This window comes from Peribacillus glennii (assembly GCF_003429105.1).
Lineage (GTDB): Bacteria > Bacillota > Bacilli > Bacillales > DSM-1321 > Peribacillus > Peribacillus glennii.
Window position 1 is genome coordinate 576713 of the sequence record NZ_QVTD01000003.1, and the last position, 57671, is coordinate 634383.

52 protein-coding genes, 1 pseudogene and 1 riboswitch (2 of these 54 running past the window's edge) are annotated in these 57671 nt (G+C 41.1%); of the genes and pseudogenes, 14 read left to right on the top strand and 39 right to left on the bottom strand.

The window, feature by feature from the left end; genetic code table 11:
• The 7 genes and pseudogenes from D0466_RS04260 to D0466_RS04295 all read left to right on the top strand — a co-directional run.
• On the top strand, nucleotides 1-498 hold the 3' portion of the coding sequence (locus tag D0466_RS04260; protein WP_158555822.1) for an N-acyl homoserine lactonase family protein. It extends 291 nt beyond the left edge of the window; only the last 498 of its 789 coding nucleotides appear in the window; its start codon lies beyond the left edge, outside the window; the stop codon is at nucleotides 496-498.
• A gap of 156 nt (nucleotides 499-654) precedes the next feature.
• Nucleotides 655-969 carry a 3,4-dihydroxy-2-butanone-4-phosphate synthase gene (locus tag D0466_RS04265; protein WP_117321306.1) on the top strand — a complete coding sequence of 105 codons (315 nt, stop codon included), beginning with the start codon at nucleotides 655-657 and terminating at the stop codon, nucleotides 967-969.
• Nucleotides 970-1334: 365 nt separating this feature from the next.
• Nucleotides 1335-1595, top strand: a complete 261-nt coding sequence (locus D0466_RS04275; protein ID WP_117321308.1) for a hypothetical protein — start codon at nucleotides 1335-1337, stop codon at nucleotides 1593-1595.
• A 37-nt stretch (nucleotides 1596-1632) separates the two neighbouring features.
• Nucleotides 1633-2200 (top strand): annotated as a pseudogene (locus D0466_RS04280) (NADPH-dependent FMN reductase).
• A gap of 60 nt (nucleotides 2201-2260) precedes the next feature.
• A complete protein-coding gene (locus D0466_RS04285) occupies nucleotides 2261-2692 on the top strand; it encodes a riboflavin kinase (RefSeq protein WP_117321309.1) in 432 nt (143 codons plus the stop codon).
• 483 nt (nucleotides 2693-3175) lie between these two features.
• Nucleotides 3176-3931 (top strand): IclR family transcriptional regulator, encoded by a 756-nt coding sequence (locus D0466_RS04290; RefSeq protein WP_117321310.1) that lies wholly within the window; start codon nucleotides 3176-3178, stop codon nucleotides 3929-3931.
• A gap of 119 nt (nucleotides 3932-4050) precedes the next feature.
• A complete protein-coding gene (locus D0466_RS04295) occupies nucleotides 4051-4620 on the top strand; it encodes an NUDIX domain-containing protein (protein ID WP_117321311.1) in 570 nt (189 codons plus the stop codon).
• A 1308-nt stretch (nucleotides 4621-5928) separates the two neighbouring features.
• Here D0466_RS04295 and npdG read toward each other — a convergent pair.
• The 25 genes from npdG to D0466_RS04420 form a co-directional block, all read right to left on the bottom strand.
• Complete coding sequence (npdG, locus tag D0466_RS04300) at nucleotides 5929-6579, bottom strand: NADPH-dependent F420 reductase (RefSeq protein WP_117321312.1); 651 nt, start codon at nucleotides 6577-6579, stop codon at nucleotides 5929-5931.
• A 70-nt stretch (nucleotides 6580-6649) separates the two neighbouring features.
• A complete protein-coding gene (locus tag D0466_RS04305) occupies nucleotides 6650-7279 on the bottom strand; it encodes a nucleotidyltransferase family protein (protein ID WP_117321313.1) in 630 nt (209 codons plus the stop codon).
• Nucleotides 7254-8300: an XdhC family protein gene (locus D0466_RS04310; RefSeq protein ID WP_117321314.1), complete on the bottom strand. Its 1047-nt coding sequence runs from the start codon at nucleotides 8298-8300 to the stop codon at nucleotides 7254-7256. Before D0466_RS04310 ends, D0466_RS04305 begins: the two co-directional genes overlap by 26 nt.
• Nucleotides 8301-8326: 26 nt before the next feature.
• Nucleotides 8327-9310: a sugar kinase gene (locus D0466_RS04315; RefSeq protein ID WP_117321315.1), complete on the bottom strand. Its 984-nt coding sequence runs from the start codon at nucleotides 9308-9310 to the stop codon at nucleotides 8327-8329.
• Complete coding sequence (locus D0466_RS04320; protein ID WP_117321316.1) at nucleotides 9291-9944, bottom strand: bifunctional 4-hydroxy-2-oxoglutarate aldolase/2-dehydro-3-deoxy-phosphogluconate aldolase; 654 nt, start codon at nucleotides 9942-9944, stop codon at nucleotides 9291-9293. Before D0466_RS04320 ends, D0466_RS04315 begins: the two co-directional genes overlap by 20 nt.
• Before the next feature lie 31 nt (nucleotides 9945-9975).
• A complete protein-coding gene (locus D0466_RS04325; RefSeq protein WP_117321317.1) occupies nucleotides 9976-10584 on the bottom strand; it encodes a flavin reductase family protein in 609 nt (202 codons plus the stop codon).
• A 20-nt stretch (nucleotides 10585-10604) separates the two neighbouring features.
• On the bottom strand, nucleotides 10605-11240 hold the full coding sequence (locus D0466_RS04330; protein WP_117321318.1) for a hypothetical protein: 636 nt from the start codon (nucleotides 11238-11240) through the stop codon (nucleotides 10605-10607).
• Nucleotides 11241-11265: 25 nt separating this feature from the next.
• Nucleotides 11266-12432, bottom strand: a complete 1167-nt coding sequence (locus D0466_RS04335; RefSeq protein ID WP_117321319.1) for a pyridoxal phosphate-dependent aminotransferase — start codon at nucleotides 12430-12432, stop codon at nucleotides 11266-11268.
• Nucleotides 12433-12476: 44 nt separating this feature from the next.
• Nucleotides 12477-13436 (bottom strand): ABC transporter ATP-binding protein, encoded by a 960-nt coding sequence (locus D0466_RS04340; protein ID WP_325048675.1) that lies wholly within the window; start codon nucleotides 13434-13436, stop codon nucleotides 12477-12479.
• The gene (locus D0466_RS04345; RefSeq protein ID WP_117321321.1) at nucleotides 13420-14409 is read right to left on the bottom strand and encodes an ABC transporter ATP-binding protein; all 990 of its coding nucleotides are present in this window, start codon (nucleotides 14407-14409) and stop codon (nucleotides 13420-13422) included. The genes D0466_RS04340 and D0466_RS04345 overlap by 17 nt, the downstream gene beginning before the upstream one ends.
• 2 nt (nucleotides 14410-14411) lie before the next feature.
• A complete protein-coding gene (locus D0466_RS04350; protein WP_117321322.1) occupies nucleotides 14412-15287 on the bottom strand; it encodes an ABC transporter permease in 876 nt (291 codons plus the stop codon).
• A 20-nt stretch (nucleotides 15288-15307) separates the two neighbouring features.
• Nucleotides 15308-16321 (bottom strand): ABC transporter permease, encoded by a 1014-nt coding sequence (locus D0466_RS04355; protein ID WP_158555823.1) that lies wholly within the window; start codon nucleotides 16319-16321, stop codon nucleotides 15308-15310.
• 68 nt (nucleotides 16322-16389) lie between these two features.
• Nucleotides 16390-18018: an ABC transporter substrate-binding protein gene (locus D0466_RS04360; protein ID WP_158555824.1), complete on the bottom strand. Its 1629-nt coding sequence runs from the start codon at nucleotides 18016-18018 to the stop codon at nucleotides 16390-16392.
• An 82-nt stretch (nucleotides 18019-18100) separates the two neighbouring features.
• Nucleotides 18101-19672: a hydantoinase/oxoprolinase family protein gene (locus D0466_RS04365; protein WP_117321325.1), complete on the bottom strand. Its 1572-nt coding sequence runs from the start codon at nucleotides 19670-19672 to the stop codon at nucleotides 18101-18103.
• Complete coding sequence (locus tag D0466_RS04370; RefSeq protein ID WP_117321326.1) at nucleotides 19662-20816, bottom strand: DUF917 domain-containing protein; 1155 nt, start codon at nucleotides 20814-20816, stop codon at nucleotides 19662-19664. The genes D0466_RS04365 and D0466_RS04370 overlap by 11 nt, the downstream gene beginning before the upstream one ends.
• 235 nt (nucleotides 20817-21051) lie before the next feature.
• A complete protein-coding gene (locus D0466_RS04375) occupies nucleotides 21052-22077 on the bottom strand; it encodes an LLM class flavin-dependent oxidoreductase (protein ID WP_117321327.1) in 1026 nt (341 codons plus the stop codon).
• 56 nt (nucleotides 22078-22133) lie between these two features.
• Entirely contained in the window at nucleotides 22134-22445 is a 312-nt protein-coding gene (locus tag D0466_RS04380; protein ID WP_117321328.1) for a hypothetical protein, read from the bottom strand.
• Nucleotides 22446-22522: 77 nt separating this feature from the next.
• The gene (locus tag D0466_RS04385) at nucleotides 22523-24832 is read right to left on the bottom strand and encodes a xanthine dehydrogenase family protein molybdopterin-binding subunit (protein WP_117321329.1); all 2310 of its coding nucleotides are present in this window, start codon (nucleotides 24830-24832) and stop codon (nucleotides 22523-22525) included.
• A 13-nt stretch (nucleotides 24833-24845) separates the two neighbouring features.
• Entirely contained in the window at nucleotides 24846-25331 is a 486-nt protein-coding gene (locus D0466_RS04390) for a (2Fe-2S)-binding protein (RefSeq protein WP_117321330.1), read from the bottom strand.
• Nucleotides 25332-25353: 22 nt separating this feature from the next.
• Nucleotides 25354-26241, bottom strand: coding sequence for an FAD binding domain-containing protein (locus D0466_RS04395; protein WP_117321331.1), 888 nt, complete (start codon nucleotides 26239-26241; stop codon nucleotides 25354-25356).
• Between the two features lie 260 nt (nucleotides 26242-26501).
• The gene (cofE, locus tag D0466_RS04400) at nucleotides 26502-27254 is read right to left on the bottom strand and encodes a coenzyme F420-0:L-glutamate ligase (RefSeq protein WP_199484503.1); all 753 of its coding nucleotides are present in this window, start codon (nucleotides 27252-27254) and stop codon (nucleotides 26502-26504) included.
• Nucleotides 27251-27913 (bottom strand): 2-phospho-L-lactate guanylyltransferase, encoded by a 663-nt coding sequence (gene cofC, locus D0466_RS04405; RefSeq protein ID WP_158555825.1) that lies wholly within the window; start codon nucleotides 27911-27913, stop codon nucleotides 27251-27253. The genes cofE and cofC overlap by 4 nt, the downstream gene beginning before the upstream one ends.
• A gap of 13 nt (nucleotides 27914-27926) precedes the next feature.
• Entirely contained in the window at nucleotides 27927-28874 is a 948-nt protein-coding gene (gene cofD, locus D0466_RS04410) for a 2-phospho-L-lactate transferase (RefSeq protein WP_117321334.1), read from the bottom strand.
• A 124-nt stretch (nucleotides 28875-28998) separates the two neighbouring features.
• Nucleotides 28999-29298, bottom strand: coding sequence for a 4a-hydroxytetrahydrobiopterin dehydratase (locus tag D0466_RS04415; RefSeq protein ID WP_117321335.1), 300 nt, complete (start codon nucleotides 29296-29298; stop codon nucleotides 28999-29001).
• Nucleotides 29299-29479: 181 nt separating this feature from the next.
• The gene (locus tag D0466_RS04420) at nucleotides 29480-30718 is read right to left on the bottom strand and encodes a molybdopterin molybdotransferase MoeA (protein ID WP_117321336.1); all 1239 of its coding nucleotides are present in this window, start codon (nucleotides 30716-30718) and stop codon (nucleotides 29480-29482) included.
• Between the two features lie 296 nt (nucleotides 30719-31014).
• Here D0466_RS04420 and D0466_RS04425 point away from each other — a divergent pair, with 296 nt between their 5' ends.
• A complete protein-coding gene (locus D0466_RS04425; RefSeq protein WP_233522530.1) occupies nucleotides 31015-32622 on the top strand; it encodes a sigma-54 interaction domain-containing protein in 1608 nt (535 codons plus the stop codon).
• A 115-nt stretch (nucleotides 32623-32737) separates the two neighbouring features.
• Entirely contained in the window at nucleotides 32738-33262 is a 525-nt protein-coding gene (locus D0466_RS04430) for an ECF transporter S component (protein WP_117321337.1), read from the top strand.
• A gap of 666 nt (nucleotides 33263-33928) precedes the next feature.
• Here D0466_RS04430 and D0466_RS21870 read toward each other — a convergent pair.
• Nucleotides 33929-34126, bottom strand: a complete 198-nt coding sequence (locus tag D0466_RS21870; RefSeq protein ID WP_142919890.1) for a hypothetical protein — start codon at nucleotides 34124-34126, stop codon at nucleotides 33929-33931.
• 545 nt (nucleotides 34127-34671) lie between these two features.
• On the opposite strand from D0466_RS21870, the gene D0466_RS04435 reads away from it, so the two are divergent.
• Nucleotides 34672-36336, top strand: a complete 1665-nt coding sequence (locus tag D0466_RS04435) for an amidase family protein (RefSeq protein WP_233522531.1) — start codon at nucleotides 34672-34674, stop codon at nucleotides 36334-36336.
• 534 nt (nucleotides 36337-36870) lie between these two features.
• On the opposite strand, the gene D0466_RS04440 is transcribed toward D0466_RS04435, so the two are convergent.
• The gene (locus D0466_RS04440; RefSeq protein WP_117321338.1) at nucleotides 36871-37365 is read right to left on the bottom strand and encodes a GNAT family N-acetyltransferase; all 495 of its coding nucleotides are present in this window, start codon (nucleotides 37363-37365) and stop codon (nucleotides 36871-36873) included.
• A gap of 539 nt (nucleotides 37366-37904) precedes the next feature.
• Between D0466_RS04440 and D0466_RS04445 the strand changes: the two genes are divergently transcribed.
• Complete coding sequence (locus D0466_RS04445) at nucleotides 37905-38123, top strand: hypothetical protein (RefSeq protein ID WP_142919891.1); 219 nt, start codon at nucleotides 37905-37907, stop codon at nucleotides 38121-38123.
• 587 nt (nucleotides 38124-38710) lie between these two features.
• On the opposite strand, the gene codA is transcribed toward D0466_RS04445, so the two are convergent.
• From codA to D0466_RS04470, 5 genes are all read right to left on the bottom strand, one after another.
• The gene (gene codA / locus D0466_RS04450; protein WP_117321340.1) at nucleotides 38711-39976 is read right to left on the bottom strand and encodes a cytosine deaminase; all 1266 of its coding nucleotides are present in this window, start codon (nucleotides 39974-39976) and stop codon (nucleotides 38711-38713) included.
• 2 nt (nucleotides 39977-39978) lie between these two features.
• Nucleotides 39979-41244 (bottom strand): cytosine permease, encoded by a 1266-nt coding sequence (codB, locus tag D0466_RS04455; protein ID WP_117321341.1) that lies wholly within the window; start codon nucleotides 41242-41244, stop codon nucleotides 39979-39981.
• A gap of 799 nt (nucleotides 41245-42043) precedes the next feature.
• The gene (locus tag D0466_RS04465; protein WP_117321343.1) at nucleotides 42044-43084 is read right to left on the bottom strand and encodes a sporulation protein; all 1041 of its coding nucleotides are present in this window, start codon (nucleotides 43082-43084) and stop codon (nucleotides 42044-42046) included.
• Complete coding sequence (locus tag D0466_RS22080) at nucleotides 43078-43230, bottom strand: hypothetical protein (RefSeq protein WP_158555826.1); 153 nt, start codon at nucleotides 43228-43230, stop codon at nucleotides 43078-43080. Before D0466_RS22080 ends, D0466_RS04465 begins: the two co-directional genes overlap by 7 nt.
• A 224-nt stretch (nucleotides 43231-43454) precedes the next feature.
• Nucleotides 43455-46376, bottom strand: coding sequence for an EAL domain-containing protein (locus D0466_RS04470; RefSeq protein WP_158555827.1), 2922 nt, complete (start codon nucleotides 46374-46376; stop codon nucleotides 43455-43457).
• Between the two features lie 168 nt (nucleotides 46377-46544).
• Nucleotides 46545-46627: riboswitch (cyclic di-GMP riboswitch) on the bottom strand.
• A gap of 433 nt (nucleotides 46628-47060) precedes the next feature.
• Here D0466_RS04470 and D0466_RS04475 point away from each other — a divergent pair.
• Complete coding sequence (locus D0466_RS04475; RefSeq protein ID WP_158555828.1) at nucleotides 47061-48284, top strand: MFS transporter; 1224 nt, start codon at nucleotides 47061-47063, stop codon at nucleotides 48282-48284.
• A gap of 790 nt (nucleotides 48285-49074) precedes the next feature.
• Here the strand turns inward: D0466_RS04475 and D0466_RS04480 are convergent.
• The 5 genes from D0466_RS04480 to D0466_RS04500 all read right to left on the bottom strand — a co-directional run bounded on the left by D0466_RS04480 (nucleotide 49075) and on the right by D0466_RS04500 (nucleotide 54725).
• Nucleotides 49075-49815, bottom strand: a complete 741-nt coding sequence (locus tag D0466_RS04480) for a cyclase family protein (protein ID WP_117321346.1) — start codon at nucleotides 49813-49815, stop codon at nucleotides 49075-49077.
• A gap of 259 nt (nucleotides 49816-50074) precedes the next feature.
• On the bottom strand, nucleotides 50075-50836 hold the full coding sequence (locus D0466_RS04485; RefSeq protein WP_117321347.1) for a fumarylacetoacetate hydrolase family protein: 762 nt from the start codon (nucleotides 50834-50836) through the stop codon (nucleotides 50075-50077).
• Nucleotides 50837-51481: 645 nt separating this feature from the next.
• Nucleotides 51482-52732 (bottom strand): MFS transporter, encoded by a 1251-nt coding sequence (locus D0466_RS04490; protein ID WP_233522532.1) that lies wholly within the window; start codon nucleotides 52730-52732, stop codon nucleotides 51482-51484.
• A gap of 72 nt (nucleotides 52733-52804) precedes the next feature.
• Nucleotides 52805-52981 (bottom strand): DUF2087 domain-containing protein, encoded by a 177-nt coding sequence (locus D0466_RS23575; protein WP_407675603.1) that lies wholly within the window; start codon nucleotides 52979-52981, stop codon nucleotides 52805-52807.
• A gap of 667 nt (nucleotides 52982-53648) precedes the next feature.
• Nucleotides 53649-54725: a zinc-dependent alcohol dehydrogenase family protein gene (locus D0466_RS04500; protein ID WP_117322211.1), complete on the bottom strand. Its 1077-nt coding sequence runs from the start codon at nucleotides 54723-54725 to the stop codon at nucleotides 53649-53651.
• 390 nt (nucleotides 54726-55115) lie between these two features.
• Between D0466_RS04500 and D0466_RS04505 the strand changes: the two genes are divergently transcribed.
• On the top strand, nucleotides 55116-55406 hold the full coding sequence (locus D0466_RS04505) for a hypothetical protein (protein ID WP_117321348.1): 291 nt from the start codon (nucleotides 55116-55118) through the stop codon (nucleotides 55404-55406).
• A 117-nt stretch (nucleotides 55407-55523) separates the two neighbouring features.
• Here D0466_RS04505 and D0466_RS22085 read toward each other — a convergent pair whose 3' ends face one another.
• Nucleotides 55524-55676: a hypothetical protein gene (locus D0466_RS22085; protein WP_233522533.1), complete on the bottom strand. Its 153-nt coding sequence runs from the start codon at nucleotides 55674-55676 to the stop codon at nucleotides 55524-55526.
• 413 nt (nucleotides 55677-56089) lie between these two features.
• Nucleotides 56090-56986 (bottom strand): DMT family transporter, encoded by an 897-nt coding sequence (locus D0466_RS04515; RefSeq protein WP_117322212.1) that lies wholly within the window; start codon nucleotides 56984-56986, stop codon nucleotides 56090-56092.
• A gap of 263 nt (nucleotides 56987-57249) precedes the next feature.
• Here D0466_RS04515 and D0466_RS04520 point away from each other — a divergent pair, with 263 nt between their 5' ends.
• Nucleotides 57250-57671 carry the 5' portion of an RDD family protein gene (locus D0466_RS04520; RefSeq protein WP_158555829.1) on the top strand. Its footprint extends 133 nt past the window's final position, so only the first 422 of its 555 coding nucleotides appear in the window; its start codon is at nucleotides 57250-57252; its stop codon lies beyond the right edge, outside the window.

A 57671-nucleotide genomic window follows, 5' to 3' on the forward strand; every position in this document is an offset into this window, starting at 1 on the left:
GATGTCAAATACGTTGTCCTTTCCCATATGCACTTAGATCACGCCGGTGGTATGGTCCATTTCCCTAATGCCACTTTTGTTGTGCAAAAAGACGAACTGCGGTATGCCTGGTGGCCAGATTCTTGGACTAGAATTGTATATTGCTTGAATGATTACAAGGAATCAAGAGGATATAATTTCTTGGAACTTGAGGGTGACACCGATTTATTTCATGACGGCACTATTAAATTAATCAGTACACCGGGGCATTCCGCTGGACATCAGGCAATGTTAGTCAGGTTGGAAAACCGCGGACATATATGCCTAGCTGCTGACTCCGCCCACCTAAAAGAAGCGTATCGGAATTCACTTCCAATGCCATATGATTGGAGCACCGAAAAACACCTCTCAACCTACACAAAACTGCGTACGATGGAAAATGCAGGAATACCTATCTACTTAACACATGATCAGAAAGATTTTGATGAGTTCCCAAAGAACGGTGAATGGGCTGATTAATAAAATACTGGCAGACTCTAATAACCACCACAACTTATAAGTCACTAGCGTTGCATTCAAGGTTTTAAAAATATATTGAAAAATTCAATATATTTCGCTTTGATATTATGCAACGCTAGTTTCGATTCTTAAGGAGAGATTCAGTATGTACAATAAATTAATGATTGTGTTAACGCCTTAAAACAGGGTGAGACGGTTATCCTTATTGATGATGTCATTAAAGGGAAAGAAATGGGTTATTTCTATTTATTATCTGAATTTGTTACTCCAGAATCCATTAATTTAATGGTTACTCATGCCAGAGGATTAGTATCGGTTACTATAACAAAGGAAAAAGCCAAAGAACTATCCCTTCCTCTTTTAGGCAGTCTTGACGGAAACCAGCATAAAAATTTTACAGTCTCAATTGATTATGAAAAATGTACTACAGGCATTTCTGCTTTGAACGAAGCCAAACAATTCAAACATTAATTCAAAAAAATTCATCACCTAAAGATTTTACAAAGCCCGGCCACATTTCCGATGATTTCTAGTGAAAGAGGCCTGATCGAGAGCGTAACGATAACTGAGGCAGCTGTTGATTTGGCAAAGTTATTGATTCTACAAGTATTTCAGGTGTTGTTTGCGATGTGTTAAACGACTTACCCGAAGGAATTGGAGGATTATCATCCCGACTAAACCTCAAAATACTCTCAATGCAAGAGTTACTAATACATCAAATGACACAAATCAATATTTTTACTTGTCAATCTGATTTTTGTCTTCGTACGAAATACGGTGATCTTAAAGCTATTACTTAAAAGAACGAGTTAGATGGAAATGAAGTTATTGCCATAATGAAAGATTCAATAAAAAATCCATTATCACTGCGAGTGTCTATCAATACAGGCCATTCAATTGGAGAAGCGCTTAAAGTGAAAAATTTAGAAAAGATTGCTGCGGACGAACCAGGTCTGTGCATATTTTGGAAATTCAGCACTGAAGAATTAGAAAATAGACACCATAGATTATTCGAAGAGTGGAACAATAAATTAGTGGAAAAAATCCTAAAAGATATTAATATCACTGATTCCTTGATTATTACACGTGTTGCATAAGTCATACTGAAAAATTCCTATAAGCGGTTGTATATTAATGAGATTATTAGGGATATCCGGCACTATAACAGGCACCTCCAAAACTTTGGTTATTATCCAGGAAGTATTAGAACAGATACAAAAAGAATACTCTGAAGTGGAAGTTGAACTATTGAATATGGAAGATTACGACGTACAATTTTGTGATGGTCGCGACCCCTCTAGTTACACCGGTGATACCAAGAGGGTAATTGACATTGTTTCATCCGCGGATTTTTATATTATAGGCACACCTATTTTTAATGGATCGATGACCGGAGTCCTGAAAAACTTGTTCGACTTGGTACCAGTTTCTGTATTTAGAAACAAGGTAATGGGCTTTATCGCTACTGGTGGAACTTATCAACATTACTTGGTTATTGAAAATCAATTAAAACCGATTGCTGGCTATTTATTTACGTGCTTTTACCTCACCTAGCTATGTTTATGCCCATAAAGAACATTTTAATAGTAAAAATGAAATTATAGATACGGATATTAAAAAAAGGCTTTTAAACTTTGGAAAGGAAATAGTATTTATGCAAAAGGCTTTAAAAAAGCCATCTAATATTTCTGCATCCATTTAGTGTTAATCAAAAATAAGAATTTCTAGAATACTATTCCCTTCTGACGAGGTGAGTAACAAAATGAAGTCCAAAACAATCCTAGAAATAATTTTCACAGTTGAAGGAAAAGTCATTAATGGAGAAGGCAGAGGTAGCAATATCGGCTTCCCTACCGCGAACATTGATATATCTTCACAGTATTTAGAATCCGGTGTATATGGCGTAAGGGTAGACATCAAAGGATCACGTTATTTTGGAGTAATGAATATTGGAAAAAAACCAACCTTTCATAAAGACTATCAAAAAAATATAGAAATTCATATTTTTGATTTTAATGAATCGATTTATGGTACATCAATATATGCAGAAGCTCTCTTTAAAATTAGGGATGAACAAAAATTCCTATCTGTTGACGAACTAAAATCTCAAATAAATAAAGATATAGCAACCGCCACCTCTATCTTCAAATCAATAACTCAGATTCGAGGTGAAAACAATGTCAGTTTTAGATGAGTCTCTCCATCTACCCAGCCTTTCCTTTGTACGTTTTTGTGAACAAAAATATGGAAATAATAAAGGTGGATATAATACAATTGATTTATGGTTCTTTGATAGAGGATTTATTAACAATGGAATCGTCGAGAAATGATTCTTGCTTTCCTACAATTTCCCTACCGGAAAAATGGGAAAAGAAATAAAATGAAATTTGCCCATAACGGGTTAAAAAAAATTTTCCATGCTTTTGTTCACCAAATTTACAAAGTGCATAACAAATGATCTATCATTGGACGACATAGACTTTTCACATTGTTCTATTTAATAATTTCTTCTGCATAAGCAATAACAATATCGTAATTTATCGTATACAAGAAGCGGAATATTATTAACGCATAAACTTGAAAGTTGGTTATATTACTATTAATTGCTTCAATATGAAGAAGTAGAAATATATTTTATTATATACAAAGGCTATTCTAGATAGAGAAAGGATTACCTATGGAAAATTCAATGCAAACAATAACCAGGGCCATACAAATACTAAAGACGTTTTCTATCAATCAAAAAGAACTTTCCCTGGCCCAACTTCATCATGAACTAGGCCTTTCTAAATCAAGTCTTCAAAGAATTCTAAATACTCTGGTAGTAAATGGCTTCCTGGAAAAAGATAACGAAAAAAAAACTTATAAGTTGGGGTTGGAGCTATATTATCTCGGGAAACTTGTTGAGGAGAATTCCCATTTATTAACGACTGCTAAACCATATCTACAGGCATTGCGAGATAAATTAGGAGAAAATGTATATATAAATATAATTGAAGATAATGAAAGAAAATGTATTGCTTTTGAAGAAGCCAAGCATGCTTTAATGACTATTTCGCATATTGGGCAAACATCCCCTCTATATATGGGAGCTTCAGCGAAATTGTTATTAGCCTACCTCCCTCAAAACGAAATTGAACATTATATCAATCAAACTATCTTGAAACCTGTAACGGAAAAAACCATTATTGATAAGGATCGACTAATTCTGGAACTACAAGATATTAGAGAAAAAGGATATGCTGTGAGTTATGGGGAGTTAGTTTACGGTGTATTTTCGGCAAGTGCACCAATATTTGATAATCGAAATAACGTTATAGCTGGAATCGCTGTATCTGCTCCCTTGGCACGAGTAAATGATTCAATAATTGAAAGTTTTATTACTTCAGTAAAAGAAGTTGCAAATCAAATAAGTGAAGAACTTAGATTTTAAGCATTGATAAATATAAAATATACGACTCATAAAATAACTTAGCTATGAGAACCGTTAAATTTCAGCTCAAAGTTTATACCCATAGAAGGATAATTTTCAATAAGTAAGGAGAATGCATTGTGGGGGTAGCTAATTATTGCTTGGCTTGTGGTACATATTTGGAAACTCGTAACATTAACCAGGTAGATCGGAAGGCATGTCCGGAGTGCGATTTTGTCTTTTGGGGAAACTATAGTATCGGTGTCGGTGCACTAATCATCAAAGACAATAAAATTCTGCTTGTGCGCCGGAGCCAAAATCCAGGAAGAGGATTATGGACGAATCCTGGTGGGTATATTGAACAGTTTGAGCGTATTGAAGAAACAATTAAAAGAGAAGTATTCGAAGAAACTGGAATTAGTTCCAAGGTCAATGGAATAATAGCCCTTGGGGATTTTCCAAAAGATGTCCACAATGTTTACATTGTTTTTTTGATGGACTATTTAGAAGGTGACCCTCGACCTGATAATGTTGAGGTAGATGATGCTGGATTTTATACTTTGGACGAAATGGAATCGATGAATATTAGCGAATTGACTCGCCAACTGGCTACTATTGCCTTTCAGGAGCCTAAATTCGGTTTGATTGCGAATCCAATACCACTTACTACAATACCAGGGTACCGTGTTTTTAATATACACGGCATGTGATTCGGATATTTCTTATTTACTAGTACAATGTATCATTCTCCAATTTTTTTACTTATTCAAAGTATCACTTTGCTCTTTCGTATCTCACAGATTCGAATAATTAACAGCCATGCACAGAGCCCATTTCTTCTGTAGAGTGTTCAATTATTAGAAAGTTTGGGCTTTTCTAAGGAACTCCTCCACTTTAAACTCATGCTTTCCTAACTAGATATGATATCTATTTGATATTCTGACTGATAAATCCAGGGTCTTGCTGCATACTTCTATCAACAGCTTTTCTGCTTTCTCATTTTTTATTAAAATCTGCGGCTTGACAAGCACTAACTTAGCCAAATTTTACTTATATTCAGGTTTCTTTTTATTGAAGTCGATTATTTCCCAAGAGATTTTTTTATCCCCTCCCTACCCCAAGCCAGGTAGCCGGATCCTCATTCTGTATTTCCACTTCTGTTCCAATTTCAACAGTTCTTCTAATGTATTCAATTCCTTCATGAGTTTCCCCTCTTTTCGGGTTTAAAATTTATAAGTTATTGCAGTTCCATTTAGAGGCCAATATAGATTCTTTATCTTCTCCCTCCCACCAGGAGATTTTATTTAAGGTTCCAATTTGAACGAATTAAGCACAAGCGTCTATTAGTGTTCCTAGTTCAAATAATAGAAAGGAGCCATTTCCTAGAAGGAAACAGCTCCGAATTTATTACCTTCGATTTTGGGCCTTAACTTCATGACATTTACCCTTCAAATACTGTTCCCTTAACTAACTGGGAGCTTCCTTTCTTGCATATAGCGTTACACAGGGATTTAATCCCCTTTTTCTACTGGAATAAAATTAAAGGTTACATAACTGTCGACAGATTCCGGTTCTAGTGCCAATGCAATAAAGTTTGCATATTGTTGAGACGTTTCGAACACGTAACTTCCTTTAGCGAAGTTTTGTGCTTTTGTAGATACCGCTGTGGTCACCTAGTTCGTATAATGGCCGTTCTCAAGTTTGGTGGAGACCTTTTTGTCTGTAACTTTATAACTTTCAACCGGCATTGTTGCTGATTTTTCGGCTCTATAATATTTGTTGGGGTGCAGACACAATTCGGGAGTGCATGAAAAACACGCAAACACCCAATTTCTTTATACTTGAATTGTCGAGAAACAAGTAAAAGATTGGGGTTGGATAGCGGCATTTGGAACTTCATTCATGATTTAAAGTCAACCATCCCTTCATTCTATTTTCTCTTAGGATGTAAAAATGTATAAAATAAGTAATGGTGTATGTGTTTGAAAACGAAATGAAACTAATAATCAATTGGATAATTAAATATTTGAAAAATGAACGCCAATGCTCTTTTTCTTATAACGGATATTCATCCCTATTACAAGGGCGGTGATTCTTTCCAGGGTAGACGAAATCTTTAATGGTCCTGCATTTAATCCCCGCAATCCGATATTATTTGCCAGCTCTATCACTTTTTCCTTTGCTGACTTATCATCGCCTGCCACCAAAGTGTCTTCCTCGAGTGCCTTGTTCATGTTTTCAAGCAGATGGGCAGAAATGGTATGGAAGGCAGATATGACTTGGACGTCAGGGCCTACTATACTCTGTAATCTTTCAGCGGCAGACCCCTCTGGTACACTTTCCGTTGTCGGCGGTTTTCCAGGAATTAGTGCCACAGTTGTATCAACAACGATTTTATTGCGCAGCTTTTCTTTTAGCGGTTCAACAATGTCCCTTTGTGAATTAAAAGGGATAGTCATGATCACGATATCCCCTCTTTCAGCTGCGGTTTCATTATCCACACCCTCGATATTGATGTCAGGATACTCCTCTTTAATCTCACGTGTTACTTTAATTGCTTTTTCTGAACTCCTGGATCCAAGAATAATGGGGTAACCCGCCATTCCCAACCGAAGCGCCAATCCCTTTCCTTGATTTCCAGTTCCGCCAATAATACTGATTGTTTCCATACTCTCAACCTCCAAAAAATTATTTAGGATATGTCTTGCCTGATATTTTCACTATGACAGTATTGCTAATTTACAAGGGAAGCGGGGAAATGTTTTTATATTTGGTTAAGTCATCTGGGGTGTCTATGTCTACTCCCCATAATGGGTCTGCAACATCCACAAACTTTGTTTTCTGTGCATGTCTCTTAATGATCGAACGGCCGCCTTCGTCTCCGCTCAAAGCTAGAAATTCATTTGATAATTCAGCGTCAAACAATACCGGGTGGCCAGGAACACCGTCGTACCTGGGGCGTATAATTCTAATTCCATTAGAGCGATTGATCATATAACATTGCATCAGCTTTTCAATCAGCACGGGACGCAAAAAAGGTTGATCTGCCAGAAAAACCAGAAAAGCATCCACTTCATTTTTCATAGACTCGATCCCCAATTTTAGAGATGTAGACATACCCTCTTCATACTTGGGATTTTTTAATAGTTTAATTGGAAGATCCTTAGTAAGCTCCCGAATGGATTGTATATGTTCACCCGTCACAACAACCGTGGAAAAGAAGTTGGATTGAATTGCACAAGCCACAGAATAATAGAATAATGGCTTCCCGTGAAAATCGAGCAATAATTTAGGTTCACCCATTCGTTTCGACAATCCTGCTGCCAGGATGACTGCACCGAACTTAAGCATGGATTTTTGTTCGTCCATGAAGCGACCTGCCACTTTTTCCACTTCGATCCATCATTAATTCAGACAAGATGCTAATTGCTACTTCTTCAATGGTCTCGGCACCCAGATCCAATCCAACAGGTGCATGAATAGGGCCGCTTGATAATGTGGCGCCAATGTTATCAAGCATCTCTTGGGTGCGGGACAATGGACCCAGCACGCCTATATAACGGGGATTACTCCTTAAAGCAAGTTCTAAAGCGGCTTCATCACGACTTTGTTGGTGGTTCATTATCACCCACGCGCTGTCACTGAATGACGAAGCATCTGCGTTGCCAGGTTCAACGACCATATGGGATACATCCGGAAAGCGAAATGGGTTGTTAAAGTCTTTTCGGGGATCCAATATGGTTACATCATATCCCACATTGTGAGCTACCGAAGCCAGGGGGACTGCATCGTGGCCAGCCCCGGAAATGATTAATCGTTCACTCGGTTTCATGGTATCGATTACGAACCTTCTATCTCCATGAACGATTACTTCCGCACGGGTCCGGTCAGTCCGCTCATACGCATGCCTATAGACACTTTCCGGCAACAATTCCAAATCGCCCCAGCCATTCCGGTTCTGATCAAGCAGGATACGAGTCCCTGTAGGAATTTCTAATATCATAGTAAGAGAAATATTTTTTTGTACGAGACCCATTGCATGTTCCCAAAATAAGTCGTCTTGGTTAACCGGAACAATCATGATTTCCAGGGAGCCCTTGCAGCCGATTCCTAAAGACCACATTTCATTTTCACTTAGATCATAATGTTTTGTAACAGGATTATTTTCACGGATTGCTTCCTTTGCCCACTCAAACAGGTCATTTTCCAAACAACCGCCGCTCAGTGAACCAAACATTTGTCCATCGGTTGCCATCATCATTTTTGCACCTGGCTGGCGATAAGCCGAACCGCGAACCTGATTGATCATTAATAATGCCGTTTTTTCCTTACGGTCCCAAGCTTTTTTTATCTGTTTAACCACATCTCGTGCCTCTTGTAAGCGGGACATGAGATTCCCCCCTAACCTGATTTACATTAACGTGAAACTTGTGCTGTTCCGGCAATAAACCTTTCAACTTCCTCAAGGGTGGGAAGTCCTTCCCAGTCCCCCCGGTATTGTGTAACCATGGCTCCTATGGCATTGGCTCTCTCTAAACATTCATAAATTGGCTTCTGATCCAGATACGCTGACAAAAAGCCGGCTGCAAAACCATCCCCAGCCCCGACTGTATCGACTACCTGCTGGACGGGAAATGCTTTCGCTTCAATTTTATGCACATCCCCATCAGCTTTTATATAAGCAACGGATCCCTTTTCTCCTAACTTAATGACAACAATCCTTGGGCCCATTTTCAATATTTTATACGCTATGGAATCGGGGTTTTGTTCCCCGGTTATCAGTTCTCCCTCTTCAATTCCTGGCAAAATAATATCGGAAAGCTTAATAAGTTGGACAAACGTTTCTCTGGCTTTTTCACGATTCCAAAGTTTGTATCGCATATTGGGATCAAATGAAATCATGCTCCCCGCTTGTTTTGCGAGCTTCACCGCCGCGAAGGAAACCTTTTTACACTCTTCGCTTAATGCCGGGGTAATTCCTGTTAAATGAAATGCCTTGACATCTTCAAACATATCCAGTGTTAATTCATTCGAATCCCAAACACTTGCTGCGGAACCTTTCCGATAATAATAAACCGCAGGGTCCATTGCCCCTTTAATTTCTTTAAACATGACGCCAGTGGGATATTCTGGATCACGAACTATATAGGAGAGATCCACACCTTCCCCGGAAAGTGTGGAAAAAATGTAATCCCCAAACGGATCTTTCCCTAAACGGCTGAGCCAGCCCACCTTCTTCCCTAGCCGGGTGAGCCCGATGGAAACATTGGACTCGGCTCCGGCCAATGATTTTGTTAATAATGGGGCATATTGCAGCGACCCATCCTGGCTGGTCTGAAACAGGACCATTGCTTCCCCTAAGGTTAGTATTTCGGGTTTTTTATACCTGGGAAGAGACATGGATGTCACAACCTTCTATCGTGCGTACAAATGCTTCGGCAGACTGGGTCAAAACTTCAAAGTTCCCGTGCCTAATCGCTTCTTTGTTTATTAAACTGCTCCCCACACCTACACCGGCGGCACCAGCTTTAAAGAAGCTACCGAGGTTTTCCACGCTGACTTCCCCAACTGCAACCATTGGGATATGCGCCAATGGGCCTTGTAATTCTTTTAAATAGTTGGAGCCCAGACTGCATATTGGGAAAACCTTGACCATTTTTGCTCCGGCGTTATGAGCCCTGACAACTTCTGTCGGGGTCATGACACCTGGCATAACGTCAATTCCCCGTTCCAATGCGAATTGAATGACTTCCTCGTCAAGATTTGGAGTGATGAAATATTGGGCACCGGCAGCATATGCTTCTTCAGCGATTTTTTTATTCAAAACCGTACCGGCGCCGATTAATAATTTCCCATTAAAGGATTTCACCAAATCTGAAATCATGTCAGTTGCTCCAGGTGTATTCATTGTTACTTCCAGAAGGCGAAGGCCGCCTGAATGTAATGCCTCCGCCGCAGGAATGATACTTGAGCGGTCTATTCCACGGACAATTCCTACCAAACGATGCTCCTTCATCCAATCATAAAATCCCATTGAAGTTTCCCCCTTTATCTTTTCCAGAGTTTTAGCGCTCGTTATATGGAACAAAAATATTATGTAACCCTTCTGGGCCAATAAAAGAATGTACTTGGCCGCCGCGTTCTTTGTACTGGTCTAAATGAATGATAGGCCATGCTTGATTGATTTTAAGTGTCAGGTCCTCCGTAAAATCGTCCTCTTCAAAGGTCACTGTCTTTACATCTCCAATGATCAAGGTATGGTCCCCTGCTTCTATTTCCTTATAAAAGACACATTCCAAGCTAGCCCTGCATTCTGCAATCCCTGGTGTTTTGACAACACGGGATTTTAGGGTTTGAAATCCGGCTGCACGGAATTTATTGACTTCTTTTGGGTGCTGGTATGAACTTTGCACTAGTTTATCCGCTACCTTCATAGTAGGAATATTTAGGACAAACTCCTTTTCTCTAAGGATATTTGTCAGTGTCCTGTTTGGGGGACAATTTACCAAAGCAACACTTACACGGGGCGGGTTGGCGGATACTGGCATGTTCCATCCGAATGGAGCAACATTCGTACTGCCATCATGATTAAGTGTCGTAATCATCGCTGGCCGGCTGGGTTGGAGAAAGGCCCAGCTTTCAGCAATTCTCTCATCGGATAATAGGACCTTCATCAAGGCTGCACCTCCATTATTTATGCTTCAACGTCACGCACCAGATTGCCAACCTTATCACGAAGCATCGCAACGAGTTCATTCATGATTTGCTCACCGTATGGTTCAGCCAAAGCCAACTCGCTCCACTTATCAAGGGATCCAAAATGATCGACACCCGTCAATAGCCAAAGTGACCGCTCGCCAAAACCTAATTGGGATTGCATCACATGTACCGTAAATCCCCGTTCTCTCCAATAAGGAAGGCATTTCTCCACCAGATGGGTCTCTAATTCTCCCGTATTAAGCTTCGAGTTAAACCCCTCAATATGCCACATAGGGTGCGAATCCCATTGTAAAGGCGTTGAACCTGCACCAATTTCCCGTAACATACTGGCTTGCGGTGTTCCATCCACCATGTTGACCAAACGGGTCAGCAGTTCAACTCCCTCCGTTTCTGCTCCAACAATTTCCGGCCAATTATCAAGATCACTGAACGAGGCGGCTTCTGTCGCGAAAAAGAATTCTCCTTGCCCCAATTCATGCTGGGTGACAAAAAAATGTACATTAAACCCGCGGCTGCGAAAGTATGGGAGCATTTTGTCCCGCATAAAAGTTTCCATTTCACCAGGCTTGCCCTTGCTTGCCTGAAACTTCTCAAAATGCCACATTTTCATTTGTATCCCCTCCCCATCGTTTCAATCAAGCTGGACAGTAATCCTTAATCACTACATCATGAATACGCTCCAGGGCTTTTTGCAGCAATTCATCATTTTTGGCATAACAGATACGCAGAAAACCTTCCCCAGCGCTGCCAAAGCCTGATCCAGGCACTGTCATCACCCCGGTCTTTTGCAGCAATTCTGTCGCAATCTCTTGTGAACTCTTGCCAAGGCCTTTGACATTGACAAAAAGATAAAATGCGCCTCCAGGTTTTTCCACTGAGATTCCCGGGATTTTATTCAATCCTTCCACCATCAAGTCACGCCGTGCCCGATACCGTTTCACCATTTCATTAACGGCATCTTGTGGTCCTTCCAAGGCAGTTACAGCAGCCATCTGTGCCATCGTGTTCGCACATGAGGCCATTCCTTCTTGTAATTTCAGGAGCGGTGTGATGACTTTTTCACTTGCTGCTACATACCCCACCCTCCAGCCGCACATCGCATACGACTTGGAAAAACTGTTGACCGTAATGACAAAATCTTTGGTATCAGGTAATGAAGCAGGACTGAAATGCTGGTTCTGATCGTAGATGATTTTTTCATAAACTTCGTCACTAATCAGATACAGTCCGTGTTTTCTGGCCAATTCAACAAATCCCTTAACTGACTCCCGATCAAGTATTGCTCCGGTTGGATTATTCGGAGAGTTGATTAATATGGCCTTTGTTCTCTCTGTGATGGCTTCTTCTACTGCATCGACCTGGAGGGAAAATCCATCCTTTTCAAAGGTTGGAACCCTTACCGGCACGCCGCCCGCCATTAAAATTTGGGTGATGTAATTCGGCCACGTCGGGTCTGCCAGAATCACTTCGTCTCCTGGATTCAGCAAGGTCATCATTAACAGTCCCAGGGCCTCGGTTGCACCGATCGTCACGTCGATTTCAGTTTCTGGATCATAACTTATTCCATTATCCCGTTCCAGCTTTGCGGCAATTGCCTTACGCAAAGGCATAATTCCTGCATTGGCAGAGTAGTAATGGTGACCCTCGAGTGAAGCTTTCACAGCCGATTTCACTATGTATTCAGGGGTTTCAAAATCCGGTGCCCCAATTGTCAGATCATTGACATTTTCCATACCCTGTGCAAGATTGAAAAACTGTCGAATGGCGGAGTTCGGTATCAATATAGCACGTTCAGCTATCATTCTATTTTCCTCCTTATTTCTACTGCAGTAGATTTTCTATAAAATTATGAACTAACCATTTCCTCTACCAAATGACAAGCGACCATACGTTCTCCAGGGAGATGCTGTAATTCCGGCTGCCTTTCTTTACAACGCGGCTCCGCCATTGGGCAGCGGTCTGCCAGAGAACATCCCTTAGGTAAAGATACTGGACTAGGTGTATCTCCAATAAGGCGAATTCTTTCCTTTTTCGTGGTAGGATCTGCTACCGGTATGGCAGAAAGCAAGGCTCGCGTATAAGGATGTTTTGGGTTGGCAAACACTTCCGACACCGGACCTGCCTCTACAATCCGTCCCAGATACATGACCATTACCCGGCTGCAAAGGTGCTTTACTGTGTTCATATCGTGAGTAATCAGTAAATAGGAAGCATTAAGTTCATGCTGAAGCTTCCGCAGCAAATTTATTACCGATAATTTCACAGACATATCCAATGCGGAAGTTGGTTCATCCAGGATTACTAGATCAGGGTCTGTAATAAGCGCCCTTGCAATACCCACCCGTTGGCGCTGGCCCCCGGAGAGCTGGCGTGGATACCGATCCAAATGCTCAGGACCTAATTGAACCTTTTTTAACATTTGGATAATCCTGGACTCAATTTCATCCTTTCCTTTGATCCCTTGCAGGCGTAAGGGTTCTGAAAGTGTGCGTTTCACCGTAAAAAGAGGATTTAAAGACATGGTCGGATCCTGGAATACCATCTGGATTTTACTGCGGTAAGCGCGAAACTGCTTCTCCGGCATACGGCTAATATCTATCCCTTTATAGAGAATCTGCCCCTCTGTAGGATCTGTCAGTCTTAATATAGTACGTGAAGTGGTAGACTTGCCACATCCGCTTTCGCCAACTAAAGCGACTACTTCACCAGGGTGAATCGTTAAAGAAATTCCATTAACAGCGTGTACCGTATCCCTTCCAGAACGGAACCACTTTTTTACATTTTTCACCTCAAGCAATGGTTCCAACTTGATTCCCCTCCTCATACAGATGACACATCACGGTGTGCCCTGCTGCGACTGTTGTAACAGGCGGTTTTTCGGAAAAACATCTTTCATACGCTGCTGGACATCTATTCGCGAATCTGCAGCCTGCTGTTTTGTAATCGATAGGAGGCGGTGCGATTTCCTCCATGTTTAGATCTCCATTTGATTTCTGGTCCAACTTTAGCAGTGAACCTAGAAGGTGTTTGGAGTAGGGATGCTTTTGCTCACGAAAGATCTTATCTATTTCTGCCATTTCTACAATATGGCCGCCATACATGACAGCAACCCGGTCACAGGTTTCAGCTACTACTCCTAAGTCGTGGGTAATGAGGAGGACTGACATGCCAATTTCTTTCTGCAGTTCCTTGATCAAATCAAATACTTGTGCTTCTATCGTTACATCCAAACCTGTTGTTGGCTCGTCAGCAATAAGCAAGTCTGGATTACAGGCAAGAGCCATCGCAATCATAACCCGCTGACACATTCCGCCCGATAGTTCATGAGGATAAGCCTCGTACCTGGCTTCTGGATCTGGAATACCGACTAACTTCAACATCTTCAGAGCTTCGGATTTAGCTTTGGATTTTTTGTATTTAGAGTGTATTCTGTAAGCTCTCGCGATTTGATCCCCGACCTTCATCAAAGGGTTGAGACTGCTTCTTGGGTTCTGGAAAATCATCGAGATTTTACTGCCCCGGATTGCCTGCAGCTCAGACTCGGGCTTTGTTAATAAGTCCTCTTCGTGAAAGAGGATTTGCCCGGTTTCAATGTCAGCCGGCTGCCGGGTCAAACGTAGGACAGCAGTAGCCGTTACCGTTTTACCAGATCCGCTCTCCCCCACTAACCCAATAACTTCGTTACGCCGAATCGAAAAAGAGATATCATCCACCACCCGATTGGTCTTATCATCCTGCGGGAATGTGACACTGAGCCCTTTTACAGCTAGTAACTCCATGATTAATCCTCCTTTAATTGACGGACTCCGATTGCAATGAGGTTAAAAGTCATTACCGTCACTATCACTGCAATGCCAGGAAAGAAAGCTGTCCACCATTCACCAGAAAAAATATCCCGGACACCATTGCCGATCATTACGCCCCATTCAGCCGTTGGCGCCTGTATACCTAAACCCAGGAAACTTAATCCTGCTGCATCCAATATTGCCCACCCCATCGTTAGGGTACATTGGGCCACTGCAGGTCCAATTGCATTTGGCAAAAGATGAACCAGCATGATTTTTACCTTTGAAGTACCCATACATCGGGCTGCATCCGCAAACTCTGCATTTCGCAATTTGAGCATTTCTGCACGGGTAAGCCGGATAAAATAAGGCATATAGGCTACGCTAAGTGCGATAATGACATTTTGTAGATTGTTTCCGAGCATAGCAGTGACACCCATGGCAAGAATGAAGGCTGGAAAAGAAAGCAATACATCCACTAATCTGGAAATAACCATATCTACCCAACCCCCATAAAACCCCGCAAATGAACCAACTATTGAACCAACGACAAAAGCAAGTGCAGTAACGGACACTGCTATAAATAAATCCAATCGTGCAGCGTGGATAACCCGGGTAATTATGTCACGTCCGAATTCATCCGTTCCAAACAAATGTGCCAATGAAGGTGCCATATACTGGTCCCCTGGGCTGGTCTCATATGGAGAGTGCTGGGTCAGTAACGGCCCAAGAATGGCAACCAACACTAAAAAGATTAGAAGAATTAGACCAGTAGTGAGGCTGACATTATGTTTGAAAAGACGAGTGAAGCGAAACCGCTTGTCATTCCGCAATGCCGGCGTTACCTCTGCTGTTTCAGTTGAAATATTCATAAGAAAGTCCCCTCCTCTGGTCAATCAAGGCTAATTCGCGGATCCACTAGGACATAAAGAAGATCGACCACCAAATTAATAAAGACATATGTAACGGAAATGATCAGAACAACCCCCTGGATTGAATTAAAATCATTCGAAAGCAAGGCGTTCCACACATAGATTCCAATCCCGGGCCAGGAGTATATCATTTCAATTAATACGCTGCCTGCCATTAGATATCCCAGTACAATACCCAGTGTAGTAAGTACAGGTATTAATGCATTTCTAAGTGCATCTTTAATTACATACTCTCTGACGGACACTCCCATTGCCCGGGCAGATTGGATAAAATCCGCTTGAAGTACTTGGCTCATTGAATCCCGTGCCATTTTTGCAATTGGCGCTATCGTAACAAACGCCAGCGTAACCCCTGGTAAAATCAACTGGAGAAGCGATGATTTTAAAGCGATAAAGTCTCCTGAGAGCAGACTGTCAACGGTGAATAAACCCGTTACATGTGTAGGAGGGACTGTAAAGTCATCAAGCCGCCCTGTTGGGGGAGGGGTAAGATTAAACTTGTAATAGAAAACATAAATTAACATCAACCCCAACCAGAAAACAGGAGTTGAAACACCCAGAATGGTAACGCCCTGTAAAAAACGATCGGTCCATCCTTTTCGAAGGGCGGCAAAAACACCTAGGGGAATTCCCACCAAAATCGCGATAATGAGGCTGAAAACTGCCAGTTCGACTGTTGCTGGAATGCGCTGGGCTAAATCCTTGTTCACAGGCTGCCCAGTTGTCCAGCTCTCCCCAAGGTCACCTTGAACAACTTGGCCAAGATAATTTCCATACTGAACCACTAAGGGTTTATCAAGTCCCATTTCCTTTTCCAATGCTTCCAGGGCAGCTTTATCTGCAAAACTGCCTAACTTCACTAAAGCAGGGTTTCCCGGCAGAACATGTGTCAAGAAGAAAACCAGGGTAAGTGCTCCAAAAATAGTAATCGCAGCCAATAACATTCGTTTTGTAAAATACCTTAAAAATACCACGGTCATGACCCCTTTCTTAGGTATGGGAAAGTTAGGTGCATGCCGGCACCTGACTTTCCCCTTCTTTCCTATTTGTACAGGGTATGGAATCGTAAATGCTGGTCAGGCCAACGGTTCATGCCCTTAATGTCCTTGTTTGCCGCTACCACATAATTTCGCTGGTAGAGGAAGGCGATTGGTGCATCTTCCGCAATCATTTGTTGAATTTTATGGGAAATTGCTTCACGTTTGCTTTCATCCAGTTCATGCATGCCTTGCTTGATTAACGCGTCTACCTCTGGGTTCTTATACTTGGCCATATTGGTAAATGCATTGCTGGAATTAAACATCCAGAACATCTGGAAGAATGGATCGTTTACCCAGGAAAACCAGTACTCAATAAACATTGGCATTTTGTTTCCGCTCTGCTGATTTTCCCGGTATGCTGCATCAGACACCTGGTTAATATTAACCTCGACACCAATTTTCGCTAGGGAATCTTTAATCCAAACTGCCACTTGCTGATCTTCGGTACGGCTTGAATTGACGTAAAGGTCTGTTTCGAACCCTTCAACCCCAGCCTTTTTTAACAGTTCTTTTGCCTTTTCAATATCAGCTGCTTCTTTTTCTATCACGTCTATATGTGTTGGCATTCCTTCAGGAACAGGGCTGGTCAATGGCTGTGCAAAGCCATATAAAACGTTTTTAATTAAATTATTGCTGTCAATGGCTAAATTTACAGCTTGGCGTACCTTAGGATCGTTAAACGGTTTCGTTTGGTTGTTCATTACCAAATAATTCGTGTTAGTGGATGGAAAATCATAAACTTTGATGTTGGCATCTTCTTTTAGCTCAGCAAGGTTTTTGGGCGGTAAACCAATTGCCACATCTACAGCTTTCTGCTTTAGAAGCGCTAAACGTTGTTTGGCATCCGGAACTACTTTTACCAAAACACCATCATTCTTCAACTTTTCTTTGTTCCAGTATTTAGCTGCTGGACTTAGACGATATTCGACCCCTTGAGTCCATTTAGAAAGTTCATATGGTCCAGTCCCCAGGATATTTTTCTTATACCAGCCTGCCGCAAAAGGATCATCACTTGTAGCATTCTTTTCTGTAACCTCCGGATTCATTACTACGTTTAAAGCTAAAGGCAGAACTTTCTCAGTCATCGGAGTTCCTTCTTTTAGGGTGATTTCCACACTGTCCCCTGCTACCTTTACCTGCTTTGCGTCAGTTAAGGAAATGATATTCCACAGCAAAGCTGAGTAAAATTGTGGATCCAGTCCGCGTTTGATAGAAAAAGCGACAGTCTCTGCAGTAACCGGATCACCATTTGTAAAAGTGGCTCCAGATTTAACTTTTAAGCTAACAACCTTACCATCTTCAGAAATCGTGTATTCTGCAAGATTGGGAATTACTTTTTCTGTATTGGCGATAATTGTTCCATCGCTGTTTGTGGTAGTCTCAACATCGACTAAAGTTTCATATGTTGCATCAACTACCATCTGTGCAGCATCGGACTTGAAAGCAAAAGGATCAAGATTATCGATATCTGAATCCATTGTTACCCGGACCACTTCTTTTTTATTACCTGATTCATCAGCTGAGTTTTTGCCATTATTACTATTTGCGTTGTTGGAACATGCCACTAATAGAGCTGCAATCATTACGACTATAAGAAGATTGCCTTTAAATCTGCTAAATAACCTTTTCATGAAAAATTCCTCCTCTAATCCATTTTTCATACCCAATTTTTCTTATAATTCTGAAATCAAAGAATAAAAAACGTTCAATTGTTTAGTTCCTGAGTGTTCCAGCGGCCTTTGCCCTTATACGAAGTGCACTGCTTGATAAATAGGCAAGCGGGACCTCTTCAAAGTCTACGATAGATATAGAATCAGATTCGGCTCCTGCATTCATAGCCATTCGAATGGCTGTTTCTTTGGCTTCCTCAACAGCCTGATGGCGTGTTGATTTTTCCAGGCTCCACATGCGGTCTACCTCACCGGAAACTTGTGCGATTGCAGCTCCAATCGCATTGGCGTATTGATAATGAGGCGGGCGGATGATTTCAGAGGTTCCAGCAAGCTTATCAGGTATTAGAATGCCGCCGCCGCCAACCAGTACTGTTGGAAGATCTTTATCGCTGGTTTTCATTCTATCGATAGAGGCCTCAATTGTCTTACGAATTCGATCATTTACTCTGGAAACTACTGTTTCTGGTATATGTATCAGGCGTTCGACATTGTATGCTGGATGGTTGATTCTTCCAGAATCGGTGCGGGCTATTACATCGGTGGTGGTAAGCGTATCACCGCCAAAACCTATTGCTTTTTCCACTAGACGGTAACCGACACTGTCAGGTCCAATTTCAACATCTCCATTTTCAACACGGACAACACTGCCGCCGCCTAAGCCAACAGCAAGGATATCTGGCATCCGGAAATTTGTCCTGACACCGCCTATTTCTACTGCAATTCCCGATGTCCTGGGAAATCCATTGCTAAGGACACCAACATCGGTGGTAGTGCCGCCCACATCAACTACAAGACAATCCCTAAGACCGCTCAGGAATGCGGCTCCTCTAATACTATTAGTTGGTCCAGATCCAATCGTCAGCACCGGAAATTTACGTACATATTCCAAATCCATTAAGGTACCATCATTTTGCGCGAAGAAAATCCTGGGATTCATACCGCGCTCCTGTAGAGCCTTTTCTAGTCCACCTGCTGCAAGAGAAGCCACTTTAACTAATGCAGCATTCAAACCTGCTGAATTCTCTCGTTCTAATAATCCAATTGAACCTATTTCGTGAGACATTGTTATTGGAACTTCAGTACCAAGAGCCGCACGTAACCGCTCAGCCAAATACTTTTCCTGGTCAGCCCGTACAGGGGAGAACACTCCGCTGATGGCAACTGCTTCCACACCTTCTGCCTTAAAACTGCGTATAACTTCATTTATTTCATACTCATTAAGATCTTCGCTAATTAGGGACCCGTCATATTCATATCCACCATGAATTTCAAAGCATAACTCTCCAACAGTCTCTCTTAAATCCTGCGGCCAGGTATACATCGGAGTGATCGAACTGGCAGCCGGAAGTGAAATTCTCACCATTCCCACTCTCGAAAGATTCTTCCTTTCCACTAATGCGTTCGTGCATGCCGTAGTCCCCAGCATTGTATATTCTACCTTGCTTGCCTCCACATTCGCCTGGCGCAGCACCTCTTCAATTGCGTTGAAAATTCCAGTACCAATATCCTTAGTAGTCGGAGTTTTAATACCACCTAAGAGGTTATTATGGTTATCAAGGATAACCGCATCCGTATTCGTTCCTCCTACATCGATGCCAATCTTATAGCTCAAGAGGTTCAGCCTCCTCTGAAACTTTGAATTTTTGTTTATAATATTCAGGGTGAATTTCTTCTAATAGCCGATAATCGACATCATATCCGAAGTAACGAGGGCCCCATACTTCCAGCGCCTGTGGTGTGCGCATGATTTCCGGTGTTGGAATTGCCAGTGCTGTCACCCGGGATCCATATTTGATGGCCTCAGTGGTGATCGGCAAGCCAGTTTCAAGGTCCAGCAGCGTAATTAAATCCGGCACCATGGCTACAACCTCTCCATCCATCCTTGCAATCAAATTTTCATTTTGAAAATCAACCTCAAGTGTACTGCCCTGGTATTTGTCAAATCCCTGGACTTGAATCATACCCCGGACAAAACCGTCTCTCGTTTGACGATCCACTCCTGTAACTTTCCCCTGGAAAAGTACCATTGCAGGTCCATAGATTGAATTGGTTGTAACGTCAATGATCGCCTCAATCGGATTCTCCTTGTGCATTCGCGCCTCACGGATTGCCTTTCCAATGCGGATAGCCAATGAAAGTGTTCCTGTAATGGCAACCTCTTTAACCTGTTTACCGGTCATCGGATATTCAGCCAAGTGAGAGGTTGCCCCCATTTTCACTGTGATAGCGCGGGCAAACCGCTCGAGGCTCAAATTGTCTTTTGTATTCAAAATACAATGGTCTCCAAGCTCATTATGAATAACCATCGGTGAACCCTTGATACCGTAAATATGAAAAGTCTCCATTTGAAGCTCTGGGAATGCCCGCCCCATACCGTCAGCATCAACTACTGGTATCCCGGCATGGGCAGCCACTACAAAAGGTATAGTAGAATTCCCTCCGCCACACTCGATCGGCATGGTTGCATATGCACTCTTTCCTAAATATTTCTCTAAAGCTCGAAGTGCATTGTACCCCTCCATCCCATTTGGGATTTTCTCAATGCTAACTGTAGGGGCACCCATGGCCGCAGTCGGAATAATCAATGCCTCATCCGGTAATTCATGAGGTGCCAGCAAAGTGATTGGACCAAATTTTCGTATCGCGATTTGTACCATTAGTTTCCCTATGTAAGGATCCCCGCCTCCGCCAGTACCAAGGATGGCTGCTCCAATGGCTAAATCTTCAATCTCTTGTTCTCCAATTAATGTAGCCAACAGTACATTCTCCCCTCTTAACTTTTTTACAATTTTAAATATTTAGTTATTTCATAATGCAAGTTGTGTGCCAAATTGTATATTAGGCAGGGGTTATTTTTTATTCTTAGAAACTGTTTTTAAGAAATAGATTTTAGTAATTTTATGTAAACATGCAACTAAATGTATAAGAAAAGATGAGAAAAGCAGTTAATTCTCATCTTCTTTTCTCATTTACTTTTCTCAATCTCTTTTCTCACCGTTTCCCATATTCAAAACGAAAGTTAGGAATCACTTTCTCAGCAAAAAGTTCGATTGCCTGTTCAGATGACATATCAGCGAAAGACCATGGATGAATGGCAACCTGTTGGATTCCGATCGATTTCAATTCATTAATTTGTTCAGCGATTTCTTCAGGAGATCCAGCCAGAGAAAACTTTCTCACTAATTCATCTGGAACCAATTTGCCTACCTCACCGGCAGCCTCTGGCGATAAATGATAGTCAAAGTTTAAATTTTCCTTCAATTCAGAAGGAAGCTCAATGCCCAACTTATCATGAAAGGCTTTGGTTCCCCAGAGCACGAAAGCTACCATCCAACGGGCATTATCACGGGCTACTTTACCATCCGGGTGAATGAAAGTCTGTAGCCACACAGTCTTATGTAAATCTTGAAGTGAACGGCCGGACTCCTTAGCTCCTCCTTCAACTTGCTGTAAGCCCCATTGAACAACATCTGGAGAAGCATAATCTCCCAAAATTACTCCATCAGCGACCCTCCCGGCTGTTTTCAATACTAAAGGCGCAGCTCCTGCAATTAAGATAGGGATATCTGGTCTTAACGGAGTGAAATCCAATTTAGCCCCTTTAACTTGGATAATTTCTCCTTCAACCGTTACTCGTTCCCCCTTTAAAAGCGGACGAATGATATTTACGGCCTCACGCAATGCACGAGCCGGTTTCTCACGTTTGATCCCCATCTCAGCAAAACCGCTGACCCCGGCTCCGTAACCTAAATGCATCCTGCCGTCCGAGATTTCGTCAACACTTGCTAACGCTGCCGCTGTCATGGCAGGGTGGCGCGAATATGGATCTGTAACAGCTGTCCCTAACTTCACTCGAGTTGTATTTTGTGCAATTACAGCTAATTGAGAATAACATTCCCTGTAAAAACGTTCATCAGGCATCCAAATCTGATCATATCCTTTTTCCTCAACTCGTTGTGCCAAGGAAATCAATGTTTTATAATTGTATTTGCCTAAAAGGCCAACTCCAAATTCCATTTGCAATTCTCCTCCTTTTTTAAATGACTCGATTTGACCATGACGATTGGAATGTTTTAAGCTACCCTCTCAGTAAGGATACAAATCCAGTCTGAAACCCAGCTGCCCCATTCCTCGCTAAATCCGGCCATTTCTGGAGCCGTAATATCTTTTTTATATTTTTCCACATCAGAAATCAGGATCTCCTCAATAATTTGGTAGGCAGGCATGCTTCCATCCAAGGTAGCAACCGTCTTATAATCGTGGAATTCTTGAATTGATTCCACTCGGCCAGCAGCAGGATGATTCACTTCTATTGACCATTTTTCATATTCCTCCACTGTTTTTCCAGATGCAAGATTGAAAAGAAAATACGCTTTATATATCAACACAAAAACCTCCCCGCTTTAAATTAGCTTTTATTAATTTCTTTGGTTCCCCTTCCAATAATGAAAGGGGGATCATTCTATTTATCTTGTTTTTGTTTGATAGCTTTTAAAACTTTTTCTGCAGTGATAGGCAAATCATGAATGTGCACACCAATGGCATCCGCCACTGCATTTGCAATTGCTGCTGCTGGCAGAATAATTGGAGCTTCCCCTACACCTTTAGCGCCATATGGGCCAACCTTCGATGAACTTTCCACTAAAATGGTCTCAATTCGAGGTACGTCCATGATTGTAGGCATTTTGTAATCAGTCATATTTGGATTCAAGACAAATCCATCTTTGTAAATAATCTCTTCAGATAAGGCATACCCAATGCCTTGGACTACTCCACCTGTAATTTGTCCTTCTGCACCAGTCGGGTTGATGGCAAATCCCACATCTTGAGCGGCAACATAGCGGGTAACCGTAACTTCTCCAGTATCAGGATCCACCTCAACCTCAGCGGCATGTGTATGAAACGATGGGAAATTAAAGACTGGATACACACCGCCCTTGATTGTACTTGTATCATACTCTGTCGGCTGAATAATAAATGAACCTCTGCCCAGGATAGGTCCGCCGTTCCAGACCCGGTCAGCGGCAATTTCTGCCAGGCTTATGTTTGTCGTTGGATTGTCTTTATCATAGACTTTCTTATTTTGAAGTTCTAAACTTTCCAATGGAATATTCATTTTTTCGGAAGCTGCCTGGAGGACTTGCCATTTAACATCCTGTGCTGCAATTTGCGCTGCGTTTCCGACATTAAATGTAGTACGGCCTCCCTGGGCACCAAAGTCAAAAGGAGTTGCATGGGTATCCCCAGTAACGAGACGTACATCGGTAATGTCTAATCCCAACTCTTCTGCAACAATTTGAGCCACACCCATTGTTATTGCACCAGTACCGATTTCCTTGCCGCCAGTGATGAGTACAACAGTTCCATCATCATTTAGCTGGACGTAAGCACAGGATGAGCCGCCGGCAGAGGTCCATATTGCACAAGACAACCCACGGCCCGTATACTTGGGACGAGGCTGATCCATTTCTATCTTTTCAACTACTTTCGTTATTGTTTCTTCCATGCTTACTGATTCCAAAATTTGCCCTGTAGGGCCTAAATCCCCATTTTTTAATGCATTTTGCTTTCGCAGCTCTACCCTGTCAAAATTCAATTTCTCCGCAATTTTATCTAAATGTGATTCAATAGCATAATAGGTTTGTGGCGCTCCCGGTCCGCGATACGCACCACAATTGGCCTTGTTGGTATATACTGCCAGAGAATCTACTTTTACGTTTGGGATATTGTATGAACCTCTTATTACCAAAGCCGCTACCGATGCAATTACAGTATCATCCCCACTGTAAGCCCCTGCATCCAAGATTACCTTTCCCTGACGGGCAATGATGGTTCCATCCTTCATGATCCCGGTTTTAACGTAGATAACAGACCCTTCACGAGGTGCTGCTGCTTTCATTTCTTCCTCACGATCCCAAAGGTACTTTACTTGGCGGCCTGTCTTGCGGGCGAGCAGTGCGACAAAATGCTCTACACCAAGATCAAGCTTTCCGCCAAAACCGCCGCCAACACCAGTAGAAATAACTCGAATCTTACTTGTAGGCAACTGAAGAATTTCAGAAAGGTTACCAAGAAGGCCAAACGGGTTTTGCGTACTTGATGTAATGACTACTGTACCATCTGCCTCAACATGTGCCATACCTGCCCGTGCTTCCAAATATCCTTGATGGGCCATTTGGCTTGTATAACGGTCCTCAAACACATAATCTGCTTCTTCAAAGGCTTTTTCTACATCTCCCAAATCAATACTGGCATGAGTACACACATTGTCGTAGCGAATCAAGGCCGGATTTCCTGTATATTCTTTCCAATCAGGGTGCAGCAAAGGAGCCCCGGGCTTTAGTGCCTCTTCTGGATCAGTGATTACAGGCAGCGGTTCATACTCAATTTCGATTAAATTTAGTGCTTTTTCAGCAATTTCACGGGTGTCTGCAGCTAATGCAGCAATAGCTTCTCCGTAATAACGCACATAATCACGTGCAAAGACAACCTCATCTTTCAAGGTGTGTCCATATCTGATATGTGCAGGGATATCTTTCGCAGTCATTATTGCACGGACACCTGGATAAGCAAGTGCCTTACTGATGTCCAATCGTTTAATCCGACCGTGAGGGATTGAACTGCGAAAAACCTTGCAGTGAAGGATGCCTGAAGCATCCAAATCTGCACCATAGACAAATTTTCCTGTTACTTTATCTGGACCATCCAGCCGATTAAGGCGTTTGCCGACAACTGTAGTTTCCTGTACTTTTTCCTTATCCTTTGTGATCATTTTTTCTCCCCCCTCACACTTTGTTCAGTTTACGCAGTTCAGAGGCCGCCTGTTTGACTGCATCCACGATACCATTGTAGCCCGTACATCTGCATAGATTTCCAGCCAGATAGCTGCGTATCTCCTCTTCCGTTGGATTTTCGTTCTCGTCCAATAAGGCCTTTGCCGACATAATAAACCCAGGTGTACAGAAACCACATTGCAATCCGTGACAATCAACAAAGGCTTTTTGTATGGGATGGAGTTCCTCGCTGGCCGCGATTCCTTCAACAGTGATAATTTCCTTTCCACGGGCGGCAACAGCTGGCAGCAGACAGGAATTTATTGTTTTGTTATCCAGCGAAACCGTACAAACTCCGCATTCACCTTCACGGCAACTTTCCTTCGTACCAGTAAAGCCAAGATCTTCCCGAAGTACATCTAGCAAGGTACGATGCGGTTCAATCTCTACATAGTAATCACTGCCATTGACTTTTAACGGAAGTGGAACCTTAGTCATACTAACTCTCCTCTTTTCTTATTTAAGAAATCTTTGTTCCCGCATTTGAATCTTGTAAGATGTCCAAGCATTGTATTAACGCTTTTCGTACCATCGACTCAACTAGCATACGCCGGTACTCGGCAGATCCCCGCACATCTGAAATCGGGTTACAATCGTTTACTGCAGCTGCGGCCGCAGTTTTTATCAGTTCCGTCGTGATTACTTTTCCTTGTAATAAATCTTCAGCACTATGGGCACGAACAGCAGTAGCTGCAACTGACCCAAGACCGATCCGAACATCTGCGGTACCATTTCGATTTAATGTCACCCGTGCGGAAACTGAACATAAAGAGATTTCCATCGCCTTTCGTCTCCCCGCCTTTAGGAAGACTGTAGCTGTATTGGGTGATACTTCAGGTATTTGAATGGAAGTGAGGAGTTCCCCTTGTTCCAGATTAACCTTTCGAGGCCCAAGCAAGAATTCTTGCAATGGAAGTGATCGGGCACCCTTTGGACCTTTTAAATTCACCATTGCATCCAGGACTAATAACACGGGAGGAGTGTCAGCTGCAGGTGAAGCATTGCACAAATTCCCGCCAATGGTTCCTAAATTCCGTACCTGCACTCCACCAACCGTTGAGCATGCCTGCTTTAATGCTTGCAGAGATTCTGTTATTAGTGGAGATTTCTCAATTTCCCTATGTGTGACTTGAGCACCAATTTCAAGATTTCCTGTTGCATTCTTATAGATTCCAGTCAACTGCTGTACACCATTAAGACTGATTACATGTTTTGGATCCACCTTAAATCTGGTGAGAAGTACCATCAGATCAGTTCCGCCTGCCAGCAATTTCGCATCGTCGCCATACTGTAACAGAAGACCAATTACCTCTTGAACCGTCTTGGGTTCGTGATAAACAAAAGACATGTTACACCCCCAGAATAATAACTTTAGAATTTTCAAACTTTTCCCTATACTTTCTTGCAATTTTCATGCCACTTCACAAGGATTTGTTCATTATGTTTAAGCATTTCCAGTGATAGAACAAAAAAAAGAAGGGGTCATAGTTTTGCACCCCATCTCTTCTCATCATTATTTCTCTTTCTCACCGTTTTTCTCATCATTTCTCATGAGAAACTCATTACAACTTCTTTATTTCAATCAAAAAATAGGAGGATAACATTATATCAACGGAAAAGATCCATTTTTCTGGGCCGTACTAAATCTTTACTTGAACCATTTCCTTCAGGATAAGAATAGCCTTTTATGACAGCAATTGGAATGCCATCACTTTTGCCCATTACCAGTTCAGAAGCAGCTGCAATCTGATCGGCTATAGCAATTTCAGTGGCCTTTAATGTATATCCATATTGGTCGGACTGTCCTGTATAATCTTTGATTGCAGGCATACCGCTGACACCAATAGCTACATTCGTCTGCCCCATTCGCCAAGGCCGTCCAAATGTATCGGAAATGATTACGGCCAGCTCTGCTTTATAATGCTTTTCCAATTCTTGCTTAATGGCTGCTGCAGTTGAGTCTGGATCTTCTGGTAAAAGTAACGCCATATCTTGATTTTCAATATTTGAACGATCAATACCTGCATTTGCACATATAAATCCATGTTTTGTTTCCATTATGAGTACATGATCAGTAATCTTTACCGGACTAGCGGACTCACGAAGAATTAATTCTATTTCATTCGCGGTTTTATCCGATGATTTTGAAAGCTGGATCGCCAGGGCTGAAGGTTCTATATCCTTTACAGAGACCAGACGTCTTTCAGCTTTTGATACGATTTTTGAGGTGATAACGACAATATTTTTGTGCTCCAATTTTTGCCCTTGTTTTTCAAGGGCGCTAATGATAAGTTTTGCCAGATCATCCCCTTCCCGTACCTCTGGCAACCCATGTATGCCGAACATTTTCAATTCGTTCATGATACCACTTCTTTCAACCTTAATTTGTCTAAAACCTGTTGGGAATGTATGTATTCATATGTTTTTGTACCTTTTCCCAATTCATGGATCATAAATAAATCCGTTACGGTATCGATATCATAGGATAATAGTGGTGCGGTACCTATGTGATATTCATAGCCAGCCTTAAATGCACTCAGACAGTGCTTTTCCAGGCTGTACATTCCGAATGCTGTGTCAATAGCGGATGGCGGTGTCAATAAGAGTCCATTCGTTCCTGTTCCGTTCTTGCATGGAAAGACGGTGACTGGTGCCTGTCGTTTTTGTGTGATGATCATATCAATTTCTTTTACCGTTATTAAAGGTATATCTGAAGGCAGAATCAATAATTCATCCACACGTTCATGCAGGGAATCCACTACTGCTTTAATAGCTTGATTCATCCCAGATACTTTTTCTTCATAATACAGATTGGCACCAAATTTCGTCGCCAGCCCCATCGCATTTGGGTCACAAGTCACTATAGAGAATTCGTCAATAGAGGGTACTTCGGAAAGGACGTTTAATACGTCATATAGCATTGAATAAGCAAGACCAATCCGTTGTTCAGCAGAGAGTATGCCAGTTAGTCGAGTCTTTGACCTATGCATGGGTTTTTGTAAGACTACAACTGAAATCATAGACTGGTCCTCCTCATAAAACTGCCTTGGCATTATGACTGGCAGCAAACTCAACAACTTGATTTGCTAACCCCACCTTTTTTTCATCCGAATCCATGATGGTATCTGTAACCAGAACCTCCAAACCTATTTCTTGCAATGCACTCAAATGCTTCTTATCTTGAAGATCGATAATGATCCCATCTAATAAATCCCCATAAAATTCAGCAATTCCAATTGGAGATACTTCCATATCCATATCTCTCATCATTCGATCAGCAGGACCTTTGATTACCCCGCCATTTACAATAGGGCTAATTGCATAAACCTTGGCTTTGCTATTTTTTATTGCTTCCTTCATTCCAGGCACTGATAAAATCGGCCCGATACTCACCAATGGATTACTAGGGGCAAATAAAATAATGCCGGCTTCGGAAATCGTGTCAAGTACGCCAGGTGAAGGGGAAGCTGTAGTCGATCCTTCATATTCAATATTTAAAACTTTGTCAGACATTCTTCGCTGAATTAAATATTCCTGAAAATGAAAGCGGCCATCTGGTGTATGAATGTACGTAGCAATTCGATCATTCGACATCGGGAGTATTTTTAATGAGACTCCTAATCTGTCACATAGTTCTTTTGTAATTTCAGTCAATGTGTAATTTCCCTTTAATAAATGGGTTCGGTAAATATGTGTAGCTATGTCCTTATCTCCTAAATTAAACCAGCAATCCTGGCTATAAAAGTCTTTTAAAACATTTTGTGTGTTATACGTTTCATCTTTGAACCCCCAGCCCTGCTCGTGAATTAAGCCAGCAAGTGTATAAATATTAATATCAACGTCGGGGGAAACATAAAGTCCAAACCTTTCAAAATCATCTCCGGTATTAATAATAACCGTTACATCTTCTTTATATCGGGAAGATGCCAAGCCTTTCACAAATTTCGAACCTCCAACCCCTCCTGCTAACGTAACAATCATTATTTACAACACCCTCTCTTCCAGATGAGATTCATTTATATTTAAATATTCAGAAAAGACTATCTATTTATATAGTATCATATTAATTATGTAAAATTGGCTTTGATGTTAATTTTTTCAAGTTTTATAAGGACTTTACTGTATATTCAATTTGATTGATTCTTTGGGCTACCAGTAAGTCTTTTCCAGTTACACCGCTCGCGGATGCAGTAGAAAGTGAAATGCTGACGTCAAAATTCGTAATGGATATTTGAGGATAGTGTTCTTCCTTTTCTGTGTATTGAGTTACCAAATAAACAAAATGCCCCATTTTTTCAAAGCTTGAAAACGAAAAATTTTTCGTAACCGAAGTATTTCCAACATGTTTCCATCCCGGAAATTTAGATATATGAGTAACGATTGTTTCCACTGGCAACGTCGCCATTCGTATTCCTCCTCAAATCTGATAAAATTATGTATTTTTCTCATCTATCCTTTGCATGCTAATTATATATGCAAAAACGATGCCAATTGTGGTTTGACAAACCAACCTTCTTGATGCGGACAATAATAAAAATGGTCCCCACCTAAATTAGATGGGGACCATTTTTATCAATTATCATTGATTAATCCAATAGTAATATCTCAATTATCGTACCTTTCTTATAAGCGCCTTCTCCACCAGGAAGTATTATTAAGACATCCGAATTAGCTAAAACGGTAACATTACTTGATTTATCAACCCCAGAACTTGAAACTAACAATCTGCCATTTTCGAATGACACCCTTCCCCGAACAAAACGTGTAAAAGAATTTGGCACCAGGAAGTCGGAGTCCAAAATGGCTTTTATTTTTTGTAAATGTGGATTTGCTGATCCAAAATACGTTTTTAGCCATGGCCGGACAAATAGCTCAAAGCCAACAAAACATGCAGATGGATTACCAGAAAGTCCAAATAAAAGCTTGCCATTGAACTCAGCCACTGTTGTTACACTTCCTGGCCGCATTGAAATTTTATTAAATAAGACATTTGCTCCCAATTTTTCATAGATTTCTGGTAAAAAGTCATAATCCCCTACTGAAACACCACCAGTGGTAATTAACACATCTACTATTTCCAAAGCTTTAGATACAGCCTCAAAACATCGTTCAAAATCATCTTCTAAATTACCAAAATTCTTTGGTTCTGCTCCAACTTTTTTAATTTGTGAAATAAGCATATGTGAATTACTATTACGAATTTTACCTGGTTGAAGTTGTTCATGTACTTCTAACAACTCTGTTCCAGTTGCATAAATACCAACAACAGGTTTTTTTATAACAGGAACTTTGGCATAACCAAATGTTGCCAACAATGCTTTCACACCAGGATCTACCCTTCTGCCCTTTTCAATCAGTAGAGTTCCTCTTTGGGTATCATCACCCTTAAAGGTGATATTATCACCACTTTTAGAAGGCTGGTTAATTACTACATACCTTTTATTATCCCTGCTTATTTCTTTCGTCAATTCCAGCATGACAACGGCATCCGCACCCTTTGGCGTTTTTGCACCAGTCATGATTCGAATCGCTTGCCCGGCTTTTATTTCCCTGGTTGCAACTATACCGGCACCAATCTCTTCAATAACCTCTAACTCCACAGGATTATCCGGTGAAACATCCCTTGTGTCTGCAGTATGTATCGCAAATCCATCTACTGGTGAACGGTCAAAAGGCGGTACATCATGGTCTGCTTGTAAAGGGATGGCCAGATACCTGCCATCACTTTCCTCTATTGAGACATACTCAACGTCACCGAGTTTCGTATGTTCCAGCACTTTATTCAATGCCTTATCAACTTCAATGACTTTTCGAACAGTTAACATCCCTATCACACCTTTGGCGAATTTTCTTCCATCTTAACAAAAATCGATAATAAAATTGAAAGTAATTTTAACAAAAAGAAATATGTTTATATATTCATCAAACCCATTTCTCGCGTAGACAATGGCACGAGAAATTTTCAGAAAAAAGAAAAACCAAAACACCTAAGGTTTTTGCAGGGTTGAGATGGTGGTTAATGTAATTTCTCATTTTCTCAGTAAGAATTTCTCAAAACAATATTGAATTTTCTAAAATTATATAATATTCTAATAATAAATCCATCAGAAAGGAGAGCCCTATGGCAGATATTCAAGACTTAAGTAAATTAATGGCTAATCAGATTCTCTCTTTTTCCGAAAGCGCTTTCGTAACGATTGGGGTGTATAATTCATTGGGCCAGCTAGTGGCCAGTGCTGGTGAGCATGCTAACCTCTTACATAAGAATGCTTTTTTAATAAGCAATCATATTCCACAATTAGAAACTTTCTTGAAATGTGCCATAGACCTGAGTTACGAAGCAGCCATAGTTGTAGATGCAGATGAACGGCTTGCAGCTGTGAATGAAACTGCCGCTTTTTTACTTAATAAACCAAAGGATAGCCTGTTCAATCGGAAGCTTAATGAAGTCGTACCAAAGAAGGTAATGGAAACTTTTCACCTAGGCCGAGCATTCAAAATTTTGGATCTCGAGGGGCTTCGCTGGGAAGGCCGCCCCATTATGGAAAGTGAAGATATACAAGGAATGTTATTGCTCTTAAGAAAAGCTAATAAAGCGAATAATCGTAATACGCAACATAAACCACGCTTTGGATTAATGGATATTCGGGGTACCAGCAGAGCTATAACCTTAATAAAAGAAAAAGTTCAGCGTATTGCCCCGACAGAACTTAGCGTTTTAATTCGGGGAGAAAGTGGAACTGGTAAGGAACTCTTTGCTGGAGCCATCCACTCTGAGAGTTTTCGCCGGGAGGGGCCTTTTGTGGCTGTCAATTGTGCAGCATTGCCAGAGAATCTAATAGAAAGTGAACTCTTTGGATACGAAGATGGTGCATTCACAGGTGCTAGGAAGGGCGGGAAACCTGGAAAGTTTGAACAGGCTAATGACGGAACCCTTTTTCTTGATGAAATTGGAGAAATGCCCTTATCCCTGCAAGCTAAGCTGCTGCGTGCACTACAGTTTAAAGAAATAGAGCGGGTTGGTGGAACGAAGCCAGTGTCTGTTGATATTCGTCTTATAGCTGCAACGAATAAGCCGTTGGAGCAGATGATTGAAGAGGGTACTTTCCGTGAAGACCTTTATTATCGGCTAAATGTAATACCCTTGGATATTCCACCGCTTAGGGAACGGATTGAAGATGTCACCGTTTTACTGGAGTTATTCACTAAACGCGTTAAATTTAATAAGGGAACTGGTGCTATCCGCTGGAGTGCTGAAGCACTTAATGCTATTTACAAGTATCATTGGCCAGGAAATATCAGGGAACTTGAGAATGCTGTAGAGTATGCAGTAAGTATGAATGTTTCTGACAGAATTGAAATCTCTTGTTTGCCCGAAAGAATTATCAGGTCTGTACAATCTGCGAGTCAAAGCCAGGCAGCTACACTAAATACACGTACTTTTAATTCAAAAACACCTATGGTTAAACAACCAACACTCCATTCCTCCAACTCTGATATTACTCCACTTAATGGAGAGACGAAAAAAACACGTGATGAGTCTCCTCCGACAGCTAACTCAATTTCACAAGAAGAGATTGAGGCCATTCTTGATGCTTTGGCACAATACGGTACTACCACAAAGGGAAAGGAAATGGCCGCCCGAACATTAGGGATAAGTCGCGCAACGATGTATCGTCGCTTAAAAATAATAAATTCCCTTGGTTATTTTAAAGAAGAGATTAAATAAATGACCAACTATAAAAAACATATTCTTTTGTCCACACTTTATACTCCCACAATCAAACAAAAACTAGTAAAAAGATTATGCCCAATAAAATACCTACTAAAAGGGGAAGAATTATATGTCAATATATAAACTAGCTTTTCTCGGTATGATCGGTGCTCTTTCATTTGTTTTAATGTGGTTTGGTTTTCCAATCCTCCCTGCTGCTCCCTATTTGAAATTTGAACCTAGTGATGTTCCATTAATGATTGCAACTATTGCGTATGGCCCTATTGCAGGAATATTGGCTTTAACAGTAAAAAATCTGATGTACTTCTTATTGCATGGCAGCAATATTTTCGGTATTTTTATGAATTTTATGGCCTCGGCTACTTTTTTGCTTGTAGTATCCTTTGTAAACAAAAAAATGAATATGGCCGTTGCGGGTGGTGCTGGGGCGGTTGCTATGGCATTGGTCATGATTCCTTTAAATTTGATCATCGTTCCATTGGAATTTGGTATTCCCTTTGAACAAGTAAGTTCTTTATTACTGCCTGTGTATATTCCTTTTAACTTAATTAAGGGATGTTTTAATACGTTTTTATTTATATTATTATGGTCTGTTTTAAAGAACCGGGCTGTAGTACAACTAAAATTTAAATAGATTTATAACGTACTATTAACGCGGCAAAGCATTGGGGGTCAGTCCCCCAGCCCGTTTTACTAACAAAAGTTTTTAAAAACTAAACTGGATCATTTCCCTGTTGAACTAAGACAGGAACCTGGTGCTTTTGGGACATAGAAAATACTTCGAAAACTGCCAAGCGATAAAAGGCGGATAGTGAAGGAATTTTTTATATAAGGATTAAAGAGCATCCGAAAATGCGCGGTCTTAATACATGCCAGGAATGCTGTTTTTCAATTCAATACTGATGCCTGAGCATTACTCACTCTTCTCCGAGGTTATTGTCCGCTCTACTGATAAAATCTTGTATACCTTAAGTTAGCGATTACTTACAAAAAGTAATCGCCAACGGTCTTTTCCTATAAACGAACAACAAATTTATAAAACATTTTATCAACGTTTAATCCGGCAGCTCCTCGACATCAATGTTTTCGAACCCATTCTGTTTCATAAAACCTGTGTGCAGCGGTAAATTGAGGCGTGGTTCCCAAAAATTTCGCTTTGATTGATTTTTCCTTCGCCCTTTCGATGGTACGATTTAATAATAGATTTTCCGTATTATAAGTCGATCCTCTGAATTCCTTCTTTACAAACTACTTCCTTAAGGCAGCATGGCCATCTTCAACCTAAAGCTGATAATACCTACTACTTTATCATCATAAAGTCTACCCAAAAATTCCCCTTTTCACTTTGATAAAATTCTTCTTTACAATCATCCTGTTGAATCCTTGCCCCCTGTTCATTTCTTTTGTTACTAACCGTAGATTGCTGGTTGTCATTCCCTCTTGCATTTTCATTGTCATCCGTGCCATTGCATCCGATTAAACTTACAAAAAGTTTCATTAAAAATGAATGACGAAAAAAGATTTCATATATTTATTCCTCCTAACTCTGTGAATTGATGGAACAAATCTAGGTTCTGTATACATAACAATCTTATCAATGATCCGGTTAAAGTTTTCCATTATGGATAGGTAAAACCCACTCCGAAGATTGTTTCATTCATTGATTTAAAAACTCACTGTTATTTTCACTGGGTGTCGTTCGGGACGATTTCATTTATTCAGGCAGGTAAGATTCCCTATACGGATACTTGTTTTTAGTACTTGCCATCTATGCTGGTGATAGTTAATCGGAATTATTTTCTGAATATTCTGAACGAACGGTGGAATTATCTCTTTTTTTCTCCTATGTTAAAAAAGAAGACATTTTGAAAGAGGAGGAATTAGATGGTACACATAAGCAGATTGATTGACTAGTCTCTATTACTGAAAATGTAAAATTACCTTCCTAGTTAAAACAATGTTACGTTTTCTGACATAACTGTAGAAAAGTTCCCAATTTTGTATGACTATTATTCTAGTGAAAAAATTAAGGGAGGAATTCAGTTGAAAAAATCTTTTTTTCGACTTTCACTGCTATTAACAATCTGCTTAACTTTTACAACGGCAGCTTCTTCTGTCACTAGCACCGATGAAACCAAAACACCAGCAAAACAAATACAGCTGAAGAATGAGTCGAATTACGTCCTTACAGAACGTACAAAGCCTTCACACATTTCTACTTTAAAAGCTCCACCTCACCCCAAGACCTCACAATACAGATTTAACATCCAGGAAGCTACGATCTCTGAAATTCAATCCGCCTTGAAAAGGAAAAAAATTACGTCAAAAGAGCTTGTACAAATGTATTTAGACCGGATTAAAATGTTTGACGACCAGGGACCTAAAATTAATGCGATTATTACGGTGAATCAAAATGCTGTTGAAGCCGCTCAAGAATTGGATAAAGAACGGAAACAAAAAGGACCAAGGGGACCATTGCACGGGATCCCGATTATTGTAAAAGATAATTATGATACTGCTGATATGCCGACGACAGCGGGATGTATTTGTTTAAAAGATTCCATTCCTGATGATGATTCTCACCAAATTAAAAAATTAAAAGAGGCAGGGGCGATTATTTTAGCAAAATCGAACCTCCATGAGTTTGCATTTGGCATCACAACTGTAAGTTCCGCAGGAGGACAAACGTTAAATCCTTATAATCTGGAAAGAAATCCAGGCGGATCAAGTGGTGGTACAGGTGCGGCGATTGCTGCTAATTTTGCAGCAGCCGGTCTGGGAACCGATACTGGCGGTTCCATTCGTATTCCTTCTGCATTTAATAGCCTGGTAGGAATCCGGCCGACAATTGGCCTTTCCAGCCGTGACGGCATTGTTCCGCTTGCACTCACGCAAGATGTCGGTGGGCCAATGGCCAGAACCGTTGCTGATGCAGCCATCTTGTTGGAGGCAACTTCAGGGTATGACCCAAATGATACCAAGACTGCCTGGAGTGTTGGGGAAACGGAAGGGGATTATATTAAATCATTAGATCGAAAAGGGCTGCAAGGCGCTAAAATCGGAGTGATAAGGGATTTATTCGGAAAGCAGCCTGAAAATGTGGAAGTTAACCAAGTTACAAATGAAGCAATCGGGGACATGAAGAAGTTAGGGGCGAAAGTGATTGACGTTAAAATACCTGAGCTGGATAAAATCTTGGCTTACCCAAGCTTGAGCAGCTGGGAATTTAAATTTCAATTTAATGATTATTTAAAATCACTCGGGGAGGATGCGCCATTTGACTCCCTAACTGAGGTCATTGAATCAGGACAGTTCCATCCTTCTTCAAAAAGCTCGTTAATCGCAAGGGATCAAGTAAAATCATTGGAGGAAGAAGAATATAAAGATATTTTGTTATTCCGGACAAAGCTCACACAGCAATCTTTATTAAAAGTGATGGCTGACGAAGATTTGGATGCGTTCGTTTATCCAACCTCTTCCCAGCCGGCCCAAGTCATCGGCAAGGGACAAAATTCCGGAAGTGCGAATCGACTTAGCGCCTTTTCTGAATTCCCGGCGATAACCGTACCTGCAGGATTTACATCAGAAAATTTGCCAGTCGGGATAGAGTTCCTAGGAAGAGCATTTAGCGAACCCTCATTAATTAAACTAGCGTACGCTTATGAACAAGGAACTGAACATCGTAAACCACCGTCTACAACACCTTAATAAAAGTTGAATTATATTTATTAACACTAATCACGTTGAATTATTTAGTAATTAAAAATCGTAGTAGAAGAATGTGGAATGCGAAAAATGCAAAAAAGTACCGTTTCACTAGTCAGAACTATTTTGTGGTTGCTAGTATATTGGTGCCTGATTTTGAAAAACACGTATTTGGGGGGTGGCATTTATGCCCCCCTTCTCTAATTGGTCTCAAGAGAGGACTGTTCATGAGCGAAATAACCACAAGTATTCCACAAAATAAAAAGACACCCGTAACTTAGGATGTCTGAGTCTCTTCCTTGATATCCATCCAGATTACATTCTCCAGGTTAATCGCGACTCCCTTAAAATTAACCTAACTTCCTTGACTTAGTAATTGATCTCTGACTTTCTCCTCAGAGACAGACTCTACTTGAAATTCTTACGTTTTTGATTTACAAATTCAATATATACCGTGAAGTTTGGCATGATCTCATCCTTTTAATTCTTACTATGCCAGATGCTGAGAATATTTTTGCAATCAGGCGGCTTTTCCTGTTATCGAACAACATATTTATAAAACTTTTTATCAACTTTGAGTATTGGGAAACTGTCCGGCAGCTCCTCGACATCTATGTTTTCAAACCCATTCTTCTCATAGAACCGGTGCGCAGCAACAAATTGAGGTGTTGTTCCCAGATATATGGCTTTTATTGACTGTTCCCTTGCCCATTCGATGGCACGATTCAATAAAAGATTCGCCGTATTATACGTCGATCCCCTGAATTCTTTCTTTACAAACAGCTTTCTTAAGGCAACATGGCTGTCTCCAATGTCCAAAAGACTGATGGTACCTACTACTTTCCCGTTGTAAAGTGCTACCCAGAAATTCCCCTTCCCAGTTTGATAAAAGTCTTCTATCTCAAATAAATCGGGCTGATCGTCCTTCGTTATCGGTACATTGTATTCTTCTTGCTGGATCTCAAGGATTAAATCCACTACTTCGGTTTGGTATTCACTTGAATATTCTTTTATAACAGGGCCTAGTGTCATAAAACACTTCCTTCAAAATATTTCAACTAATGTGTGTCTGGGGTTATGTATTGCTTTACTATTGGTGGGAGATATCTGTGCCATTACATCCGATTAGACTTAACAATAATATCAATAATAATGAATGGCGAAAAAAAGCTTTCATACATTTATTCCTCCCTCCTGTATAAAATGATGGAACAAATGTAGTTTTTGTATGCTAAAAAATCTTATTCATCACCGTTATGGAAAGGTCGGCTCTCCTTTTCCATTTAAATGTTACACAAAAAATTCTGATTATTTTTTGCACGATACATCGGCAATCCTGCTATTGTGATGCTGAAAAAACTCGTAAACCCTCAAAAGAAACAATAATCCCCCCTATTAGTAAAAAACCTGACGGTATTTGTTCGGTCTAAAGGGAAGGGATACGCTTGTGTAGTGTAGAAAAATAATGTCACAGGGACAACCCTAACTTTCCGGAAAGGTAGTGACAAGTTATGTTTGTTTCAAACATCCGTCTAGAGAACAGGACACAGTTGTTCACCGTATTTAGCCAGATGCGAAAAGCGAGGATGCCGGAGCTGCAAAGAATCCAGGAGCAAACTGAAGAACCACAGTTACGAATGGCTCGGGATCAGAAAATGCGTGACATGATGAGTCAAACCGTGAATGCAAAGGGTGAGGGTGGTCCAATCCGAATCAGTGCAGAGGACAAGAAAGGAACATGTGAGGTTTATTCTCCGTCTAGCTTAGATTTTATTGGTCCGGGTGATTGATTGTACATTCCAACAATAGAAAGGGGGGGATTAACAAAGGCACAACAAAAACCGAATATCCAGACCTTCCACCTGTGTATCGCACGAACGCCAGTGCATACCAGTACACGGAACTTTAGCTTGGAAGAATCTGTTTTGCATAAAAGGTTTTACCGCTCTTAGTAATTTAGATGAGCTTTTCCCTAAATGGCTCAATTACATGCCAGTCCATTCTTGCTCACTAAATGGATTATAGGTGATTTAAACAAATATGATGTCAGGCATAGCAGCTGACACATTGAATAAAGCCGACCCACTGCTAATCCTCAAATTAAACCTATTGTTGTGAGGGGGATCCCATCTATATTCACCCATTCGCGGCAACAATTTAATATATTCTGTCTTTTCAAGGGCTTCGAAATTGAAGCCTTTTTTGTTGTAGAATTTTTAGGAAATATATGATCTTTCTTCACCTTCTCACCTCTTCATTCATTGCCCATTGCGCTTTACAACATGAGGCTTGCTCATGAACCAATCTTAAAAGAGCATGTTTTTTACAGTAAAATGCGATTATCCGGGAAGATAATCGCTCTTGATCCTTTCTATTCTTACTTTTTAAGATCAACTTCTTTAAACCCACTTCCTGCATCCACATGCATTTCACTTGGCTTTGTTTTTGAAATAATTCTCCCGTTGCGAACTGAATAGAGAATGGCTGGCTGCCTGCGGATCATGTCATATTCGTCAGCTGCGTCGATTACAATAAAGTTCGCAGATTTTCCTTCTTCCACTCCATACACGTTCTGCACATTCAAAGTCCTTGCACTATTGGAAGTGATAAGGTCTATCGAATTAACAATCTCTTCATAGCCCAGCAGCTGACATATATGAATACCCATATGCAACACCTGCAACATGTTTCCGGTTCCCAATGGATACCATGGATCTAAAATATCATCCTGCCCAAAGCATACATTCAAATTAGCTGCCAGAAGTTCCTTTACACGTGTAATACCCCTGCGTTTAGGATAGGAATCGAAGCGTCCCTGTAGATGTATATTCACTAATGGATTAGCAATAAAATTAATATCAGCCAGCTTTAAAAGCCTAAATAGCTTGTTGGCATATGCATCGTTATAAGAATGCATCGCAGTGGTATGACTGGCTGTGACCCGGCTCCCCATGCCCGTTCGATAGGCTTGTGCAGCAACTGTTTCAATGAAGCGTGAATGGCCATCATCTGTTTCATCGCAGTGTATATCCACTAGCCGGTCATATTTTTGTGCCAGTTCAAAAACAATTTTCACCGATTCTACTCCATCTTCTCTAGTTAATTCATAATGAGGAATGCCGCCGACAACATCAGCTCCCAGCCGGAGCGACTCCTCGAGTAACTCCTGGCCGCCTGAAAATGATAGTATGCCTTCCTGGGGGAACGCGACGATTTGCAAATCAATATAAGGTGCCATTTCTTCCTTCACTTCAAGCATAGCCTTCAATGCAGTAAGCTTTGGGTCGGTTACGTCTATGTGTGTCCGAATATATTGTATACCCTGTGCAAGCTGCCACTGAAGAGCCTTTTTTGCCCGGGATTTTACATCTTCTGCAGAGAGTGATCGTTTACGCTGCGACCATCTTTGGATGCCTTCCAATAATGTACCGCTATTGTTCCATTCTGGTTCTCCTGCTGTTAAGGCACTGTCCAGATGAATATGCGGTTCGATGAATGGGGGGAGGACCAATGAACCCTTAATATCTAAAGCTTCTTTTGCTTCGCTGTCCAGATTTTTGCCGATGCGTTCGATTTTCCCATCAACAATCTCAAGGTCCCAGGTTCCTTTCTTATTTCTAAGGCTTGCATTTTTGATAATCATACTCATATTGCCTCCTTTGTTTCCGTTTCTATTGTGGAAGCAAGTTTTCTTTGGATCATTGAAGCAATCAGATAAAATCCTGCTGAACCAATAACGGCATTAACGGAAGGGACACCTGGTATAAATTTAGCTCCAATCACCCCGATGATCCACGCTATAATGGCGAGCCAATTCACTGACTTAAATGTCATCTTCTCGAATTCCTTATATTTACCACGGTTTAGAAGGAAGAAATCTGCCAACAATATCGCACCGATCGGTGGAAGCGTCAGGTTAAGGAAATTTAGGAAACCAACGAAATTGTTATATAGCCAAAGCGCCATGACAGTACCCAAAATACCGTTAAATATGACAACTTTGCTTTTCTTTATTTTTGTAATATTGGAAATGCCAAGTCCTGAGGCATATAGGGCGTTATCGTTAGTAGTCCATATGTTCAAACCCAAAACAATGATCGCCGGCAATATCAAGCCTTGTAAAAACATGACTTCGGATACATCAGCTACCCCAGTAGAAATCGCTCCGACCGCCCCGAAAAGAAACATCAAAGAATTGCCAAGAAAGAATGCGATGACAGTGGTGATAACTGCACTCCGTTTTGTTCTTGCAAATCTCGTAAAGTCAGCAGTCAGCGTCCCTCCACTGATAAATGAGCCTATGCATATAGATAAGGCTGCTGCCAATCCAATTGATTCAGTGGGCGAATATGATAGAATCCCGTCTACGCCTCCAACTGTCTGTGTAGCTTTAAAAACAGAAAAACTTCCTAAAATGACGATGAGCGGAACCGAAATAAAACTGATGACAGCGAGTGACTTCATTCCAAAATAGGCTGAGGACGACATTAGTATCCCAGCTAAAATGATCAATATATAAGTATCGATTCCAGTCACCTTCTGCACGGGTAATGCGAACATGGCCACCCCTACTCCGAACCACCCGATTTGCGTTATACTCAGCAGGAATGATGCTAAATAAGAGCCTTTTTCACCAAAAGCATATTTCGTTAATAAATGTGTAGATAATCCCGTTTTGGACGCTGCGTAGGCCAAGGCACCTGTATAAAGTCCGAGGAGCAGATTTCCGGCCATCACAACCAATAAAAATTGGGTAAAGTCCAGACCGGTGCCAATCGTGCCTCCACCCATCATACTTGCTGAAAAGAATGTAAAGCCCAGCATAACGACCATCATGTTCCAGAAACCAATACGGTGATTTGTCGGAACCGCCCGCAAGGAAAATTCCTTATCATTGTTTTCTTTTGACATAAAAATCCCCCCTGTTTTTATTTTGAATATTCTGACTTCTGGATTCAAACTAAGATCGCTTCCTCTTGAATGTTTCACCTCCCAAAAAAAGCCCGGGAAGAATTTTTACATTCTTCACCGGACTTTTCCTTCCAAGTGGGGCATTATTCCTGCCACTTTTCTCGGACCAGGCTTTTTCAGTGAATGAAAAACGGAACCCTAGAAAAGGTTTAATATATTTTTATAGTACAAAGCTAAAATAGCCCCTTCAATAAATGTGTTAGATTTTCTGACATGTTTTTTCCACGAGTTCTGCCTAGACGCAAACTGTGTTCCTGCATGATGGACGATACCTATATTTCTTTTTAATTTGGATAAAATGCTTATTCCTCTTCACACTCTTATACCATTTCATATTTTCCAGCGCGGCTTCAATTTCCACGTGTTACTATTTATGAATATTCAGAAGTAAAAACCATATTACCCCTAAACATAAAAAATACCCCTATTCGTGAACAAGAAACCCATGTCGGACTCACGCAAAATCATTAAGTCATTCCTATACCTTCAGTTTGTTGAAATGGTCTATTATATTCATTAGCGTTTGCTTAACCTATTCAATTTTTTAAGCAAAGTTATAAGCAAAAAAATCTGCATAAATATTGAACCTTGGTGATTTATTTTGTGTTACCCATGTATTTCTCGGAACCGTGGATTCGGTTGTATCGGTAAATCCACGGTTCTTCAATCATTTGGCATGAGTAATATACAAAACGGTAAACAATTAAATACGTGAATTGATCAACTTATAGTTCAACCTTTACTCTTCCCCGCCATCAAAGAAATCACCAAAGTCCCCTGCCTCATCATTTGAATCAAACAAATCCTCCTCCACACCAAAGGCATCCGCTGCCCCCTCGGCCATGCCGCCAAAATCAATGCCATCTACGATTTCGCTTAGCAGCATACCTCCTAATACACCCGCTGCCAGTCCGCCCACCATGCCTCCAATGCCACTTGCCATGCCGCCTCTAAATTGATGGGATGGGTAGGAAAAAGGTTGTCGGAATTCGTCAGGGCGTGCCAGTACTTCAGAAATCCGTTCGTTGAAGAAGTCGGCAAGCTTTTGTTCATCCTCCAACAGATCATTCCGTACCAGGAATTCAGTTTTTGCTTCTATTTCCTGAAAACTATTGCGGCAATCAACTTCCATCCAAACACGTATTCCGTCTGCCTCGTTGGCAAACCGCATTTCAAGTTCGTGTATCTGTCCTGTAAAGGATTGCGCAGGGAAAAATACAAATTCTTGTCCATATGAATCGATTCTTCCTGAAGTCGATTTTTCCCGGAAACCTAAACGGTCAAGGGCATTAAACATTGTTTGCAATCGTTGTGGGGCGGTAAGCACCAGGTAATCAAGGTCTGTACGGTCTACCCCGCCTTCTATATCCAGGAAGGTATCAAAAAAATAAGAGATTGACCCTCTTGTTAAAGGCAGGTCAGTTGGAATTGTATAATGAAAGGGAAAACGTTTTTCCTGTCTGGCTTCAATGCTGAATGCCCCGCTTATCGGTACAGAGTCTACTTGCCTAGAGGCAGCTTCACCCCGTCTTGTGTTAACCCTCATCATGAAGCGTACTGACAAATTGCTGATTTGCTGCGTTACCTCTCCCCCTTGTATGATAAATTCCCCATTTAAAGTTTCACCCGGCTTGTAAGGCCGGTTTTCAAAACGTAAATCAACTTGTGCAGCACCTTTGCCCATCTTCGCCATAAGTTTCTTGAACAACCTGAACACTCCAATCTCGCTACTATTTTGGTGTATTTGTTCATCTTCTTTATATTCCATATCTTTTAACATTTAAAACCTAAATAAACTGATAAATTTATATACCGCAGTCTGCCTGCCAGGCCATTATATCCACCTACCAGAAAGAACACTCCCAAAACCAATGCAGTGATAACCGCACCCCAAACAATCGGTTTTTTCAATTTAGAAGGTATCATTTTTCTCCTCCTTTCGCTCTCGATGTTTGTAGTTTAGTAGAGAGTGGTGAAAACTTGGTGAAATTCGAAAATTGAAAAAGTACTAGATAAGAATCATGGAGAAAAAATAGAAGGAGGTCATTATAATGAGGAGGATCATAAAAAAAGTTCCAGTCCCTCTTGCTTTTCGCATGGAGGGTTGGAACCATAAGGCTAAGATATAATTTTAACCATTAAATGCACTTTTAATTTTTCTTTAATGGCCTTCCAACCGAAACGAAGTGTTTAATGTTTCCATCATCATGGGACACAGGGGTTAAACCAATTTCCATTGAAATCCAATGTCCACCTTTATGCAGCAATCTGTATTGACCATGTCCGGCATTTCCGGTAGTCAGCATATACTCCCTAAGCTTTTGAAGGCCTGGTAAATCAACTGGATGAACATAATCTTCGATACTTTTGCCAGTGAGTTCCTCCATAGTGTATCCCAGCACTTTTTCATGCGAAGGGGAAATGTACTGCAATTTTAAATCTTTATCGACTATGCGGACTAAGTCTGTGACATTTTCTGAGATTAGCCGATAATGATATTCCGTTTGTCTAAGGGCTTCTTCCACTTTCCGCCGTTCCGTTATGTCAACACATGATCCGATTACCTCCACTACCTTGCCGCCGGATTTAATCTGGCTGAATACCTCAAGGTAATGAATGCCATTGATTTCTCCTTCATACGTAACGCGCTCGTCCCCATTCCAGGCCCGCTCATAAAATGCAGTCTTTTCTTTTGCAACTTCATATGGGAGAAACTCAGAAAGCTCCTTGCCTATGACTTCATTGGGAATGAAACCCATCCGATACAATAACTCGCCATCACATAAAGTATGAATAAACTTGTTATTTATCTTTTTATATTTTAATATCATCCCCTGTTGTAACCGTACCGTATTGTTTAAATCTTCCCGAGCTTTCCGCAGCATTTCATCGGCCCACTGTCTTTCATTCTTATCTTGTGAAATCCCGTTTTGCTCCACAATGGATTCAACTTTATCGATGGCTGCTTGAAGTTCTCCGACGGATAAGGGTTTGCTTATTAAATATCCCTGCCCTTCATCACAAAAATACTGCTGCAGGAACACAAGCTGTTCCTTCGTTTCAATTCCTTCTGCTACAACAGTTAGATTAAGGTTATGAGCCATTGATATGATGGTTTTAACTATTGTTTCATCGTTCGGATTCTTGTATAGTTCCCGGATAAACGACTGGTCTATCTTTAGCGTGTCAACAGGGAATTGCTTCAAGTAGTTTAACGAACTGAAGCCGGTCCCGAAATCATCTATGCTTATTCGGACACCCAATTTTTTCAGGCCGTGCAACGTGGTGATCGTGTGTTCAATATCAGCCGAGACACTCTCTGTAATTTCGATTTCCAAACATTGGGGCTCGACCTGGGTTTCTGTTAGGATCCTTTCAATCGATGTGACAAAATTGGATTGAACGAACTGTGTAGTTGATATATTAACTGAGATAACAATTGAGAGCCCTTTTTTCATCCATTCTTTAACCTGTCTGCATGCAGTGTAAAGGGCCCATTCTCCGATTGGCAGTATTAAACCCGTTTCTTCTGCGATCGGAATGAATTCCGCAGGTGATATCATCCCTATTTGAGGATGGAACCAGCGGATTAATGCTTCCGCTCCGACTATTTTCCCTGATTTCAAACTAACTTTCGGCTGGTAGTGCAGCACAAGTTCATCTCGCTCGACTGCTTTATGAAGATCCATTTCCATTGTTAAAGGATCAATGAGAGAGTGTCGTTCTTTCGAATAGAAAAATTCAAATGTGTTCTTGCCTGCTTTTTTAGCTTGATACATGGCTGTGTCAGCATTCTGTATCAATTTCTCTACAGTCTCTCCGTGATCAGGGAACAAGCTGATACCGATACTTGTAGAACTGAAGACATCATGATTATTCAAACGAAACGGTACCGAAAGCACTTGAAGAATCCTGGCAGCAATCTTGGATGCAATACTCCTATTTGCTTCTGTCAGAATAATAATGAATTCATCGCCGCCCTGGCGAAAGACGAAATCATTTTTCCGTATAATATTTGTCAGTCGTTCAGACACCCCTTGCAAAAGTTTATCTCCAGTTCTATGGCCAAGAGTGTCATTTATTGTTTTAAACCGGTCAAGGTCCAGGAATAAGACTGCTAGACTTTGACTTTTACTTGAAGCAGCCGAAAGTTGTTCCGAGAATAGGGAATATAGCATATTCCGGTTTGGCAGCCCTGTCAAATAATCTTGGTAGGCCATGGATTGTAAATGATTTTCATAAATTTTTCTCTCACTAATATCCCTTGCCACAATAATGATATGGTCGACGTCACCATCGATACCATAAACACTGGAGAAATTAACTTCAAACCATATGTATTCCCCATTGCTGTGCCTGCACCTGAACTCAGCTTTTCCCAGTTCTTTTTGCTCGGAAATCATGTTATGAAATATTTTTTTAACAGTAGGGAAATCCTCTCGGTGCACGATACTGACAAAGTCAAACTCTCCATACTGAATTGTTTCATAGCCCAACACCCTGGCGAAGGAAGGTGATACATATCTTACTTTGCCGTTTTCATCAAGCATACCTATCAAATCTTTCATATTATCAGCAATCAAACGGTACTTCTCTTCGCTCAACTGTAATTCTGTTTCAGCTTTTTTTCGTTCACTGACATTGCGGCTGACAATAATTAAACGAAGCCGGTTTCCGTCTTCATCAAATACAGGTGTCTTCATGACCTCCCAAACCTGCTGCTCCCCATCAGGTCGTTCAACCGTTTTTTCAACTGTTAGAGTCGAACCTTTTCTCCAAGCCAGTTCATCGGTTTTTATATTATAGTCGAACGATTCTTGATACTTAGGTTTCATGATAGCAAGATCTATATCTGTTTTTCCTTTATAGTCTAAGTCCCTTAACTCATATAGATCTAAAGCCATTTGGTTTGCTAAAACATAGCGGCCTTTCTCATCCTTCACAACGATGATTTCCGGAATTAAGTCTATTAAAATATGGATTTGCTGCTCACTTACCTGTAAATCACGTAGTTGTGCTTGACCAAAAGACTGTTGACTGAAGATGTCCAGAAAAAAATTGGAATTTTTCATAATTTCTTTTATTTCTCCTTCCTGGTCCTTAACACTAGAAAGATAATGAACTAAAATTTCAACTCTTGCGCTTTGTAAAAGTTTCATTCATAACATGTCAATGGTAATGAAAATAAAAAACACACAGCCCTAAAAAAGGAGCTGTGTGTATGAATTCCGAAGCCCTTTTTCGGTAACTCAGCCACCATAGCCATAGCCTTAGGTCTGAAGCTTTGCGTCCTTACCTTTCGATAAGTTTGCCTTTATCGGTTTAAGATGGGTTTACTATAACCTATACTTATGACTATTTAACCAAAATGTGGGTCTAAAGTCTATATAATCCTTTATTATTTCAGAATACATCATTAAAGAACTTGATACGGGGACACTCCTGCATTTTTCTTAAATTCCTGAATTTTGCATCGATTTAGCCGATCGGGATGTTAGCGCTTTTCTCCTACATGCTTTATTGTTACCCAATACTTTCCTCTCATAATCCTTCTTGTGTCGCTGAAAAAATTTATATCTCCCATGTATTAAAAAGTAGATGGCCCTGCTGATATATAAGCGGACACATTTAATTTAAATCGATAAATCAAGTGAAATGGTCAATATATTTTGAATTTTCTATCAATAATGGGTAAATTTGGTTATAATATAGAAATAAGCGGTGTTGTTTTTACCTATTACATAGGGGGATTTAAAATGGTACCAGAACAAAAGCCCAGTTATCTTTATATTTTGACCGGCATGCTAGTTTCACTTGTTGCTATTTCATTTGCAAGGCTGGCTTACGGTGTTGTTCTCCCATTCATGAAGGAGGGACTTTCCATCTCCTACAAAATGGCCGGGCTGCTTGGTACGATTACTTCTTTGGGCTATCTGGTCACAGTCATGTTTGCCGGCGTCGTATCCACCAAATGGGGAGAGAAAAGGGCCATACTTTGCGGATTATCCCTGATTACGATTGGCTTCCTGAACCTTTCCTATACAGCTTCCTATATATACAGTTCGATATTTATGTTCCTATTGGGAATTGGAACGGCTTTTACCTTTACACCCCTCATTTCTGTACTGATCCAATGGTTCCCTGCCCAGCGCGGGCTTGTGATCGGTTTTGTCAATAGCGGGGCAGGTATTGGAGTATTTATTACGGGTGCACTCGTGCCATTTCTTCATAGTCTTTATCCTGAAACGGACTGGCGGATCACCTGGAGGATCTTTTGCATCCTTAGTGTCCTGGTTTGCCTAATGGTGTTATTGATTATCAAAAACCCTCCAATGAAGAAAACTGCAGCGACAGAGCCCCCAGTACTACCAAGACAGATTTATACGGATCGGAATGTGATAAGAGTTGCGTTGATCTACGGTGTTGTGGGACTGACCTATATTACCCAGTCCATTTTCATGATGAGTTTTATGCTCGATGAGGGGCTGAAGGCGCAGCATGCAGGAAAGCTTATAGCGATTGGCGGCATCCTCTCGATTTTGAGCTCGCCGATCTGGGGAGGAATTTCGGATCGACTGGGCAGGAAAAGTGCCTTGCTTCTGGCTATGGCTTTTAATCTTTTATCCACGATTGCCCCTATCCTAATGCCGAATTCCTTTGGATTTACCGTAAACCTGCTCATCCAGGGAATCGTGAATACAGGCGTATTTACCATGGTTCAAACTTTAAGCACGGAACAGGTCCATCCCCGTTATGCGACCTTATCCTTTAGTTACGCCACGTTTTACTTTGCCGTGGGCCAGTTCATTGGTCCTACACTGGCAGGTTTAGCCATTGATTATGTAGGCTTTACAAGCATCTTTTCCCTTTCGGCTGTATGGATGGCCGCAGCCCTGTATTTAGTCACCAAGGTTCCTACAAAAACTGAACTTCAAACTTCCATGTCCATTGAACCTGAAAAAGGTAACGTGAATATTTAATAACATTGATACCCGGTTTATTATAAATCGGTTCTCCTTGAAATGGCAGGGTTGATAACTTTTTAATTCTCAGCCTGTTTCACCCCCATTTTTTTTTAAGAGTATTGAACGATTCAGCTTTAATCTTTAATTTTATATAAAAGCCAGATAGTACCCAATATTTATCCCGCCTCTGCCACAGATGAAATTCGGAGATTGGTGGAAGACTGAAGGGGAGATTTTTCCTTATTAAAGTTTTTTATACCCATAATGTACCCAATCTCCTTTTACCATTAAATTATGCAGTAAACCGTTATAATAAAAAAGAGCGAAAACCCTTAGTTCTTCAAGGATTTTCACTCATTGAATGATTCTGACTTGGATCATGCCTTTTCATGATATCGGTCGGATTATGATGCCCATGCAGCAATGATCATATCAGGTTTCAGATTTACCATGGAATTAACCCCTTTTTGATTACGGCTGCTTGTGATAGATATCAAAGGTCAAACACTCATCGTTTATCTTGCCGCGATCCCGTCAAGATTGTAACCGCTTGTAACGTTCAGCCACTCGACAAGAACTGCTCATTGAATGCCTGAAGAGATAGTCCTTAGAAGCAGCATGCTTGTTTTATAAGAAGGGACGCTGGATAGGGATTCTTCTGTCTCAAGAGATTGCTACGTACTGAATCGAGATGCTGTCCCTAAAAGGAATAATTTAGAATTTTACCATTCACCTCAATATATAACCGGTAGGGGAATGTATCTTCCAATGATTCGCTTAACATAATGGCAGTTTACTCATTGCTTCACTCCACAAAACCCAAAGCACGCACCTGTCCGCCTGTACCACCCAGATATGGAATTGGTGCACCCGAGAAAAGGAATCGCGATTTCGGAATGCGGTCAATATTGACAAGATTTTCAATGATGGCAATGAAATCATCATTTGCTAAACCCAGTGAACGCGGTCTTAAGAAGTTCATATGGACTGGCAGGTTAAGGGCCCCCGCTGTGTCAACATTGCAGTTATCAATCCCGACCGTCTTTACCTTTTTTTCTCTTAGCCATTCTCCAGCTTCAATAGATAAACCCATATGGTCAAAAGCGTATTTCACCGGATCTTTTATAGTCGACCATCCGGTATGTATTAACACAATGTCACCAGGCCTAATGGTTGTGCCTGACTTCTCTTCCGCATCTTTTAAATCCTTTGCGGTAACTTCCGCTTTGGGTCCGTACCTGAATGAAACATCGAGCCAAACCGCATCCCCGAAGCCACACTCAACCGGCATTTTATCAATGGAATAATCAGAACTAGGATCACCATGAAAGCAAGCATCCATATGAGTTCCTGTGTGTCCGCAAATGATGATATTTTCATTTTCGAACGATACGAGGTCTGATTCATCATAATGGTTTCGTCTGTTAAAGTTGCGCCATGCATCATGGCTTCTTGTCCCGGACATAAAGTGTGGCGTGTTCCCATGTGCGGGATGCTGAGGCATTCCTTCATAAATCGGCATTGTCAAATCTATTAATTTGGCCATTTAGCCACCCCTCCCAGCTATTAAAATAATTTCATCCTCTCCTTTTCCATCAATGCCATACCATTTCAAGGATTTATCAGTGAACTTTAAAATATATCAGCGAAGTCCAGGATATATCCGCGGACCTTAAACTCAATCGCGGGAAGCAGGAACACTGCTGCAGAACTTCTTTCACCCCGAATGTCCCTTATGTGATTTCGTTTATCACACCCGTTCTCGTTGCTCCTTAGAGTTTCCTCGTAAACTGTGTGTTCTTGAATTACTCTGCCGAAACTGAATTTCTCAACGTTCCGATTCCTTGTATTTCCATTACAATTTCATCACCAGGTTGAAGCGGGCCAACGCCGGATGGAGTTCCAGTGATGATGATATCCCCAGGGTTCAATGTCATCACATCAGTAACCGTTTCAATGATGCTTCTCACATCATGAATTAAGTCATTGGTATTGGAATGCTGCCTGACTTCTCCATTTACAGTCGTTTTCAGCTGGACATTGTCCGGATCGAGCTCTGTTTCAATGACAGGGCCCAGCGGCTTAAATGTGGCATAGGACTTAGCCCTGGTATATTGGCCATCTTTTTGCTGGAGGTCCCTGTCAGAAATATCATTGCTTATGGTATATCCAAAAACATACGACAGGGCATCCCCTTTCTTGACTTTATGGGCTTGTTTTCCTATGACAATCGTTAATTCCACCTCATAGTCAATGCGATGTTCAAGGGTTGGCAGGGTTATCTTATCCCCATCTCCAATAATAGAAGTCGGTGACACCATAAACATCATCGGCTCTTCCGGTAACGGTTTCCCAGTTTCCTCAGCATGAAGGGCATAATTCAGTCCTATACCGACAACTTGACCGGGCATAACGGGTGGGAGCGTCCTTACATCTCCAAGAGAAAAAGTCTCATCCAGCGGCTGTGCTTCTCCAGACATAAAATCGCCATTTAATCTTGTAATTGTTTCTCCTTCTATAATCCCGTACATCACTTCATCATTTTTTGAAAAACGTATGTATTTCATTGGCAAAATCCCCTTTATATATTTTTTTAGCTGTTTTGAATTCAGGACGTTCCGTATGTTGTAAAATTTCCACTGGCGAACCACCACACCCATAGGTTCCCTTAGCGGAGTAACTGCATTCAAACCGCTCTTGCAGCCTGCTAGCCCTGGTTTTATCACCAATCCCATACTGACCGACCAGTATCTTTCAAGTTGGTATATTCTTTCTTCTTTTATTGATGCAGTAAAACACCACCCCTTTTAGAAAGCGTTTTTATATATCATATGATATAGGTTCGTCTATTTTTATGTCAATTCAGAATTTTGTGTGTTTTTGTGAAGGTAACGACCATACTGATCGTGTCCATTACTCTACCACAATGAACGTCCCTTATAAGTATAAAGAAAGTATCAAAGTTGGAAACAGGGCGTATTAACTTCGATTTGGTTTCTACCTTTTTTTATTGGACATGTGCTAAATCCTGTGCGTTTAGAACGGTGCACAGTTACTAATATATTAGTGTTGAAAAAAGGTCATCTCAAAAATGGGATCGTTCAATTGCCACTTCGGCCTACCCTAAAAACCGTCAAAAGTAATCCTTTGACGGTATACTGGTCACCAATTAAATTTAAAAGCGTACAGATCAAGTTCTGTACGCTCGTTACTTATACGTTTTGTTTCAATCCCCCGTCCGCTGCATCTTTTCTCATTAGCGGCAGCATGGTAAGGATCCCGGCAACAAGGAGAAGCGCTGATAATTCGTACATATACACAATAGAGAGATGAGTTTTCAGCCAGCCGGATGCCGACATAGTGATGACCATAGCCCCCATGAAAATCGGGTTTAATATGCCATTTACCCTGCCTATAAACGCTTCTTCCGTGTTTTGTAAAATCATTGTATTGATTCCGATTTGGATGCTTGGCATAAATAGTCCGGAAAAGAGCTGAGCAGTGAGCGTCAGCCAGAATGCTGTTGATAAACCCATTCCAACAAACCCGATGGCGCTGGCAGCCAATCCAATTGCTAAAAGTGTTTGTGGACGAATTTTTCTTGCCATTCCCACTGTAATACCTCCGCCGAGGATCATGCCGATTCCAAATGCAGTCATGAGCCACTGCAAATCCTCTTTTGGCAGCCCCAGCCTCTCTGTAATCAAAAACACTCCAAGCGGCTGTGTCAAGCCTATCGCGAGTCCTGCCATTGCAAAACACCCGCCAAGCAAGGATAATGTTCTACTGTTCCATACATAACGGAAGCCTTCCTGTATTTCCTGCATCAAGGTAGTTTTTGGTTTTTCTTCCGGTGTTACTGGATCTGCCGGGAGCATAAATAAGACCGCTGCTGAGCATAGAAATGCAATACCCATGACTGCAATAGCCGCCATGATGCCAAAACGCTGATAAACAAAGGTTCCCAGAATCGGCCCTAAAATCATGAATAGTGCAAAAACCGTTTGATACATGGACATTCCCATCTGCACAAGCTCAGTTGGCACATGCAGCTTAAACAATTTCATACCGGCTGGCTGAGAAAACTGTGAAAGAATCGAGGAAACGAGCGTTGCAAAGAAAATCATTTTCCAGCTTCCAAAAAATAAAGTGATAAGCACAGCCAAAATGGAAACAGCACTTAATACATCACACCAAATCATCGTTTTCTTAGGCTTCCACCTGTCTGCAAATGCCCCGCCGATGAAAGAGAATAAAAAAATGGGAGCAAATTCTGCAACGGAGATTAACGAAACCGCAACCGGATTTTCATTGGTCTTTTCAATTACATATAACAGGATGGAATAGTTCCTGACCCAGATTCCAATCTGTAGAAACAACACTGATAGCAAAATGGTCCTGATGACCCGATTTTGAAATAATGCTGCCATCCCGATCTTTTGACTGCTTGTAAGTTCTGACATAATAGCCTCCTGCTTTTCAAATACTCTGGCAATAGATTGGAAGATTTCATATTGGCCCTATTGCTTATTTTTTTAACCATTATTCGCTTCATGGTTCAGTTCCTTTCCGTTATAAATTCGCCCGCTCTCTAACCGTTTCGCAACCTCAAAGAGAATAATGAGTCTTTGCTTTTCCTTCAGGGGAAATTTAACCAGCAGGCCATTTGTTCCATCCAGGGAAAAACTTCGCGGGAAAACGGAAAAAGCCAAGGAATAGTATAATACAAGATTTAATAAAATGTAACGGAAAGAATGGAGGTGGATATATGTTCGAAAACTTAGAAAATTAATATGAAAAATGCGGTATTGATGGGACTTTACTTTTACTTTTTGACAAGCTTAATCCATATTCTTATTATACTCGGCATTATTCCATTTACATGGGTTAATGGCGGACGCTCTAAATCCTTCGCTAACCATCTGCCAATATCTATTATCAATATCATTATTTCTATTGTCGGAGGGTTTTCACGATAATTGCTGGTGGAAATATACTATACAAACACAAAAAAGTAATAACTGTCATCTGTTGGTTTTTTGTTGTTTTGTGGTCTTTTGGGTTTATTCCAAATTGTTAGGAACACCTTTTAAAAAAATGGTTTGTTCATTAATATTGCTTCTTGGATGTATTCGAACTTGCGCAGGGCAATTGAATAAAATTAAGAAAGATTGCAGCAGATTGATATTTTACTAAATTTTCCTCAGTGAAAGAAGCCCTATGATCGTTTTCTCAAGTTTTTTCAATCTTTTATGTATGGAAATCCTGAGTTGGATGGTCTGCATTATTTTCATACCAATCTCTTTCAACCTTTATAGCATAGAGAAAAAAGCTTAGGTATCCACACGCCTAAGCTTTTGTATAGCTATTTATTATCCTCTATTGACCTACAGGTTGTTTCGCTTCCCACTTATCTACTACCGTTACACCTAGGTTTTGGTACGTATCCATTTCATGGAATATAGTAGGAACCTCTTCTAATGAAATCGTATTCGTAACTAAAGATCCCGGCTTTAGTTTTCCTTGAGCGATCATATCCAGCATATAAGGGTATCTGGAAGGCTGCATGCCCAGAGATCCCACGATTTGGATTTCTGCTGAAACGATTACATCAATCGGCAGGGGGATCATTCCTTGTTCTTCTCTTGTCGTTAATCCGATCTGTAAATGTCTGCCCCGCTTTCGAAGGCTGCCAATGGATGCCTGGCATGTTTGCGTAATTCCTAATGCATCCACTGAAACATGGGCTCCACCCTTTGTAATGTGCCTGATCGCTTCCGGTGCATTATTGTCCTTGGCGTTTACTGCTGCGACTGCACCCAATTTCTTGGCAAACTCTAGTTTATCATCACCGATATCCACCGCGATTACATTGGCTCCCAGGGCTGTGGCAATCTGAATCGCTGATAGGCCGACTCCGCCGCATCCATGGACAGCGACCCATTCACCCGGTCTTACTGCCGCTTGGTCGGTGATCCCATGAAAGGCTGTCATAAAACGGCATCCCATGCCAGCAGCATCGACGAAGCTAATAGTATCCGGCAATGTCACTAAATTTGTGTCTGCAAGGGGAATGTGTGCATACCGCCCATAGCCGCCCCATGTTGAAAAACCGGCCAATTGGAGATTTTCACAGATATTATGGTGGCCGCTCTGGCAATATGGACATGTTCCATCGCCTAATGTAAACGGAACTAAAACCCGATCTCCACGTTTAAAGTTTTTCACGTTCTTGCCGACTTCCTCCACTACTCCTGTAAATTCGTGGCCCAAAACATGCGGTAAAGGAAGCTGGATCCCGATCCAATCCCAATCCCCCTGCCAGGCATGCCAATCGCTTCGGCATACCCCATTTGCTTCCACCCTTACGATTACTCCATCAGCTGTACATTCCGGATCCGGCATTTCACGAACCACCAAGGGTTTCTTAAACTCTTCCAAAACTAAAGCTTTCATAGGCACACCCCTTAAAATAATAGTTTTGAGTAATGAAAATCCACCATTTTCCCAAATGCAAAAAGCAAACGCTTTCAAAAATATTTTTTCTCCCTCACATCCTTCACATTGAAATTAGTCTGGCCTTTTATGTTAATTCATAGTAGACGAGTTAAAACAGGATGAGTGATAGGTTTATCCCATAAAAAATATAAGTATGGTTTTCCCGTCCTCAATATTACTCCTGTTTCTTTCATATAATCTATACATTCAGCAATGTTAAGCAGTTGTCCTGCAAAAAAAATAAAAATGATAATTGTTCGACACACGCTCCTATACGTCTCTTATTACTGCATATTTTCTTTTTCTCCAGTAGATAGTAAACGTATACAGTTTTAGGAGGTCTTTCGAATGGATGGGATGAGAGTAAGATTTGAAATCAAAAATTTGCACTTAAGGGTAGGCAATGTGACTCGTGACAATCAGAGTTACGTTCTGTTAAGAGCCTACGATGATACAAATAATGAGATTGTCTTGGAGCTTACACATGAACAAGCGGGATTTCTGGAAGACCATTTCTACGAAGCAAACCGGAGATATGAACAACGGGTATTCACTCCAGCCTCTCATGCTGAAATACAATCCCCGCCTAACCTAATTCAATACAATAATATTTCCATTCCCGTTCAACAGCAGGAATAAAATAATTATTCAAATGCCATAAATACTTATGGGACACCTTGAGTGAGTTGAAGTCTGTCTATAACGGAATAAAATGGATATCCCCACACACGAAATTATTGAACCTGTTTTAGCTGTCTAATATTTGGATGGGAAGTGATAGATCATGATACCTTTAGATCTGTCATTGGGAACCTCTTCCAATGGATCCATGTCTGGCAAGCCGCTCTCAATCATGACCTTTACCTTATCTTCCTTTCCCTCGTTAGCATCCTTGATGAATTGTTTCAATATTTCCTTTTGGAAATGATGGCGTTCCACTGGATTATTTGTACAACCAGCCAAAACAATAGTGAAGAATATGATGGTGAAAAAATTTTACATATGTAAACACCCTCTTTTACTATGTTTTAGTTTGCGAACAGATTATAATCTTCTTAAACATTATCAATGCCTAACAAAGAAAGACTGTCCTTTTCTTCTTGAAAATTGAGTAATATCGTCTAATTGAGCCTGTTTTTGATAAATCCTTCATACCCCCGATGAAAGACATTTTTCTCGCTCGATTCCCGGATTTTGTCCTTCATACCCCGCAGATGGTTTTTAATAAAGCGTCAGATAGTCGATATCTGGAAATATAGACATTAATAGAGGGTAGTATCCAGATATGCCATATTCTAATAATCTCCTAAGTTCTCATTACATTACAGGGGAATTCCGCTCTTTGATTTACGAAATTGTTTATAGGCCCCTGACCCAGCCACCACCCCTGCAATAATGAAGATCAGCCCGATTAAGTGCCCCGGATAAATGTGTTCACCAAGGAAGATTGCCGATCCGCACAGTGCGAAAAATGGAGGCAGATTCATGAAAATGGACGATTCTGCTGCACCGATTTTTCCGATGGCGTAATTGTAGCTCATATGCCCGACCGCAGTCGCCAGGATTGCCGATGCGAAAAAGACAAAATAATCGGAAACTGAGCCTGCCGCTAAACTTTTGAGTCCATCCTGTTCAACGATTAAGCTAAGTATGAAGAGCATGAAGGACCCGATCACAAGCATATATCCTGTCAGCAAACGGGGATCCATCGTTTTTGAGATTTTTTTAATCAAAATAAAGCTTAGCGCTTGTGAAAGAATGCAAATAAACACAAACACATCCCCGCTGGACACCTCTCCAATTGCCGTTCTTCCCTGCATAACGGTAATCAGCACACCGGCAAACCCGATTACAAATCCCAACCCTTTAACAAACGTGAAGCGGCTTCCAAGTAAAAGGATAGACAGTATGGCTGTAAGCATTGGCCCCAAGCCGAGGATGATTCCCCCATTTACTGCTGTGGTGTTACGCAGGCCTACTGCAAGAAAATAATGATGGACCGCGACATTTAAAACCGCACCCAGAATAAGGAAAGGAATTTCTGTTTTTGCAGGCAGCCGTAACAGCTTTGAAAAATAAAGGAATACAAAGACAGTGACACCTGCTGTGAATATTCGCAGTGCTGTCATGGTGACCGGCATGAATTCATCCACCAGGATTTTTGTCGCGGGCACATTGAGCCCCCATGCTACCATGATCAGTACTAATAACAAATACATTTTTCTCAAATCATCAGCTTCTTTCCTAAATACGTGTAATCCGGTTGCGAATGAAAAATAAGCAATTTTTTTCTTTATTTACTTCAGTCTAACCTGACCGTAAACCTAATATATATCGAGTATACATGATGATCGGTTTATTTGTTTATAGTCATCCATGTATATTCAACTTGAAAATTATAATACTCTTACTCTTTATTTGTAAATGAATCACGGACCAAAATCTTTATTCAAGTTCAATAGCTTCTATGGAGGGGATATTAATGAGTGAGCCTGCCGGATTTTGGAGAAGGCTTGGGGCCAATTTATTGGATGGGGTATTGTTCTTGATCGTGGGTATCATCATTTCTTTGCTTATTAATGATCGTTTTGTAAACACCGAGCCTTATGTCAATGTGCTGTCTTTCTTATATACATTATTATTGCCGGTTTTCTGGAGCGGCTTTACCGTTGGAAAACGGATGCTTGGGATCCGGATTACCAAGAAAGACGGAAGGAATGTGTCGTTTGGGAATATGTTTATGAGAACGTTTATGGCAGGTATTTTGTATGCTCTGCCCATCCTGATTTCCTTCATTATTATAGCATTCACCGCTGATGATGCAGTGGTTGAACTGCTGTTCGGGTATGACAGTGCGATTGGGGATGGAGGGGATATGGTTGGTGTGTTGGTACCATTGCTTAT

What these genes read in the sequence shown, in the direction of transcription:
- D0466_RS04310 (WP_117321314.1), bottom strand. Translation starts at nt 8,300, where the DNA reads ATGTCCCGCTTACAAGAGGCACGAGATGTGGTTAAACAGATAAAAAAA.
- D0466_RS04390 (WP_117321330.1), bottom strand. Translation starts at nt 25,331, where the DNA reads ATGACTAAGGTTCCACTTCCGTTAAAAGTCAATGGCAGTGATTACTAT.
- D0466_RS04375 (WP_117321327.1), bottom strand. Translation starts at nt 22,077, where the DNA reads ATGGAATTTGGAGTTGGCCTTTTAGGCAAATACAATTATAAAACATTG.
- D0466_RS04325 (WP_117321317.1), bottom strand. Translation starts at nt 10,584, where the DNA reads ATGAAGGTCCTATTATCCGATGAGAGAATTGCTGAAAGCTGGGCCTTT.
- codB (WP_117321341.1), bottom strand. Translation starts at nt 41,244, where the DNA reads ATGTCAAAAGAAAACAATGATAAGGAATTTTCCTTGCGGGCGGTTCCG.
- D0466_RS04275 (WP_117321308.1), top strand. Translation starts at nt 1,335, where the DNA reads ATGAAAGATTCAATAAAAAATCCATTATCACTGCGAGTGTCTATCAAT.
- D0466_RS04285 (WP_117321309.1), top strand. Translation starts at nt 2,261, where the DNA reads ATGAAGTCCAAAACAATCCTAGAAATAATTTTCACAGTTGAAGGAAAA.
- D0466_RS04505 (WP_117321348.1), top strand. Translation starts at nt 55,116, where the DNA reads ATGGATGGGATGAGAGTAAGATTTGAAATCAAAAATTTGCACTTAAGG.
- D0466_RS04315 (WP_117321315.1), bottom strand. Translation starts at nt 9,310, where the DNA reads ATGTCTCTTCCCAGGTATAAAAAACCCGAAATACTAACCTTAGGGGAA.
- D0466_RS04465 (WP_117321343.1), bottom strand. Translation starts at nt 43,084, where the DNA reads ATGTTAAAAGATATGGAATATAAAGAAGATGAACAAATACACCAAAAT.
- npdG (WP_117321312.1), bottom strand. Translation starts at nt 6,579, where the DNA reads ATGGAAACAATCAGTATTATTGGCGGAACTGGAAATCAAGGAAAGGGA.
- D0466_RS04305 (WP_117321313.1), bottom strand. Translation starts at nt 7,279, where the DNA reads ATGGACGAACAAAAATCCATGCTTAAGTTCGGTGCAGTCATCCTGGCA.
- D0466_RS04430 (WP_117321337.1), top strand. Translation starts at nt 32,738, where the DNA reads ATGTCAATATATAAACTAGCTTTTCTCGGTATGATCGGTGCTCTTTCA.
- D0466_RS04350 (WP_117321322.1), bottom strand. Translation starts at nt 15,287, where the DNA reads ATGAATATTTCAACTGAAACAGCAGAGGTAACGCCGGCATTGCGGAAT.
- D0466_RS04420 (WP_117321336.1), bottom strand. Translation starts at nt 30,718, where the DNA reads ATGTTAACTGTTCGAAAAGTCATTGAAGTTGATAAGGCATTGAATAAA.
- D0466_RS04515 (WP_117322212.1), bottom strand. Translation starts at nt 56,986, where the DNA reads ATGTATTTGTTATTAGTACTGATCATGGTAGCATGGGGGCTCAATGTG.
- D0466_RS04335 (WP_117321319.1), bottom strand. Translation starts at nt 12,432, where the DNA reads ATGATAGCTGAACGTGCTATATTGATACCGAACTCCGCCATTCGACAG.
- D0466_RS21870 (WP_142919890.1), bottom strand. Translation starts at nt 34,126, where the DNA reads ATGAAACTTTTTGTAAGTTTAATCGGATGCAATGGCACGGATGACAAT.
- D0466_RS04290 (WP_117321310.1), top strand. Translation starts at nt 3,176, where the DNA reads ATGGAAAATTCAATGCAAACAATAACCAGGGCCATACAAATACTAAAG.
- D0466_RS04385 (WP_117321329.1), bottom strand. Translation starts at nt 24,832, where the DNA reads ATGATCACAAAGGATAAGGAAAAAGTACAGGAAACTACAGTTGTCGGC.
- D0466_RS04345 (WP_117321321.1), bottom strand. Translation starts at nt 14,409, where the DNA reads ATGGAGTTACTAGCTGTAAAAGGGCTCAGTGTCACATTCCCGCAGGAT.
- D0466_RS04480 (WP_117321346.1), bottom strand. Translation starts at nt 49,815, where the DNA reads ATGGCCAAATTAATAGATTTGACAATGCCGATTTATGAAGGAATGCCT.
- D0466_RS04485 (WP_117321347.1), bottom strand. Translation starts at nt 50,836, where the DNA reads ATGAAATACATACGTTTTTCAAAAAATGATGAAGTGATGTACGGGATT.
- cofE (WP_199484503.1), bottom strand. Translation starts at nt 27,254, where the DNA reads ATGAACGAATTGAAAATGTTCGGCATACATGGGTTGCCAGAGGTACGG.
- D0466_RS04470 (WP_158555827.1), bottom strand. Translation starts at nt 46,376, where the DNA reads ATGAAAAATTCCAATTTTTTTCTGGACATCTTCAGTCAACAGTCTTTT.
- D0466_RS04475 (WP_158555828.1), top strand. Translation starts at nt 47,061, where the DNA reads ATGGTACCAGAACAAAAGCCCAGTTATCTTTATATTTTGACCGGCATG.
- cofC (WP_158555825.1), bottom strand. Translation starts at nt 27,913, where the DNA reads ATGATTTCAGTTGTAGTCTTACAAAAACCCATGCATAGGTCAAAGACT.
- D0466_RS22080 (WP_158555826.1), bottom strand. Translation starts at nt 43,230, where the DNA reads ATGATACCTTCTAAATTGAAAAAACCGATTGTTTGGGGTGCGGTTATC.
- D0466_RS04490 (WP_233522532.1), bottom strand. Translation starts at nt 52,732, where the DNA reads ATGTCAGAACTTACAAGCAGTCAAAAGATCGGGATGGCAGCATTATTT.
- D0466_RS04445 (WP_142919891.1), top strand. Translation starts at nt 37,905, where the DNA reads ATGCGAAAAGCGAGGATGCCGGAGCTGCAAAGAATCCAGGAGCAAACT.
- codA (WP_117321340.1), bottom strand. Translation starts at nt 39,976, where the DNA reads ATGATTATCAAAAATGCAAGCCTTAGAAATAAGAAAGGAACCTGGGAC.
- D0466_RS04330 (WP_117321318.1), bottom strand. Translation starts at nt 11,240, where the DNA reads ATGAAAATGTGGCATTTTGAGAAGTTTCAGGCAAGCAAGGGCAAGCCT.
- D0466_RS04500 (WP_117322211.1), bottom strand. Translation starts at nt 54,725, where the DNA reads ATGAAAGCTTTAGTTTTGGAAGAGTTTAAGAAACCCTTGGTGGTTCGT.
- D0466_RS04395 (WP_117321331.1), bottom strand. Translation starts at nt 26,241, where the DNA reads ATGTCTTTTGTTTATCACGAACCCAAGACGGTTCAAGAGGTAATTGGT.
- D0466_RS04415 (WP_117321335.1), bottom strand. Translation starts at nt 29,298, where the DNA reads ATGGCGACGTTGCCAGTGGAAACAATCGTTACTCATATATCTAAATTT.
- D0466_RS04440 (WP_117321338.1), bottom strand. Translation starts at nt 37,365, where the DNA reads ATGACACTAGGCCCTGTTATAAAAGAATATTCAAGTGAATACCAAACC.
- D0466_RS04320 (WP_117321316.1), bottom strand. Translation starts at nt 9,944, where the DNA reads ATGGGATTTTATGATTGGATGAAGGAGCATCGTTTGGTAGGAATTGTC.
- D0466_RS04360 (WP_158555824.1), bottom strand. Translation starts at nt 18,018, where the DNA reads ATGAAAAGGTTATTTAGCAGATTTAAAGGCAATCTTCTTATAGTCGTA.
- cofD (WP_117321334.1), bottom strand. Translation starts at nt 28,874, where the DNA reads ATGATTGTTACGTTAGCAGGAGGGGTTGGAGGTTCGAAATTTGTGAAA.
- D0466_RS04425 (WP_233522530.1), top strand. Translation starts at nt 31,015, where the DNA reads ATGGCAGATATTCAAGACTTAAGTAAATTAATGGCTAATCAGATTCTC.